This is a genomic window from Wolbachia endosymbiont (group A) of Beris morrisii (assembly GCF_964028185.1).
In the GTDB taxonomy this organism is placed as follows: Bacteria; Pseudomonadota; Alphaproteobacteria; order Rickettsiales; family Anaplasmataceae; genus Wolbachia.
Genome location: NZ_OZ034760.1, coordinates 1 through 56815, shown reverse-complemented (window position 1 = coordinate 56815; position 56815 = coordinate 1). Strand labels below are relative to the sequence as shown.

Sequence of the window (56815 nt, the reverse complement as noted above, 5' to 3'; positions counted from 1 at the left end):
TTAAAAACCGTATTTCATTTCCAGTCTTGTTTCGTATTTTTATTAAACGTAGGTCATTGCCACTTTACTTTTTGCTTGATAGAGATTGACTGTTATATCCTCCAAAATTTCTTGGTTGTTGTTTTTGAGCAATTTCATTCTTTTCCATAATGTCATACCTTCTTTTTAAGTGAATTCTTGTAATAAATTTATATTCCTTTTTATCAAACTCAATGAAAGTTCCGGTTTTTGCAATTCCCCTATCAAATATCCTCTTTTTCAACTTTAGCTTCATTAATTGCTCTTACCAATGCTATATCTTCGCTACCTTCTTCTTGCCCTTTACAAAATCTTATGCTTGTCGGCTTTAATCCAACACTGACTTTCACTTATTACTCTTACCACCTACTTTTAACCCATCTTTTATAAGGTAACCTGATAAATTTATGATTGTTGAATCAAATCTATGTAAGTTATTAGATGTTTCTTTAGGTAATAATTTTTCAACTTTATTTATTAAATCGATATATATCCCTTTAAAATAATCAGAACTTTTAACCTTTTCGACAAACCGCTGTATGTTTTCATCATCATTTTTATCTATTACACATCTGTTTATTACCACTTCTAGCGCTCTTAGGCTTGTTTTCTGCCCCATTAATATTAGCTTCATTAGACCCTTAAATATAATTTTGCCCAATAGTTTACTTATCTACCTCTCTCCAATCTTTCTAGGTCCTCATCTTTAATTAATTTTAGTATTCCTTCTATTTGATCCATTATTACCTCCATTTTTTTGTAATAATAGCTCTTTACATCCTTTCAGCACCACTTTCAACACTTATGGGGGAGAAGGGTGACTTTCTCTCCTTAGATAACCTCTAGCTATACGCAACAACTTTACTTTCAACAATTTTATTAGCAATAATACGACTTTCACAATCAATATTTATTATATCAGATAGTGAATTAATATCAGTATAACTATCAAAACTTTCCATTGTTGATTCCACTACCTCTACTATTTTTAAAAAGCCGATTCGTGACTTCAAAAATTCATTAACAGCTATTTCATTTGCAGCATTGAGCACAATACTGTTTGTTTGTGGAGCAGAAGAGTTTAACACTGCCATGCTAAGCTTTAGCGCAGGGAAATGCTTATGGTCTGGCTCTTGAAAGGTCAATTTTCCTTGCTTTGTTAGGTCTAGTTTATAATTTAAAGCTGATCTTTCTGGCCAAGATAGAGCATATGAAATAGGAATTGCCATGTCAGTCTCTGCAAGCACAGCAAAGTTGAAACCATCCTTATAAACTACGATTCCATGTACTATTGACTCAGGATGCACTACTGCTTCAATTTTATTCGGGCTGATATTAAACAAGTTATGTGCTTCTATTATCTCTAGTGCCTTATTCATCATTGTTGCGCTATCAACCGAGATTTTCTTTCCCATATTCCAAGTGGGGTGACTAAGCGCCTTATCTACCATGACATTTCTTAATTGCTCAAGACTATAATTTAAGAATGGTCCACCAGAAGCAGTAAGTATGATCTTTTCTACGCATTTGTCGTCATTTTGCAAAATTTGAAAAATTGCATTGTGCTCAGAGTCGATAGGGATTATTTGTACGTTTTTTTCTTTAGCTTTTTTGAGTAATAACTTTCCACCGCAAACAATGCTTTCTTTGTTTGCCAATGCAATGACTTTGGTACCGCTTTCTATAACCTCCATGACTGGCTTAAGGCCTGCAATGCCAACTATTGCAACAACTGAGAGATCAACAGGTATGGTAGCAATATTTGTAGCGCCAATTGCTATTTTTGCATCTGTACCAAGTAGACTTTCTTTTAAATCTTTGTAAAACCTTTCATCGGAGATAGCAACGTATTTTGCATTCAGCAGTTTTGCTTGGTGTGCCAGTAGAGCAAAGTCTGAATGGGCACTTAGTGCTTCCACTTGGTATTCTTCTTTTCTCTTTGAGAGCAAATCTACAGTCTTTTTTCCAATGCTTCCTGTTGATCCTAAAACTGAAACCTTTTTCACTAAGACAAACTCATAACAATAGCAACTTTTCTTATTAGGCCTTCTTGCATACTATTCAGCAGTTTTTAAGCGTTTAACCAAGTTCATGCCCGTGGTCATCGCCAACAGATGGTGAAGGACCAGGTGAAAAAGATTGACCATGGTGATCACCTGCATCATGCATGTCTTGCAAACCATCAGCATTATGAGCCATTTCATTATTGGCATGAGGGTAATCATCTGAGTGAGGTCCCTCATCACCATGAGCCATATCCATTCCTTCTGATGGCATATCTTCCCCACCTCCACCTGAAAAATGTTCTGCAAGGCTTTCAAGAAATTTTATACCAAACATATTACCTGATTTTCCAAATAACGTTACCAAACTACTACCACTCACCAAACCTTCAAACACATTATTATAAGCAGCAATCGCCCCTTCATGAAAGTTGAACAACCATTTCATTCCATCCACGACTGTTGAAACAGAGTCACTATGACCAAGACCAAAACCACTTTTCTCACCAGCAGCCTCTTGGTGTTGCTGCTGCGCTTGCCATTCTGCAATATTTGGACCTTGAGCTTCACTCATAAATTTTTACTCTCAACCTTAAGCTATTATTTTATCACAAATATTGCAAAATATCAATAGAGCTTTTGAATATAGCTAATACAAACAACTTCTGCCACCTTATATAGGATCCAGTTTGAAAAAAATCTGAATTCCAATGTCTGCTACCTTTTACAAAGTTAAAACTTAAAAATATGACTGTTAGCAACAGTGTATATATCTTTAGCTATATATAACGAATGAATTTCTTTATATATTCGTTATTAGTATTTTGTATTTCCTGAACAGTTCCATGGGAAATGATCTCCCCTTCATATAACACTGCTATTTTATCAGCTATTTTAAATGCGCTATGAATATCATGTGTAATCGTGATAATTGTAGGGTTAAGATCTCTAGATAATTTTATTATTATCTCGTTTACTATATCTGACATAATTGGGTCCAATCCTGAAGTTGGCTCATCTAATATGATGATTTCTGGATTGTGTGCAATCGCCCTTGCAAGTGCTACTCTTTTCTTCATTCCGCCTGATAGCTCTATTGGAAACATATCTGCTATGTTTTCTTCCAATCCAACGTCATTTAACTTTTCGATTGCTAATAACTTTGCTTCTTTTTTGTTGATATTAAAGCGTTTTTTATAATTAAAAGATATATTTTCCCATACTGTAACATAGTCAAATAAAGCGGAATTTTGAAATAAAACCCCAAATTTATTTTTGTTTTTACTGTATATTTTTATAGACCCTGAATCTGGTGCCAGCAAGCCGATAATTGTTTTTGTTAATACAGATTTACCACTTCCTGAGCCGCCAAGTATAACTAATGATTCTCCTTTCAGTATGTCAAAATTTAGGTCGTTTAATATCGTGTTATCGTTAAAAGACAAGTTTAAATTTGATATTGATATTATGGGGCTATGCATAGATTAAAGTAATCATGTAGTTTGTTAAAATGATCAATATGGACGATAAAACAACGGTTGATGTTGTAGCTACTCCAACCCCTCGAGCTCCTTCTTGACAATGGTAACCGTAATAGCAGCTTGAGATAGAAATTATAGTGCTAAACGCAGTTGCTTTTGCTAGCCCAGTGATAAAATCATACGTGTTAAAAAATTGAGCTGTATATTTAATATATATGTTTAAATTGTGGTGAAATTCGAAGACTGCAGTGATACATCCTCCAAATATTCCTATTAGATCTGCACATATTGTAAGTATTGGAAATACTATAACTGATGCTAAAATCCTTGGCACAATTAAATATTTGAAAGGGTTGATGTCCAAGGTTGTAAGGGCATCTATTTGCTCAGTGATACGCATTGTGCCAATTTCTGCTGCAATTGATGATCCAACCTTTCCTACCATTATTAAGCTGATCAAAACTGGTCCTAACTCTTTAATGATAGTGATCGTAACAAGTTTGGGTATTATCTGCTCTTGGTTAATTAATGGGTCACTCAAGCTGCTTTGTAAAACTATTGCCGCTCCTATGAAAACTCCAGCGAGCCCAACAATTGGCAGAGAGAAAAAGCCTATCTCTATAATTTGTCTTGCTACGTTGCTAAAATAATATGGTGGTACGAAGCAGTGGTATAGAGATTGAATAAAAAACATGAATGCACTACCAAGCCTTAATAAAAAATTGATAAAGCACCTACCAATTATTCTAATACTATTTATATCAAAAAAGCTCACTTTGCATTTGTCTTAGCTAAAAATTAGTTTTACTGATTTTATTAAAATTTCTGTTAACTTCATCGCAAAGTATAGCTGAGATATGTTTTAAGTTCAATATACTTCGATTAAAATGCTTCAGCTTGAAACTTACAGGGGTTAATTGCATAAGCAAACCTTACTTATTTTACTATCGCTGTTTACTTTCTGTAAAAAACATGTTACTAATAAATTGTAGAATTTTCAATAGATAACGGAGGAAGTTTTGGCAGTTCCAAAAAGAAAAAAGTCAAAGTCAAGGCGTAATATGCATCGTTCTCATCATGCTATTGAGCCTAAGAATATTGTGGTATGCACGACAACTGGGGAATTCATGTTGCCTCACAATGTAGCAGTTGATGGCAGTTACAAAGGAAAACGGGTTTTTATTAAACAACAGGCAGAATAACTGTTATGGTATGTTACCTACAGTCAACAATAATATAATCATTGCACTTGATGCCATGGGAGGTGACTTCGCACCTCTTTCTGTGATTCAAGGTGCTGGTTTTTTTTTAGATAACCTTGTTGACCCAGGCACTAAAGTTTTTTTTCACATTTATGGAGATCAGAAAGAAGTATCTCCTTTACTTTCGAAATACAAAAAGGTAGGTGATAATTCTGAGTTTACCCACTGCTCTGACAATGTTCTTGCAAATGATAAGCCATCTTTTGCGCTGAGACATCGTAAAGACTCAAGTATGAAAGCTGCAATTGTTGCAGTGAAAGAAGGTAAAGCTTTCGGAGTGGTATCTTCAGGCAACACCGGAGCATTGATGGCAATTTCCAGATTTATTTTAGGAGCATTACCAAGTATTTATCGTCCTGCTATTGTATCCATCTGTCCAACTAAGACAAAAAGCTTTGCTTTACTTGACCTTGGTGCAAATGTTGATTGTAATGCTGATTCATTATTCCAATTTGCATTAATGGGAAGCATATTTGCGAAAATTGTGCTTAAAATTGATAATCCTGAAGTTGCTTTGCTCAATATTGGTACAGAGGAAGTGAAAGGTAATGACTCAGTGCGCGGCGCTTTTGAGTTGCTTAAAAATGCATCAAGCTCCATTAATTTCAAAGGTTATATTGAGGCAAGTGAATTTTTGGAAGGTAATATAGACGTGATTGTTGCAGATGGATTTGTTGGCAATGTGATGCTTAAAACAGCTGAGGCAACCGCTAGTACTTTTTTAGGTCTAATAAAAAATGAACTATCTAATTCTTGGATACTTGGTATGTTATTAAGATCTAAATTAAAAAAAGCATTAACGCGTTTTAATCCTAAAATTAGAAGTGGAGCTATGTTTTTAGGGTTGAACGGCATCGTCATAAAAAGTCATGGAAATTCTGATGCTGTTTCTTTTGCCCATGCTATAAAATTTGCAGTAAATGCAATTAGTGAAAATTTAAATCAAAAGATAATTAACGGGGTAAGTCATATTGAATAAAAGTTTCATATTAAGCACTGGATCTTACCTACCAAAAAAAATGTTGAGTAACAACGAAATTGCATCGATAGTTGAGACAAGCGATGAATGGATAAGGCAGAGAACAGGAATAGCTCAAAGGCATATAGCAGATGAAGGAGAATTAACGTCAGATCTAGCTGTAAATGCAGCAAAAAGTGCTATAGAAAAAGCTAAAATTTCAGTGGATGAAATTGACTTGATTATAGTTGCAACAACAACGCCTGATAAAACTTTGCCTAGCTGTGCAACGATTGTACAAAGTAAGTTAAAATGTAAAAATGCATTTTCTTTTGATGTACAAGCAGCATGCTCTGGTTTTATATATGCAGTTACAGTTGCTGATTCGCTCATAAAATCTAACAATAGAATTAAATATGCGCTCGTTATTGGTGCTGAAATAATGTCTAGGATTGTTGACTGGGAAGATAGGTCAACTTGTGTACTCTTTGGTGATGGTGCTGGTGCAGTGATAATAAAATCGGAAATGGGTAGCAGCGGCATCATATCAACAAACTTACACTCTGATGGCAATGTGGACATACTATGTACGAACGGAGGGATATCCTCAACTGGTGATTCTGGAAAAATATGCATGAATGGAAGAGAAGTGTTTAAACATGCAGTGGATAAGTTAGCAGCCTTAATAGAGGAAACTCTGAAATGCAATAATTTGAAAATTACTGATATTGACTGGCTAATTCCCCATCAAGCAAATATTCGTATTATTGAAGCAGTAGTAAAGAAGTTAGATTTCCCTATAGAGAAAGTGATTAATACCGTTGATAAGCATGCAAACACCTCAGCAGCGTCAATTCCACTGGCCTTAGACTATGCAATACAAGAATCAAAAATAAAATCAGGAAATCTGGTACTGTTGATTTCAATAGGCGCAGGCCTGACCTGGGGTTCCGTGTTGCTGCACTATTAGACTTCCTGCATTACCTCCTGTCACCCAAGTAGCTATACTTGTAGAACATCACAGATTGCACCCATAGGGCACAGCCCTTACTATTACCCACAAATCTATAAATAATAAAGATGAAGGCTTTTATTTTATTAATTCGACTTTTTACTATAAAAAAAACTATAGTCTAAAAATGGAAATATATGGTAAAAAGAAATTTAAGCACCTCAATTGGTGAATGGGCAGAAAGTGAATTTGGAATTGTTAATTTTGGTGATAAAAGATTAAGTAAAAGGCTTTTAAAAATAGTTAATAGTTTTGCTGAATCGCCTGAACATTCAATAAATCAAGCTTGTGAAGATTGGCATCAAAGTAAAGCAGCTTATAGATTTTTCCAAAACGATGCCATTTCTGAAAGAAAGATATTAGACAGTCATATAATTAAAACTGTTGAAAGAGCTAAAGAATACTCAACTATCTTAGCTATTCAAGACACGAGTTATATTTCATATAAAAATCATAAAAAGACCGAAGGATTAGGGATTATAGCAGCAAGATTAACATCTAAAACAACTAATTTTAAAACCCATGATGCATACAACGTTTGCAGTTACAACAGAAGATAGGATTATTGGATCAAAAAATTAGTACTAGACCTTCCTTAGCTGAAGACCTAAAGGAGTTGAAAAGAAGAAGCCATAATACTGCTCCACTTAAAGACTCTACTAAACATCCTGGATTAAAGGATGTTAAGGTAGTTACCGTTTGTGATAGAGAAGCAGATATTTATGATTTATTTGAAGTTGCTTCCACTAATCAATCTCTTTTTGTAGTAAGAGGAAATCAAAACAGAACAGTAAACAAGAAGTCGACTTATTCTGAAAAAGGTGGTAAAAGATTGTGGGATTTGATGAATCGCATGTCTTGTCAAGGAGAAATTCAAGTCTGCTCGCGATAATAAACCTCAAAGAACAGCAGTTTTAGAAGTAAAGTTTAGTAACTTTGTGATAAATGCATCAAAAAATAACGCTAGACGTAAAACCCAGAAACTTCCTAATTTAAATTTAAATGCTGTCTATGTTATAGAAAAATATCCCCCATTTGGCGAAGAGCCTATGAACTGGATTTTATTGACAAATATAAATATTAATAATTTTGAAGAAGCAGTAGAAAAAATACAATGGTATTGCTTAAGATGGAGAATAGAGGTTTTTCATAAAATTTTGAAATCCGGTCTTAAAGTTGAAGAATGTAGGCTCCAAACAGCAGATAGATTAATCCGCTTTCTTACAATTATGAGTATAATTGCATGGAGAATATTCTTTATCACATTGGTAGCTAGCAAACCTTTCTTGTACTGTCATACTGACTGATGATGAATGGAAGGTTTTGTATACCAAAATGCTTAAGACAAAAAACTATCCTGTGACCCCACCACCTATAAGAGAAACCGTGAGGTGGGTGGTCAAATTAGGAGGGTTCTTAGCCCGCAAAAATGACTTAGCTATAGCTCTGTGGAAGGGATGGAAACGTCTCTTTGATTTAGCAGAAGGATGAAGACTTGCTCATGAATTCTATACTTGTGGGTAATAGTAAGGGCACAGCCCAGTCGTCTAAGTGAGGAAAGTCACCTCTCCCCACCATAAGTGTTGAAAGTGGTGCTGAAAGGATGTAAAGAGCTATTATTACAAAAAAATGGAGGTAATAATGGATCAAATAGAAGGAATACTAAAATTAATTAAAGATGAGGACCTAGAAAGATTGGAGAGAGGTAGATAAGTAAACTATTGGGCAAAATTATATTTAAGGGTCTAATGAAGCTAATATTAATGGGGCAGAAAACAATGACCTTACCCAGAAAAAGTGGAGAGAAAGTTGGTACGTTTTTATAATAAAAAAATGTTTTTATAGAGAGGTGCAATATGTCAAATGGAAGAGAATATACAGCAGAGTTGAAAGAAGAAGCTGTAAAACTTTTTAAAGAAAGAGGAGAAACAATTTCGAAAGTAGCAAAAGATCTAGGTATAAGCTCTAACGTATTAGGTAAGTGGATAAAAAAATATAACGAAAAGAAGTCAGTAGCAAATGCTTTTCCAGGTAGGGGTAATGTAGCTCCTTACGACAAAGAAAGATTTGATTTAAAGAAAGAGTTAGCAAGAGTAACAAGAGAGAGAGACATTTTAAAAAAAGCCCTGGGCAGTCAAAAAGAGTAAAATATTTTTTTATAAAAGAACATAGCAGCTGCTATAAAGTACGGGAATTATGTAGGATTTTGAATGTATCTGCTAGTGGCTACTATAAGTGGGCTGCGAGGGAAATAAGCAATAGAGAATTAGCAAATAAAAGCAGATATTCAAAAAAAGCTTCTAAATGTAGATATGGAGCTCGTAAAATTCATGCTGAATTAAAGGCTTTGGGTAAAAGTTGCAACTTGAAAACAGTGCAAAGTATTATGCAGAAAAATGGTATTCAGGCTATATTGAGAAGAAAATTTAAAATTAAGAAACAACAAACGGACAGTAGAGTCGTAATATTAGACCAAAACTTTATTGTCGATCAACCAAATAAAGTATGGGATTACTTATATAAAAACCAAGGAAGGATGGCTATATTTGGCAGCAGTAATCGACCTATACTCACATATGGTGATTGGCTGGTCAATGAGTAGTTCAATGAATAAACAATTGGTCATGGACTCTGTATTAATGGCCGTTAATAAACGTAAACCTGCCAAAAACCTACTGTTACATAGTGATCAAGGTTCACAATATACTTCACAAGGTTATCAATATCTCTTAGCCATAAAGAATATAGATGAGCCATAAAGGTTGTTGTTACGACAATTCTGTTGTAGAAAAGTTCTCTAAAAAGGGAGTTACCAATAGACACTTCTAAGCACTCTAAACAGCATATTAAAACTGCTATATTTGAATATATAGAAATTTTTTATAACAAACAACGTCACTATTAACTATTGCATCCCTGAACATTTTGATTCATCATTCTTTTTATAAAAAAACATTCTCAACTTTCTCTCCACTTTTTCTGGGTAAGGTCAGAACGCCACTAACTTCCTCCATCCCAGGTTGATTTTAAATTGTCCGGAATGCTGTATTATTTAAAATCCTAACATTTAACTCTTTTTTTGATAAACTTGTTTATTTGCTGTTTATTAAAATTTTCACTTCAAAATTTAACCTCACCAAAAGTATAAGAAGCCTGTCCAATGAAAAATTTGCAGTCCTTAACCTTCTATAGCTAACCCAAGAAAGGTTTCCCTACGTCATACCGCCGCGGTATCTCAGCATAGATTCCGCTAACAAGTAGCGGAATGACGAATTTGTTGTTTTTCAAATTATCGGTAAACCTAAGTCACTTTAGCTATAAAATTATAAGTTATTGATATTTTTGCTCTTTTTTATCCTTAATCCAGAATTCGGATTAGTAGGGTGTCATCCAATTCTCGGTGGTAAATTAAGAAGGGTCTGCAATAACGAATGTAGCTAGGGATATAGTTGTTCTATTTTCCAATCGCTTCCCTCAACAAGGGTGTATCTAAATCTAATATGCTTCCTATATTCACCTTCTTGCCAAAATTCAATTACTTTTGGGATTACGCAAAATCCCACCCAAAAGTCAGGACGAGAAACTTGTATATTGTAGAATTCTTTTTCCTTCAATTTTATAGCTTGCTCAAAATCTTGCCAATCTTTCAGAATGCTCGATTGTTTTGAGCACCATGCGCTAATTTGACTATCGCGCGCTCGAGAAGAGAAGTATTTGTCAGTTCTTTCATCGTTTAGAAGTTTAACCTCTCCTTCAATTCGTACTTGCCTAGCAAATTCTATCCAATGAAACACTAACGCAGCTTTGGGGTTCTCAGTCAATTCTTTCCCTTTTTTACTGTTTACGTTAGTGAAAAACACAAAACCTTCTTTGCTATATTCCTTTAGTAATACCACTCTTGCAGATGGAATGCAGTCTTTGCTACAAGTTGCTAGCGTCATCGCAGTTGGTTGTTTACACGGAGAATTAAGTACTGCTTTATACCACTTTGAAAACAAATCAAACGGATCTTTTTCAGGTGAAAATATCATATCAAAAAATAAAATCTTAATTCTGGCACGCATTGCAAAAATAAGTGCTACGGCCATTTTGTCGTATAAGTGTTATGATATTGTTGCAGATCTTGCAAGGTTTTTGAACTTTACCATATACGTAAAAGTTATTTTGAAAGTATCCAGCAGATCCAGATGGCTGTGCATAATCTTTCAGTGTTGAACCGCCTGCAGCAATTGCATCACTCAGAGTATTTTTTACTTCAGTAGCAAGTTTTTCGCACTCTCTATAGGTCAAGTCTTTTGCTGACCTGAGTGGTGATATGCGGGCTCTAAACAAGCTCTCAGAAGCATATATGTTGCCTACGCCAACTATTAATTTATTGTCCATTAATGCTGATTTGATATTTGCTTTTTTGTTTTTCAGCAACTCCTGTAAATAGTCTCCACTGAATTCATCTGTGAGGGGCTCTATTCCGAAATCATCAAAAAAATTTACTTCTTGTTCTTTATTTAAGACAATGACTACTCCAAATCTTCTTGGATCATTAAAGATTATTGAAGTATTATCAGAAAATAAAAATACCACATGATCATGTTTATTCTTCACTTGATCGTGGTCAGCATATATAAGCTTTCCACTCATGCCAAGATGTATGATTACAGCCATACTACCATCTGTATTCCAGAGCGTATACTTACCTCTACGCTTGATGTTGCGTATGACTTTGCCCTTTAGCATATCATCAATATTTTTTGTTATTGGGGCACGTAAATTCCAATTATTAACTATAACATTACTAATTTGCTTGTTTTTAATTTTATCAAGCAAGAAGTTAGAGATTACTTCCACTTCCGGTAGTTCTGGCATCTTGTCTACTCTGTTGCTGCTTTTTTCTTTTCAAAATATTTTGCTTTAAAGCTTTCGCTAATCTTTTTTTCTCCTCTTCTTTTTCCTTATTCTTTTTTATATTATTCATTATCATTATATATAAATCCTGCCGTTATAGCTCAGGTGGTAGAGTACGTCATTGGTAATGACGAGGTCCCAAGTTCGAGTCTTGGTAACGGCACACTGATTACACTTATAATATTGCATAACTTGTAAGCAAGGCTTAGAAGAAAGTTACAGAGGTAAGTTGTCATGCTTTTTCCATATCCTTTCTACTTTCTTGTTTTTGAGTAGCTCTAACGCTTTGTGAAAGTGGTACCTTGTTTTACTTGGCACTATTATATCATCAATGTACCCATACGATGCAGCAAAAAATGGATTAGCAAATTTCTCTTTATATTCTTTTATTAATGTTTGCTGATCTTTTTCATGCCTAAATATAATTTCAACTGCACTTTCAGGGCCCATTACAGCTATTTCAGCAGTTGGCCAAGCATAATTTATGTCACCTTTTAAATGTTTCGAGTTCATAACGATATATGCACCACCATACGCTTTTCTAGTGATAAGGCTAATTTTCGGCACAGTCGCTTCAGCGTAAGCGTAAAGCAGTTTCGCTCCGTGTTGTATTATATTATTGTACTCTTGATTTGTACCCGGCAGAAATCCTGGAACATCAATAAGTGTGATGATCGGAATGTTAAATGCGTCACAAAACCTCACAAACCTTGCAGCTTTTCTTGAAGAATCAATATCCAAACATCCTGCAAGGTGCATAGGTTGATTTGCAACAATACCAACAGTATTTCCTCCAATTCTACCAAAGCCAATTATGATATTACGAGCAAAATCAGGTTTCAGTTCAAAGAATTTCTTCTCATCGCACACCTTTTCAATAAGTTCATACATATCATAAGGAGTATTAGGATTGCTAGGAATTAGAGTGTTTAAGGATTCATCAACATCATTAACTGAATCACAGGTTGATTTAGGTTTAGGTGATTCTTGATTATTTGCTGGTAAGAAAGTAAAGAATTCACGCATTTTTAGCAGCATTTCAACATCATTATTGAATGCAAAATCCGCTACTCCTGTTTTGCTTGTATGAATTTTTGCTCCACCAAGGTCTTCGAAACTTACATCTTCGTAGGTAACCTTTTTTACTACATCTGGTCCGGTTATAAACATATATGAACTGTTTTTCACCATGAAAGTAAAGTCAGTCAATGCTGGGGAATAAACTGCACCACCAGCACATGGCCCCATGATTAAAGAGATTTGTGGTATAACACCCGATGCATTTACGTTTCTTTGAAAAATTTCTCCATAACCAGCAAGAGAACTTACTCCCTCCTGAATTCTGGCTCCACCAGAGTCATTTAGTCCGATAATTGGAACCCTGGCATTAATTGCCATATCCATAATTTTGCATATTTTTTTTGCATGTGACGCACCAAGTGACCCACCAAAGACGGTAAAATCCTGAGAATAAACAAAAACTTTTTTGCCATAAATAGTGCCATGGCCAATTACAACACCATCACCTAAAAAATTAGCATTTTGCATGCCAAAATCAGCTACGTGATGCTTCACGAATTTATCGTATTCCTCAAACGAATTTTCATCGAGCAGTATACTGAGTCTTTCTCTGGCAGTTAATTTCCCTTTTTCGTGTTGTTTATTGATTCTGTTAGAACCACCTCCTTTTTCAGCTTCTAGTGCTTTGGTTTTTAGATTTTCTAGTATTTTGAAGTCTTGCATACGATAAAGTAGTTTTTAAATTGGTTGTAGACTTTATTAAGTGTACAAACTCTACTACTATACACATACACTATTGCATGTGGCAATAGTGTATGTGTATAACAATTATTAAAACTTTAACCTTGACGTTGGCAATTAAAATGAGAACACTTTGATATACTAACTTCTTCCAGAACACTAAATTGCTCATTTTGTTTTCCGTTTTTCTCTTCGATAAAACTTTTGGCTCTACCAATGATCTTTTCTGTACATGATTTCCCTTTTAGTGTTTCATAGTGCTTTAAGAAAAGCTTGCAGTTTTCACCGTCCATATGCACCATTATTTTGCCAAAGCTTGAGGCATTTTCAGGCTTGTCAGCCTTTTCAGAAGATAGAGTCATTACAATCTTTTCACTGTTGCTTATTGGAAAAGTCATCTGGAATCTGCCCTTTATATCATGATATTTTCCACCTTGTATTCGTATTACATCATCTCCTTCCCCGATCTTTAATGCTCCATCTAAATTTTGAAATTCTGGATTACTCAGGAATTTTGCAGGAATCACAATGCTTGCTTCTGGACACTGTATACAATAAAATTTATTATCTCTTTCTACTATAACATCTTTTATCACATTTTCTTCTCCATCTTTTTCAATGCCCTCACATACAATTTGTTTTAGATTTGATAAATAGCTGGTATGTTTTTCCAGTAGACTTGTTGGCAATAACTTCAAAGCTTCCTCACTCATATAAGTGCCTGTTGAAACTAGATCGGACATTTTTGATGAAAGAAGATCTAGTTGATATCTTTCATAAGTGGACAACTCTTGTGTTTTTAGGATATATAAGTTGCGCACCAAAAAATCTATTAATGATGTATTCTCAGAGAACGCATAACATGGCATGCCAAACATTATCTTTTTGTCTTTTCCAAGTGCTATGAGCTCTAGCGATTCCTTTATCATTCCCTCTGCAACTGTCTCATCGCTATACAAGTGTAAGGTGCTAGCTTGACGTCTTGTGCTCAATAATGTACTCAAGGTATTTTCACGTATACATTCATCAACTTGTTTATACATTGTTATGTCTGATTGAGATGCGTTCGTCGCTTCTAACGCTTTAGGCTCACCTTCACCATCTTCTATTATAAAAGCTTTATTTAGTATATTGTGATCAAGTGTATCTTCTATTATAAAAGTTTTATTTAATACATTGTGATCAAGTGTATCTTCATCCTCAGGCTTATCCATATCCTTTATATATTCTGGTTTGTATGATACATTGAGTGTATCTTCAGACTCATCTACATCTTCATCATCCATGATCTTATCTTCAAAACCCTTGTAACTACCTGGAGAACCACAATACCCCTCATCTATCGAATCTGGATTATGCTTTTGTATACCTTGACCTACCATACATCCCCCTACTTGACATAATAAAACAAGAAATTCTAGTTATAGTATGCTCGCGTGATCTATAAAGTCAATAGTTAAATTGCAAGATTTCGGTTATAATTTACTGTGTATAGAAGGTGCTCTTAAATTATGCTAAAAATCGCTATAGTAGGCCTACCAAATGCTGGTAAATCAACTCTTTTTAATAGATTGGTGGGAAGAAAAGCAGCGGTGGTCAGCAATATTCCAGGGGTTACACGAGATAGAAGAGAAGGAATAGGCAGAATTAGCGATTTAGAGTTTAAAGTTATAGATACAGGAGGATGGAACGACCAAACTAGTTTTTCACTGCAAGTTATTGAGCAAATAGAATTTTCTTTATTGAGTGCAGATGTCATTTTCTTTCTTGTTGACGCAAAAGTGCAAAATGAGCAAAACAAAGAACTTGCAAAGTGGCTGAAGAGAAAAATGAATAAATCTGTAATCCTCATAGCAAATAAATGCGAGAGTCATAAGTCTGAAAATGTTGATTATTTGCAGTTTTTTGATTTTATAGGCCCGGTATACATCTCTGCCGAACATAATCTTGGTATGGTTGATCTTTATGATGCACTAGCTGGTGTTATTGAAGATTTAAATGAGGACACTGAACTACTTGAAAATGAATCCAGCAGACTTAGAATTGCAATCATCGGTCGTCCAAATGTCGGAAAATCAACTTTTTTAAACAGCTTGCTTACAGAAAACAGAGTAATAGTGAATTCAGAGCCAGGCACAACACGTGATTCTTTAGATATTGTATACGATCATAATGGAAAGCTAATTACTCTCATCGATACCGCAGGAATCCGCAGAAAGGCTAATGTTACAGATAAATTAGAATCAAGATTTGTTGAGAAAAGCTTAGAATCAATAAAGCGCTCTCATGTGGTAGTTTTAATGCTAGACTCCCTACTTGGTATTGAGCAGCAGGATTTATCAATTGGTGAAGCTGCAATCAAAGGAGGAAAGGGGATTATCGTTGTTTTAAATAAGTGGGATTTAATAAATAAAGATGACAGAAGTAAATTAATAAAATTTGTCAAACAACAGGAAGTGACTCGGTTATTCTTGGGAGTGCCAACTATAACAATTTCTGCGTTAAAAGGTATGCGCTGCGGTGATGTGGTAGATAAGTGTCTTGAAGTGAGTGAATCTTTGAACAAGAAAGTCAGCACTGCAAAACTGAATAAGTGGCTAATTGAAGCTTTAGATAGGCACTCTCACCCGCTTGTAAAAGGCAAAGCAGTTAAAATGAAGTATATCGCTCAAATTGGTACTAAACCTCCAGCTTTTTCTTTGATATGTAACATACCTGAAAGTGTTGATGAAAGTTACAAACGCTATTTAATTAATGATCTTAGAAAAAATTTCTTTGCTGAAGGCGTGCCAGTCAGATTACTTTTGAAAAAAAATAAAAATCCCTATGCAAAATGAATACTCTGCTTTATACTTTCAGGGATAATTTACTTAAAGTTATGTGTAATAACTCCAGAATTCCTACAGTCTTTCTGCTATCAAGTGCTTTTGCTCTAATTTTTGCATATGTGCTAGAATATTTTTTCAACATGCTGCCATGCAAGTTATGTACATACGAGCGAATAGTTTACTATATCGCCGGATTACTTGCAGTAGCGTGCATGCTTAAAAACAACAAAATTCTAATCTATGCAATGTTTTGCAGTTATCTCGTAGGTGCAATAATATCTTTTTACCATGTAGGCCTTGAACTTCATTGGTTTCATGACATTTTAGGATGCACAGAGCAAGTAAGTAGTAACGCTAGTGTAGAAGAGTTAAGAAATAATCTGTTAAACCCTAATTACTCTCCATCTTGTGACAGACCTCATTACGTTCTAGGTGTTTCCCTAGCAACATGGAATCTAATTTATCTCATAGTAGCTCTGTTCGTATCAGGTAAAGTGTATTGTGGAGAAAGAAAGAAATCTAAATAATTTAAGGTACAGCAACAATCGGTTCTTGCAACAAGCAATTAGAGTAAATCATGCTGGAGAATATGGAGCTATTTGCATTTATTCTGGTCAAAAATTTATTCTTAAAAAATCTTCTATAATCAATGAAATAATTGAAATGGAAGAGCAGGAAAAAAAGCATTTTCACTATTTTAATGAGAAAATCAAGGAGCAAAAAGTTCGTCCTACTGTTTTGTTGCCAGTTTGGCGTGTGTTAGGAATGTCGCTTGGCGTTGCAACTGCCATTATGGGCAAAAAAGCTGCTATGGCTTGCACTGCTGCAGTTGAAGAAGTTATAGGGGAGCACTACAGAGAGCAAGTTTCACATTTAGAAGATGGAGAATTAAAAGAAACTATAAGTAAATTTCGTGACGAGGAGTTAGAGCACAGAGATATTGCAATTCAGCACAATGCTGAAAGCGCATTTGGCTACAACATTTTATCTTCATTCATAAAAACAGGCTGCAAAGCTGCTATTTACTTGTCCAAGTTAATTTAACTAAGCAGCTTTCTTAAAGTGTGTTTAATGTTCTGATGACAACAGAAACCAGGAAGAAATTCAAGTGTAACAGTTACTTTATAACTATATTTACATATCACCATTATTAATAAATAATTAGTATTTGTAAATTAACTACATCCAGAGTATAGATTACTAAAGAGGGATAAAAGTGCGTTTTAATTTAGAACCAGGAGATACTGCTTGTGATGGTAGAAGTAAGCTCGTAGCTGTCAAAATAAATAACGAAGAAAGAATTAACTTACCTTTCACATCTTACATTTTCGATAAGGATCATTTTGTCATATCTAACTTTAGACACAATCCGATGAACGGCGTACTAACCAATTTATCTCAAGGACTACAATTAAAGCTAGAAAAAGCAGGAGATGATTATTGACCTTACCCAGATGGTATGATACTTAGTCAATTAAATAAGCAGATGATCTTAGCTACAAAAATATTTTTTACCTCATTTGTTTTTGGATTTATTCTTTTTCCCTATTTTATAAAGCTTCTAAAAAAAATAAGTAAAGATGGGCAACCAATTAGATCATGTGGACCAGAAAGTCATTTAATAACAAAAAAGAATGTACCACCTATGGGCGGAATAATAATACTGATTTCTTCTTTATTACCAATTTTACTCTGGGCTCAGTTAACACCAGAAATCTTGCTGCTGATATTGACAACTCTATTTTTTGCTCTACTTGGATTTATTGATGATTATTTAAAATTGAAGACAAATCACTATCGAGGTTTAAGTGCAAAAACCAAAATACTTATTCAGTTTATTGTTGCTCTGGTTGGTGTGTTTATACTTAAGCTATACTCTGCTGAAGGTTTTACAAAAACGTCCCTATTTAAAGGAGTAATAATTGATTTTGGCTATCTATATGTCCCATTCGCTGCGTTTGTAATTGTCGGCTCTTCTAATGCTGTGAATCTCACAGATGGTTTGGATGGCCTTGCTGCAACTCAAGTCATCACTTCCTTTGCTTTTTTGGGGCTAATTGCATACATAACTCAAGCAGATATGAATATTACTTTATTCTGCATTGCATTTATAGGAGCTATTCTAAGTTTTTTGTGGTTTAACACACATCCAGCAAAAATATTTATGGGTGATGTTGGTAGCTTGTCGGTAGGCGCAGCTTTAGGGTTAATTAGTGTCCTAATTAAAAGAGAAATGCTTTTTGCCGTTATTGGAATAATCTTTGTAATAGAGACTCTATCTGTAATTATTCAGATATCATATTTTAAATATACAAAGTTTAAATATGGAGAAGGAAAAAGAGTTTTTCTTATGGCACCAATACATCATCACTTTGAGAAGAAGGGATGGTCAGAAAATGTAATCGTTATGAAATTTTGGATAATTTCTATTATCTGTTCAGTTTTTACTATAACTTTCTTATTATAAAAACCTATGAAATACCCAGACTTTACATTAGAAAATAAATTATCAGGAGTGATAGCAGGAGTGGATGAAGTTGGAAGAGGTCCGCTAGCTGGTCCAGTAATATCCGCAGCCGTAGTGTTTATTGATAGAAATACAATTATTGATGGAATCAACGACTCGAAAAAGTTGACTCCTCAATGTAGGCAAGTCCTATATGAAAAAATAACATCCGTTGCAAAATTTGGTATAGGAATGGCAAGCGTAGAAGAAATAAATTCATACAATATCTTGCAAGCAACAAAACTTTCAATGAAACGTGCGTTAATAGACTTGGACCTAGAATTAGATTATGTGCTAGTTGATGGTAATCAACCACCTGAAGTGAAATGGCAAGTGAAATCCATAGTAAATGGTGATAATTTGAGTACATCAATTGCAGCAGCTTCAATCGTTGCAAAAGTTACGAGAGATCGGCTTATGCAAGAATTGCACAATAAGCATCCTGAATATAATTGGTATAAAAATAAAGGATATGGGACAAAAGAGCACCTTAACGCTATTGGCCTTTATGGAATTACAGAACACCATAGAAAAAATTTTGCACCCATATCTCGGGCATTATAGCCTTTAATCACTCACCCTTTTTTGAAAGGCGCATTTTCATTAAATAGGCAAACTGTACTTGATCCATTCCTTAAGGTAAACACTGAACTCACCCTTTCGATTATCAGGTAGTCGTCAACTGTACGGAAGTTTACTAAAGACTCATACCCTGCAGAATCAACCATAAAAACTGCCGGGAAATCAGAGTTTATTTTATTGAATTGCAGATATGTAAATTTTCCATCATCAAAAACCTTAATTGGTATTATTGACTGACTGCCTTTAACGTGCGAGATGGAATAATTAAAATTTAATCCCTTCTTTACAACTTCAATGTCGTTTATATCAGGAATAATGTTATGACTAGCTTGTTCGAAGATATCACCGTTATTTGTTGTGTAAATCTCATCACTGCTAAATAGTGGATAAAGAAACCTTACTTCATATGCTAATCTTGGATCATCTAGTCCAGTTGCTTCTTCAGCATGAAGCTCAAAGTAATAAACTCTTTTATTGGTAATTATAGTTGCGTTAGTATCGGCAATATCATCTATAGGCTTAATAAACAATCTGTTACCTTGAGGAAGGAGTTGCCAACCAGTTGAATCACCCATTGAAAGGTTTTGTATTACCTCCCCTGGTTCAAACAATATGCTGGATTGATAACCATAAAAACCCGTATACTTATGTATAGCCTGTGGGTTATAATTTATCACCTTTATGTGATCATCTCCAGCTATTGAACGTGGCTCCTGTTTTGCAAGTGCATCACTACCACAGAGGAACAACAGTACGGCAAACAGTAAACCAATCATAATATCAAAATAAATTAATCTTCATTTTATCATTGATAGACATGCACTGCAACTGTTAAGCTATACTATAAACCCCAATTATAGGTTAGCAAGCGGTAGAAAAGGCAAGAAATAAGGCAAACTCCTTAAATACTTTAGAACTACAGGAGGCTTCACCTAAACGGATATACTTGGAATCCTGCCATTTTCACTTCGTAAACATACCAATAATTTTGTCCATTATTCCACCCATATTTGCTTCAGCTTGAGTATGCTCTATTTTACCACCATTCAAAATTAGTTTAGCATCTGACCCAGGTGATATATTAACAAATTTACTACCAACAACTCCACTGCTAGTGATCAGAGCTGAACTATCAATTGGCAATTTTATGTCTCTGCTTATACACATATCGATTCGTGCTACGTAGGTAGCTTTATCAAGTGATACACCAGTTATGCTTCCAACGTCCACACCAGAGATCTTGACACTATCACCAACTCCTATACCGTTAGCGTTAGCAAAAAGACCATATATTTTATTGCAATCCTTATAGTTTTTCTTTATGTAAGATAGCTTATCAATAGCAAAGAAAATCAGAAAAATAGTAAAAATTAATACAAATAATCCAGCGGTTATTTCAAGTATATTTGACCTTCGCATCTTTAGTTATCAGGACTCCAGCTTTTATAGTAATTTTTCACTTTTTGGTTTGGATAGTATGCATCTTTTGTACCCGTTAAATTAGGAGTATGTTTTACTTTTCTTTTTTTATTATTAACTGGTACTACATTATCAGTATAGTGAAGCCATATATGCCATTCCGGAGGCACTGTTGTAGGCTCAGAGACACTGCTATATATAACCCACCTTTTCCCTTTACTTGATTCATAGTAAGAATTTCCATTTTCATCTCTTCCTACAAATTTATCTTCTCTTCGTAATAGGCGTTTTATTGCATTACAAACTTTAGATAACATAAGGGTATTAAAACAAAAAGTATTATATATACTAATACTTTAACGATATATTAACAACAATTTAATGCAATTACCAATTTTACAAGTTATTATACCAATAATTGCATCAATGTTTTGCTTTCTTGCCAAGAAACACAAGGTGTCTTGGTTTATTTCTTTTATTGCAACAACAATCACTCTTATCATTTCATCGATACTACTCATTAAAACATATAAAGGCGAGATTATAACTTATCACCTTGGAAATTGGGCTCCTCCGTACGGCATAGAGTTAAGAATCGACGTGTTAAACTCCTTGATTCTAACTTTGGTGAATTTTATAGCGCTGATTAGTGTGCTTTATAGCTTTTATATTAACGAAAAAGAAATTAGCAAAAACAAAATCACTGGTTTTTACTCTCTATTTCTGTTGTGCTTAAGCGGACTATTCGGAATTTTAGTAACAAACGACATATTCAATCTTTATGTTTTTTTGGAAATTTCATCTCTTTCTTCTTATGTATTAGTTTCAATGGGAAGGGATAAGAAAGCTCTAGTTGCAGCATTTGAATATCTAATTAGTGGAACAATAGGCGCAACATTTTATTTATTTGGCATCGGGCTTTTGTACTCCATGACAGGAACGCTCAATATGTCTGACATGGCTGAGAGAATAGTGCCATTATACGATAATAACATCATAAAACTTGGCACATTGTTCATTTTTGTTGGTCTCTCAATCAAAATGGCACTATTTCCATTAAGCAGGTGGCTGGTTAATGCATATAGTGAGGCACCAAGTTTCATTAGCATATTCTTTTCAGGCACAGTAACTAAAGTGATGATATATGTTTTCATCAGAATCTTTTATACCATTTTCCAACAAAATTTTTTCTTGTTTAAGCCGCTGTTGGACAATGTGATAATTATCCTCGCACTTTGCGCTACTGTATTTGGGTCGATATTTGCAATAACCGCAAAAGACATAAAAAGACTGTTTGCTCACTCTAGTATTAGCCAAATTGGTTATATAATTTTAGCACTGAGTTTTAACTCAAAAACAGGTGTATTTGCAGCAATTCTTCACATAGTAAACCACAGCATAATAAAAACATCTTTATTCATGGCTGCAGGATATATTTCTTACAAATTTGATACAACAAAAATAGAGAATTTATCGGGACTCAAGGAATCAATGCCTTATACAGCACTTGCGTTCACTCTACTCAGTTTAGCATTAATCGGTGTGCCTTTAACAAATGGCTTTGTAAGCAAGTGGTATATAATGAAAGCAATTATCGAATCTCATGCGTGGATTTCCCTTGTAACATTTGCTGCTGGCTCTTTCCTTGCATTGATATATATGTGGAAGATGGTAGAGAAAATGTATTTTGAAGATGATGCAACGTCACGCACTGGAATGACACCGGACAAAATTAATGATGTGCCATTTCCTATGCTTTTCTGTCTATTATTTATGGCAGCTTTAACAGTAGTAACTGGAATATATAGCACTTCAATTCGGTTAGTAGTTGAGAAGTTGGTTTTTTGATTTTTATCTTTGTTTCATATTTTACTATACTTTAAGGTTATAAGGTCTTTATTGTGGATAGGCTGAAGAAGATTCATTGGTTGTTAGTCATTAACGTGATAGCTCTGTTTTGCGTTGGCATTGTTGTTCAATACTCTTCTGCTGGAGGAAAGTGGGTGCCATTTGCGATTCACCAACTGGTCATATTCTCCTTCTTTTTCCTACTCGCTATAGCTATGTCATTCATAGAACTAGATTTTTATTTGAAGCACGCCTACTTTTTTTATATAGCAGCAACGATTTCGCTATTAGCAGTAAATTTTTTTGGCTCACACATAATGGGTGCGACGAGGTGGATAAGAATTGGGTCGATTAGTTTGCAACCATCAGAATTTGCAAAAGTGGGCTTAATACTTGTGCTTGCTCGCTATTTTGATAAGCAGAGTGTGTATAAAATGATGGAATTTAAAAGATTGCTTAAGGCACTTATAATTATTTTCTTACCCGTGTTCTTGGTGTTAAAGCAACCTAATTTAGGCACAGCTGTAATAATGTTACTTATAGGGATGTCAATTATATTCACAGCAATAATAAAAAGATCTCATTCAGTAATATGTGGAACTCTTGGCATTTTTGCAGTACCGGCTATTTGGCCTTTTTTACGTCCTTATCACAAGCAAAGGATATTGTCGTTTTTGGATTCATCAGTGGATCCACTTGGGATAGGTTATAATGCGCAGCAATCTCAGATAGCTATTGGTTCAGGAGGTTTACTTGGTAAGGGCTTTGTTAACGGAAGTCAAACTCAACTTGGATTTTTGCCGGAAAAGCGTACAGATTTTGCTTTTGCAGTGCTGAGTGAGGAGTGGGGCTTTTTAGGTAGCATGGCTTTAATTTTGCTTTATACCTCATTACTTGGAATAATTTTCTCTATCGCTTATAGGTCGAAAAATTATTTTTCTAAGTTAGTATCTATCGGAATTTTCGCCTTTTTTAGTGCTCATTTCTTTATAAACATCGGAATGTCAATAGGCCTCTTGCCTGTGATAGGCGACCCATTGCCATTTCTGTCCTATGGAGGAAGTACAACTGCTGCAAGCTTAATATGTATAGGGCTATTGCTGGCGATAAAAGCAGATGAACAACAAAATGCTTGTATTTCACCTATGCTAAAGTAAAATTAAACTTTAACTTAATAGTTGTTATGCTAGATGAAATGCGTGAGGAGTGTGGGGTATTTGGCATAAGTTGCAACCAAAGTGCTGCTTTTAACTCTATACTTGCTCTCCACGCTTTGCAGCATAGAGGTCAAGAGTCTTTTGGCGTAGCAACCAGTAACAACGATAAGCTGCACTCTTATCACTTTCAAGGTCAAGTGAGCAGCGTATTTGATGATATAGATGAAATAAAGAAATCCTTACCTGGAGATTGTGCAATAGGTCATGTTCGATACTCAACAAGTGGTAGTAAATTTGGAGTGCAGCCCATGTTTGGCAAAAGTGGCAAATTTGGGGATTTTGCCATAGCACATAATGGTAATTTAATTAATATTTCTCCGATACGCGAACAATTAATTAAACAAGAGTGCGTTTTTCAGTCAGATATTGATACAGAAGTAGTAGTGCATCTAACAGCAAGCGGTGAAAAAGATAGCTTCTTAGAGAGTTTTATATATGCATTAAAGCGAATACAAGGTGCTTATTCTTTTGTGGCAATCAATCAAGAAGTAGTTATTGGAGTACGTGATCCATCTGGAATCAGGCCTCTTGTTTTAGGAAAGTTAAACGGTTCTTACGTTCTTGCATCTGAAACTTGTGCTCTTGATATAGTAAATGCAGAATTTGTTAGAGAAATAGAACCAGGCGAATTAGTTACCATCAGTTCGAATAGTAAGCTAGCCTCAATGTTTCCTTTCCCACAGCAAAAATCAAGTTTTTGTATTTTTGAATACGTTTATTTTTCAAGACCAGACAGCATAATGGAGAATAGGTCTATATACGATACAAGAAAAGAAATAGGAAGAATACTTGCGAAGGAAAGTCCACCAAAAAACAATGTGGATATGATTGTACCAATACCTGATTCTGGAATACCTGCAGCTATTGGATACGCAGAACATTCAGGATTACCTATGGAACTGGGGATAATTCGTAATCATTACATAGGAAGAACTTTTATACAACCAACCGCTGAAGTACGTAAAGTTAGAATAAAATTGAAATTCAACGCTAATAAGCACATTTTAAAGGGTAAAAACATAATTTTAATAGATGATAGTATAGTGCGTGGTAGTACGTTAACAAATATAATAGTTATGTTAAAGGATGCAGGAGTAAAAGAAATTCACCTCAAAATTTCAAGCCCACCAATTAAGCATTCTTGTTTTTATGGAATAGATACGCCAGAGTGCAAAGATTTAATTGCTGCAAATAAATCTGTAGAGGAAATTAAGGAAGTTATAGGAGTAGATAGCCTAGCCTTCTTGAGTATTGATGGACTATATCAGGCTGTTAAAGCAGAAAAGCGTAACAATGCTACACCACAATATTGTGATGCTTGTTTCACTGGTGATTATCCGATTGGCAAATAGTCTACACAAGATCACTGAAGCTCAATTGTACCCGTTCAGCCAATGGCGTCAACTTAAGGGAAAATATCAGTGATTGTGTATAAAACTTCTCTCTAAATTTTTTACCATTAAATTACCCAAAAGCTGCAATAAACAGCACTTTTGTTTCTGTTTTATTTCAACAAAGAAGTCTAAAATGTGTCCTTTTTAGGTGAAACATGCAAAAAGGAAAAAATCTTATTCTACAAATTAAAAATATAATATACTCGAAAGCTTTTCAGAGAATCCATTGTGTTGAGTTTCACACGAACAAGGAAACTTCCTTTTACGACAGTATTTTCTATGATTTTAAAGTTAATTAAGAAAAGTTTAGGAATAGAATGTGAGCTCATTAAATTCCACCCTCAAAGCAAGCTTTTTCTAAAGCAAGATATAAATACAGGTTTTAAAGAATTTAAGCATCCAAACAGCCTATCAAGATGAGCCTGAGCTGGAGAGGCTATAGGCTTATTGCAGCAGATGGTTCTGGTATTCAGCTCTGAAGAAATTGTATCCGAATTTGAATCAAATGGAACAATAGGCACCATTGGCAATTTGTTTGTTGATTTATGTACTTCGCTGATTTGTAGTGCTCGCCTTGCGGCCTGGAATGTGGGTGAGCAAACTGACCTTACCCAGAAAAAGTAGAGAGAAAGTTAAGACGATTTTGTCATGAGAATGATGCATCAAATTGTGCAGGAATGCAATAGTTAATAGTAGAATGTCTACGTTGTTTGTTATAAAAGATTTCTATGTATTCAAATATGGCAGTTCTAGTTTGTTGAGCAGAATGTTGAGAAGTATCAATAAGCAGCTCCCTTTTGAGTGAACTGAAGAAGCTTTCTGCAACAGAATTATCGTAACAACAGCCCTTATGGCTCATGCTGGAAATGATGTTTTTTGTATTCAATAGAAATTGGTAATTTTGAGAGGTATACTGTGACCCTTGATCGCTATGTAACAGTAGATTTTGGGAGTGTTAAATAAACCATACGCGTCAAGTTAAGGAATGTAGAGAGCTTAAAGTAGATACCCTGGTCTTCCTATATCTGTCTTTCAAAGAAAACTTTGACCAGATTATAGTAAGCTTTTTTAGAAAAATTTTTAAATTATTGACAATATTGTTTGATATCAAAAAGAGCTCTCTAACCCGCCTTTTCAATTCAATAAATGCCTTTGTTAAACTGAGCTCCGTGTTCTTTTTTAGTTTTACACAGCCAATCATTCCGTGAAATACGAGAATAGCACATAATTTTGTGTATAGCTCGCACAATACTCTAAATGGATTTGTCTTTCCTTTTAGTTTATCAAGATTGATATGACTTTTATATAGTTTAAATAGTAATTCGATTTGCCATCTTACTCTATAAACCGTCAATATTTGTTCAGCATTAATTTTACTCTCTGGAACATTAGTTACAAATATTGACCAATCTAATAACTTTTGATTCTTTTGAGAAGATGTATATCCATGTGACTTTGCTAATTTATTAGCCTTTCTTCTTCTAGCCATAAACTGTTCTTCAGTTAGCTTTTGACATATAATTCTTACCTTAATTTTTACTTCCTTTCCTAATAATACTTCTTTTTCTAAAGATAATTGACCTTCCAAATACTCCAATAGCTCTATTTTTTGATTTGTTTCTATATCATATATATTGGTATCAGACTTATAACGACTAACAAAATATGCACCTGCTTCATCAATCTGTTTAAAAGAACTAGGCACAAAGTAGCCCAAGTCAAATATTAGCAAATCATTGGCTGATAAACCGTTCAGATAATCCCTATAACCTTGATCCGACCTTATTCCTTCCATTAAATTTAACTTATCTAGCGCTTGATTCAGGTAATCAAAGACTAACTGTAGCTTTATTCCTGATTTGGTATTATTCTCACAATCTCTATAGCTACTGCCATATCCTTTATACATATCTTCCATGCTACTGGGCAGGCTAATGTAGCTGCTATCCAATAATTTAACGCTTCCAAATTGCTGTAAAATTTTGCAATCAATCTGTAGACTTTTTTTAAATAAACACAAAGCTTCGTTATACATTTTTTTCATGAACTTAACTGCTTCTTCACTAAACCTAAAATCTAAACCCTGTTTTGTAATTTCTATCGAGTCTTCATTTAGCAATTGGCACATTGTTTCTATGCTGCAATCATCAACTCCTATGTTACCAAAAACCATGGCTTTTATGAATGATGAGCCATTAAGTTTTCTCTTTCTTTTTATGAAACCTACTGCAATTGATATTTCGTCTGCTTTTTCATTAAAGAATTCATTGAGGTCTTTTGATAAGCAAGCTATTCTGTCCATTGTAAGTTCTCTCATTCATATATCCAAGAGAACTTATACCTTATTATTTTCCTTCACTCTATCAACTTTACTTACACTTTTCCTTAACTTGACGCGTATGGTTTATTTAACACTCCCATGCGTGAGAATTATTGCTGCCAACAACCTTCCTTGGTTTTTATATAAGTAATCCCATACTTTATTTGGTTGCTCAGTGATAAAATTTTGATCTAATATATTAGGAGCAATAACCATATTATTTGGTTGTTTTTTAGTTTTAAATCTTCGTCTAAGTTTGGCTATAATGTCATTTTCCTGCATAACATTTTGCACTGTTTTGATGTTATAATTTTTGCCTAAAGCTTTTATGGATTTTAGGGGCTCCATATCTGCATTTAGATGCTTTTTTTGAATCTCTGCTAGAAGTCCTTCCCTTGCTAATTCTTTATTGCTTTTTTCTTTAGCAATCCATTTATAATAACCACCAGCACAAAACCCTGCATAGTTCCTGTATTTTATAGCAATTTCTATGCTCTTTTATAAAAGAATATTTTACTCTTTTTCTTTGGCAAAATATCCCAGGGCTTTTTTTAAAATGTCTCTTTCTCTTCTTACTCTTGCTAACTCTTTTTTTAGATCAAATCTTTCTTTGTCATAAGGAGCTAGTTTTCCTTTGCCTGGAAATGCGTATGCTCCAGACATTTTTCCATCATATTTTCTTACCCATTTACTTAACATACTGCCATCTATACCTAGATCTTTTGCTATTTTTGTACTTGTTTGACCTGTTTCTTTAACCAGCTTAACAGCTTCCAATTTAAATTCTGCTGTATATTCTCTTCTATTTGTCATATTACACCTCTTTGAAAAAACGTTTTATTTTACTCCAAAAACGTCTTAACTTTCTCTCTACTTTTTCTGGGTAAGGTCACTTCCTTTAACTTATTACAGATTGCTGTATGTAAATTACTCCAAAACATCTATCTGCTGCTGAAAATATTTCTCAAATACTCTTTCTACTTCATTATCAACTAACTCTTTCATTATTTCCCGAGCTTACGTGTTACTTTAATTTCATCTATTGGCAAAGACGTGGTATACCTTCGTCTGAAGATTCCTATATGACCATTTTTCATTGTTGCTATAAATGCTCCTTCATACGTACGGCTCCCTACCTTTGCTCCTCTCTTTGTCTGTTTTATACTCCCAAGTTTTGCAACTCCTATCCACTGGGAACTGAGCTTTACTACCGACCATAAGCGCTTTCTATTTGCTTTATCCACACTTAACTTTTTTCTCATTGCTTTTTTTGGTATTTGCTTTTCTTCGCTTACTTGTTTGATAGTTTGCGATCTTACCCATAGTGCTGTTTTGTTTAATGCTCTCACTGTTGCTAATTCTATTTTTCTTCTTTCAGCATCTATGCTTTGCATAACTTTTTCGATGCTATCGGTGACTTCGATGTTAATACGCATCTACACCCCTGACGCTTGAATTTTCCACAATACTCCTGAATTGTCCCTAAGTGGTGCTACCTATGGCACATCTCTTCCTTATTACCTGCAATATTTCATCTGCTGATATTTGGATCAATGCAGCTATACACACCTTTTTTCTCAGTTGTAAAGTAGTAATCCCCAACTGCAAGATCAGTTACAGGCGTATGATACACATCTTCTGGAATGCTGACTATCTCTTCTATCATGCCTGACTTCTCATCTAATAGAAACATGATTCCCTTATTGCTCACAATAAATAATTTTCCATCTATCACCGGTCTAGCATAATATGTGTCTTTTAGTTTATCATTTAGCTCATCATTCACCACTAAGTTAGTACTCCAAATTATCTGACCATCAGGTATTGCAACTTTCATAACTTCATTCTTTGTGTTTACTACAAAAAATTCGTTACCATTTATATCATCGGGGTACAGCCATGGCATAATCCCACCACCACTGATATTTTTTGCTTCCATGGCCTTTAACCACAAAAGATCTCCTGATCCTATATCAATCGCAACAATGGTAGAATTGTTTGTAGCTATTAATGTGTTATTCTTTACTACTGGAGTAGTTGTAATATCTGCAAGCTGAGTGTCTAAAATATTTGTAGAAGGTAACTTATAAGACCACAACTTTTTCCCATCTTTGTCAAAAGCTACTAACTCTCCATTTGAAAATGGAACTATTAGCTTATCGTGTATAACCACAGGAGATATGTAATTTGATCTTGTCATTTGATTACTACCATTAGACATATGATAGAACCAGCTTGTATTACCATTCTCTATGTTCAGCATGTATAAATAGTTATCTACAGTCAAAATTGCTATTCTATCATTAAAAATTGTAGGGTTTCCTTTCACCAAAGACTTTAACTCCTTTTTCCACATAACTGCGTCTTCATTTATTTCATATTGTGTATTATCTCTATTTATTGCATATAGCACATTATCTATTGCTAAGTAAATTTCTCTACAATATTCACTGCAAGTAGCACTCATTCTACCAATTGTTTTATGACTACCAGATAAATCTACATCCTTCCAGTACCACCCTGTGTTGTACAATACCCCATCACCACCAATAATTAGCTCATAACTTTCGTGTATAGGAATTGGTTGTATATAACCTTGAGAAAACTCTCTACTTGGATTATTCCACGGGTGACACCTATATTTATTTTTTATTTCTAAGCTAGGCTCTACCCCATCTTTTGCAATAACACAACTTGTGCTCAATAAGAAAGCAATAAAAAAAATGGCTAGTTTCATAAAACTTTTCTAGAAAGATCACTTTATATACACATTAAAGATACGATATATTGAACAATTTCACTATCGTTAGTTTTGATTTTAACACGAAAAACCATTTTACATTCTCACTGCGTTTATTTTCCACAATATTCCTGAATTATCCCTGAGCGGCGGTGAATGTACTTTGTATCTACGGTTACCAATAACAAAAGTATCTCCTACTACTGGCTGCAATACATCAAAGACACTCACCTCCAAAATCAACATCTCCCCTACAAATTGTCCTTCACCGATCTCGTATAATTTATCCGGCTGTTGCTTTAATATCTGCACCATATATGACTTATCCTTTGACTCATACAAAGCTTGCTCTCCTAAATGTGCAAAACAATCTTTCAATAACCTTTTAATATTTTCTTGCATCTTGTTCTTTTATGTACTATAGTACTTTCAAAAGCGAATGATAAAGGTATAATATACTTTTTAGTGTATAGGAAAAGTGATGGTATATAGTGTAGATTTAAGGAAAAAAGCAGTGTCTTTGGTAGAAAAAGGAAAGTCAAAGACTGAGGTTGCAGAGCTTTTTGAGATAGGAATAGCAACACTATATAGATGGCTGAAAAAGAAGTCTGCTGGTCAAGATCTCAGAGCGACAAAAAGTGTTGGTTTTATTCGGAAAATAGACCCAAAAATACTTGCAGACTATGTTAAAAAACACCCAGATCACACACTAGCAGAAATGAAACAAAACCTTGGCTTTGGGATCAGTGCAATTTGGTATAGGTTAAGACAGCTAAAAATAACCTTAAAAAAAAGTCACATTCTATCAAGAGCGCAATCAAGAAGATAGGCAGCAATTTATCGATAAAGTCTCAAAAATAGACCACTGTAGCATTTTATATATAGATGAAGCAGGAGTTGATAATAGACTATACCGAGAATATGCACGAGCTCCAAGAGGAGAAAAAATGTATGCTGATGTTCCAGGAAAAAAGCGGGAAAGAGTGAGTATAATAGGTGGATGAGAAGTTCATTGCACCAATAAACTTTCACGGGAGAAAGAAGTATTTAATGCGTGAGATATTACTGCCACAGTTAAAGCGTGGTACAACTATAGTTATGGATAATGCTACATTCCATAAAACTCCCAAAACAAAGTCATTAATAGAGTCTTTTGGCTGTCATGTGCTTTATCTTCCAACATATTCACCTGATCTAAATCCTTACTTTTACCCACAATTTTGAGAGGTTATGATGTGAAGCATAACAATGCTCTCCTTAAGGTTTTCATAGCCCCGCCATAGAGTCATAGACCCTGGTAAATTATCACTTTTTCTATTCATAAATCCACCCAATTTTCCTAACCAAATAATAGCTTGTTTTATGTTTGGAGGTTCTTCGGGTAATGTTGCTACCCGATACTCACGCATGTAAAGGACCTTCCACTCTTCGTTGCTTAAAATTTTAGTACAAGTTTCCATGGGATTTGATAAAGCCACTTTTGTCAAATATAAAATTTTAAACGCGATTATACTTTTTATAGCAATTAACTTCTGTAATCTTTCTTTTGTAGCTAAGCGAGAGCTTTCTATCTTACATCCTGATTTTAAAATCCTAAAATACTCTTCAATTTTCCATCTTAGCTTATACCAATTTATCTTTTCTATGGCATCTAAAGTATGGTACATTAGTTAGTAGAGTCCAGTCGACAGCTTCCAATCCATCAGGAGCTTTTGCACTTACCACATATACAGGGACTTATTTTATGTATTGTATCTTTTGACCCATAAATGGAAGAAGATCTGATAGGCTTTCATATACTTAACTTCAATATTAGCTTTCCTTGATCTCTGGTTTCCACCTTTAGTAACTTCTAGAGAAATTTTCTTTTTTACTGGCAGTTGAGTGATGCGTGTTTGCAAATCTGTTTTTCCGACTTCAGTACAGATAAATCTTCTATTAGCTCGATTGCGGATTACATAAAAACTACCTAACGTCTCAGCCACCCATAAAAATTTGAAGATGTCTGCTTCCCTATCACCAAGGGTAACAAGTTGTACATTTGGAGGAAGGTTGTTTATAGTTTCTTTGAGAGCTGTTATCCACTTATAACTTTCTTTTTCTTCTATGGAGGTACGGTATTTTCTGTTTGCTTTTTCTTGTGCCGTTTCTTCTTCCCTAATAGAACGCGCCCAACATTGTTGGGAAGATAGACCTAAAGGTAATCCGTCTTTGCTAGGCACTATGCAACAGTAAACCCATTTTATGCTTTGTATAAGCTTTAGAAATACTGCCTAGTCTCTTGGTCTTTATATGAGAGTCAAAATCCAAATAACTTGTATCTTGAACTGAAAATACCAACTGGTTTCCTTTTATTCTTTCCTTAGTTTCTTTATAATGGGAAGAATAAATTTCCTTATCTTCAAGCTTTTCATTGCTTATATGCACCCTTAGCTTCTTTCCACCCACTACAGCTTTGATTAATTGAACCAGATGCCTTACCCTCTATGCAATAACTTGTTTTTATAAGTCTTTTATTAAGCCTTATATCTCCCAAATTAATGTGTTTTAACTCTCTTTCCAGCCATTTATCCCCTAAGTGTTGAAAGTAACACAAAAAAGACATAAAGAACTATTATTGCAAGAAAAAGGAGGCAATAATGGATCAAATAGAAAGAGTACTAAATTTAATAAAAGATGAGGATTTAGAAAGGCTAGGAAAATTAAGTGAAGTAGATAAATGTAATACTAAATTGTTGGGCAAGATTATATTTAAAGGTCTAATGAAGTTAATATTAATGGGGCAAAAAACAAGCCTAAGAGCGCTAGAAATGGTAATAAACAGGTGTATAATGGATAAGAATAGCGATAAAAGTACAGTAACATACAGTGGTTTGTCAAAAAGGTTAAAAGTTATAAATCCAGAATATTTTAAGGGAGTATATATTGATTTGATGAGCAAGATTAAAAAGCTATTACCCCAAAAAACATCAAATAACTTACATAAGTTTGATTCGACGATCATAAATTTATCGGGATATCTCATAAAAGATGGGCTAAAAATAGGCGGTAAAAGTAACGACAGTCAAGTTAAAGTGAGTGTAGGATTAAAGGATCAATTGCCGACAAGTATAAGATTTTGTAAAGGACAAGAAGAAAGTAGTGAAGATATAGCATTAGTGAGAGCAATTAATGAAGCTAAAGTTGAAAAAGAGGATATTTTATTATTTGATAGAGGAATCAGAAAAGTTGGAACTTTTGCCGAATTTGATGAAAAGGAGTACAAATTTATCACAAGAGTTAAAGTAGGAAGAAAACATGATGTTATAAGCAGGAACAAAGTTATAAGAGAACAAAAATCGGATGGATCAGAGATTTTAGAAGATATAATAGTTAATCTTTATCGTGCACGAGGTAAAGTGGCAATGATCTACGGCTAATAAAAATCAGAAATAAAATTGGAGATGAAATATGGTTTTTGACAAACTTGTTTGAAATGCCAGCTTATGAAGTAACAGAGCTATATAGGCGCAGATGGGATATAGAAGTGTTCTTTAAATTTATAAAGCAAAATCTTGGATATAAGCACTTTTTAAGCCATACTATGAATGGCATGAAGGTGTATATTTACATGATCTGCTTTGTTATTTCTTGTTTATAAAATCAAAAATAATCTACATGGGTTCAAAATAGCATTACTGCAATTCACATTGGATCTAAATGACTCTTTTATACGTTCGATTGTTTTACTGTCGGGAGGTAATTTACATGCCGTTGATCATCTCATATCACGTTATTTTTGATACTTTCAACACTTATGCCATTTATCCCCTAAGCCATCTGTATATTGCACGCTTGTACTTATTTCTATCATTTTGATCCTAAATTATTTAGCTTACTCACTTTTTATATTTGTGGGTAAAAGTAAGATCTAAATCCGATAGAGCATTGTTGGCACACCATCAAAAGTCGCCTCAGACCTCTAATGCATCAATGTACAGACTTACACCTTTTAGTTGGTAATACCATTTTAGACGTTTATCATTCGTTTTAGAAAATACTATAGTTGTAGATGCTTTGTTGATGGCTGTTAATAAGCGTAAACCCGCTAAAGATCTACTGTTATATAGCGATCAAGGGTCACAATATACTTCAAAAAATTATCAATATCTATTGGATACAAAAAGTATCATATCTAGCATGAGTCACAAAGGTTGTTGTTACGATAATGCCGTTGCGGAGGGCTTTTTTAATTCACTGAAGAGGGAGTTACTTATTGATACTTCGCAACACTCTGCACAACAAACCAGAACTGCCATATTTGAGTATATAGAAATTTTTTATAATAAACAACGACGTCATTCTACTATTAACTATTGCATTCCTGAACTTTTTGATTCATCATTTTCATGACAAAATCGTCTTAACTTTCTCTCTACTTTTTCTGGGTAGGGCCAATGTTTACAGACCTAAATGTTCAAGCAGCATGGGAAATGGCGCGGGGTAAGTCACTATAGATCACTCAGTAATAACCTTAAGTGTTAATAATGATAAAGAGAAATTAAGGCTAGATATCTACATAGCTGAAAAGTGCAACATATCACGCAGTAAAGCTCAAAGATTGATACAAAATGAGCAGGTAAAATTACTTGGCACACCGATAATTAGTAATGACCACATAGTAAAACCAGGTGAAGAGTATATAGTACATCTCGTTCAACCTGACATATCCACATCAATTGAGCCTAATTATGACATAAAACTTGATATCGTCTATGAAGATGAGGACATTATAGTTCTGAGTAAACAAAGTGGATTAACAGTGCACCCAGGTGCTGGAACAAACAATGATACACTCTTGAACGCAGTTATCGCTCACCTTGATGTAAGACCAGGAATTGTTCATAGACTCGATAAAGATACCAGTGGGCTAATGGTAATTGCAAAAAATGAGGAAGCCCATAGTTTTTTGTCTGAATTACTGTCAAATCGTAAAATAAAGCGGGAATATTTAGCAGTAGTTTGGGGAATATTACCTTCTGACCAGGGAACGATAAAAACTAACATTGCTCCAAAGCGTGGTAATAAAGAAATGATGTGTGTTACAAAAACAACCGGAAAATTAGCAATCACTCATTACTCAGTAGAGAAAGTTATAGGACAAGTAAGCCTGGTTAAATGTACTTTAGAGACAGGTAGAACACACCAAATTAGAGTCCACATGAGCCACATAGGACATTCCATAGTTGGTGATCAAGTTTACGGAAAAAATAGTAGTAAAAGCACAAAATATGCTAAAAACTCTAGTTTTATTCGTAATTTCAATAGGCAAGCACTACATGCTTATACACTGGGCTTATATCACCCAAAAAGCAAGGAATACATGGAATTTGTCTCTGATTTACCGCAAGATATAAAAACTTTAATTGGTGAGTTTAACAACATATCTTAATAACATTCGTATTAACCTGTCAATATTATCATCCATGTTATCAGGAAGTTAATTAATGAAAGAAAAACTGCTGCACTACCTAGATCTTTCACCTTTTTTGAAAGTATGTGTTGTTCACTGGAAATACGCTCAATTGTCGTTTCAAAAGCAGTGTTAACAATTTCCACAATTAACACCAGGAATAGGCTGCTTATCATTACTGCACGTTCTAGATTACTTACATCCAAAACAAACAAAGTTGAAACACATACTATAAAAAGTAGTAACTCCTGTCTGAACGCAACTTCTGATATAAAAGCTGATTTTATTCCTTCACAAGAGTATTGAATTGCTTTTATTAGACGAATAATGCCCTTCTTCATTATTACTCACAAAACCCTTTAATCAAAATTTTAACTCATTTGGATTTGCTATACCCTATAGCATTTTATCATTTGTTCACCCTATTGGTTTTGAAATTAAGATTTACTGCAACTACAATAAGTACTCTTGTTATCACATTTTGGTGTTAAGTCAGGATAAAACGTAAGTATAGCATCATTCTTTCTTACAAACACTGATTGATAATTGTCATCCTCCATTTTATACAGGCACATTCCATCTTTTCCTAATTCCTTGAACACCTTAGTTGCAGAAATTAAAATATCATCGGCATGAAGGTTATATGCGTATCCATTTGAGCATTTAACTTTCATGATAAAGGGGCTGGCAAAATGTGTCAAGTAAGTTTTTTCGTTTCTGCGGGCTATCTGGTTTTCCTACTGAAATTTTGAAAAATGTAATCTACTTCTATATTCAAATATATCAAGCAGTAATTCAAAATCAGCCATTGCACCTTTTGCGTTATTATACGCGAGGTTGAGCAGCTCTCTGTCCTGATATAAATCAGCAAATTTAAATTCCATACATCCTGATTGTTTTGTGCCTAAGATATCTCCACTGCCTCTTAGCATCATGTCCCTTTCAGCAATGTAAAATCCGTCCTGTGACTCACACATGATCTTTAACTTTGAAGATGAGCTTTTACTTAAATTATCGTATAATAATACACAAAAAGATGGCTTGTTTCCTCGTCCTACTCTGCCTCTTAATTGGTGTAATTGCGATAACCCAAATTGCTCTGCATTTTCTATAATCATAATGGTTGCATCTGGTACATCTATACCAACTTCTATCACAGTGGTTGCAACAAGCAGAGAAAATTCATTTCTTTTGAAGGAAAACATAACTTGATCTTTCTGCTCCTGAGTCAATTTTCCGTGTATTATGCTAACTTTATCAAAAAATGTTTTTTGTAATTCCTGAAAACGCATCTCTGCTGCAGCAATATTGGTCTCTTCGTTTTCTTCTATGTATGGACAAATCCAATATGCTTTTTCGCCCCTGTTTATAGCACCTTTTAGCTTTTCAATAACATCTGGCACCCTACTAATGTTCATAGTTACAGTTTTTATTGGCAATCTGGATTTTGGTTTTTCTTTCAAAATTGAACATTCAACGTCACCATACATAGCTTGCTGCAAGGTTCTTGGAATGGGAGTTGCAGTAACGAAAAGTATATCGGCATTTTCTCCTTTTCCTACCAAGCGATTTCTCTGCATCACTCCAAATCGCTGTTGCTCGTCTATGACTGCAAGCCCTAAATTTTTAAATGTAACATTAGCTTGAAATAGTGCATGAGTGCCAATTACTATATTTAAAACACCACTTGCAAGTTCGTTCATGATAATCTTTCTTTCCTTGCGCGAAGTTTTACCAGTAAGCAGCGCAACTTTTATATCGGTACAGGATAAAACTTCCTCAATCCAATTATAATGTTGCTCCGCCAAGATAGTAGTCGGTGCCATTAGAGCTGCCTGCATGTTGTTTTCTACCACATTTAGCATCGCAAAAAGTGCAACTACGGTTTTGCCACTACCAACATCACCTTGCAGCAAGTTTATCATGCGGTACTTGGATTTTTGCCTCTCTGAAATTTCATCTATTGCACGAATTTGATCGTTTGTTAATTGAAACGATAATTCATTTAAAACTTGCTCTTTATATTTACTCAATACTATAAATTCTCTTCCCCTTTCTTTTACATGATTTTCTCTTGCAAGTTTCAGTGCTAGCTGATACGCAAACAATTCATCATAAGCAAGCCTTTTTCTACAAACCTCGGCTTCCGCCAATGAGCTTGGTCTGTGCAACTTTATGATGCTTTCCCTCCAACTTAGCCATTTTTTTTGCTTGATTAATGTATCATCTATCCACTCTGGCAAATCAGGCAATTCTTTCAGGTTAGAGCTTATTATGTTCCCAATGCTCTTATTAGTAATGCCACGGCATAATTGGTAGACTGGCTCTATGCGAGCTATTTCTTTAAATTGGTTGATGTCAAGCGACACGTAATCTGGGTGAGTAATCTGCCAATGCTCAGCAAATTTTTCGAGTTTGCCACTGATGATTACAGAAGCTCCAATTGGAAATAGTTTATATAAATACTTAACTGAGTAATTAAAAAAGACTATGAACATATACTGACTCTCACTTTCAACAACTATTTTATATGGTCTACCTCTCAAAGTGGGAGGCTGATGTTCATAAACTTTTGCCATGAAAGTTGTAAATTCTCCAACTTGAGCATCGGGCAGTGACTTACTTCTATCCACATAACTAAGTGGCCTATAAAATAGCAGGTCCACCACTTTGTCCCCACCACAAAGTTTAGGCAATATTGTGGAATGAAATTTAGGTATATTCTCCAGCCTGCTATTTAGAAAAATCTGATTGCTCATTGAGATTCATACATGTGTAAAACTGTTTATCAATAATAGAGTCTTTTTAAAATCCTGTCACCTTATGGTCAGGTATGCACTATAGCTAGCACAGCTCTCTAACGTCATACCGCCACGGTATCTTAGAATAGATTCCGCTAACACGTAGCGGAATGACGATTTGTCGTTTTTAAAATCATCGGTAAGCCTAAGTTACCCCTAACTATATTTGCTATCATAGGGCTTATAGCAGGTATTTTATTGACTTATTAATCATTTTTATGTATTATTATACTATCAGCAGTCTATATCAAGGCACTAATGATGAGTAGCTCTACACCAGAAGAAAAGGAAAATCCAATAGTTACACTAAGAGCTCAAGCAGAAAAATTTGATTATAGTAAGTTAAGAGCTGGTAAAGATAATGCTGAAGCGAACTCTGGTAATACAGCGTTCTGCGATCTTCGCAGAATGGATTTTGTTATTAATAAGAAAAGCACAAGTAGGGATTTTATTGCCAAGCTATACAAAGAACATGACAGTTTACTGCCAAAAAGTGAAGGTAAAAATGAAGACTACCGCCCATTTGCAAGAAAAGTTTTTAAGGAGATGTTCGAACATGCTGGAGCTAAAGTTCCAAGTGATCCTATTTTGGAAGAACTGGTTATCAATTGTAATCAAGCAGGGTACGTAGGTGCATTATACGATGAAGATAAACCTCTTTTCCATGTAATGAAGACACATGAGTTAGTTTTCAGTTCTAGTCATACAACACATATTAATTGTAGTGATCCAAGTCATGCAACAATCAGAATTGAAGAAAAAATTGCAGTTTGCACTTTAGCAAAACCAGAAGAAGAATTATGTAAATTGGATAGCTCACTAGAATTCACGCTTAAGTCTCAAGATGATAAAAATGTAACATACGAAAATGGTAGATTGTCTCTTACTATTCCTGACAGATTAAAGAATTATAGTGTAGACGATAAAAGCTTGTTTGGCATTATAAAAGAGTGTTTTCAGAAATTTTGTGAGAGGCTTGGATTTTTTAAAATAAAAATAGAGCATGATTTAGGTAATCCACTAGAAGTAAGCGACCATCTGGAAAATATGGAACCCCCTATTCATAGTAATGAGCACGGCCTGAATTAAAATATCTTGAGCTCATTTGCACAATCAATCACTTCAGCATTTGGAAATTGGTTTTTAAACCAGGTATACTGACGTTTCGCGTAGTGTCTTGTGTTTGTTTGAGCAATTTGTATTGCTTCGTCTAAAGTAATCTCACCTTTCAAGTACTTTATAATTTCTGGTACTCCATGTGCTTTCATAGCTGGCAAATGTGGGGCTAGGTTCATGCTAAGTAGCTTTTTTACTTCATCAATTGCTCCATTTTCAATCATTGTAATGAAACGAAAATTTATTTTTCGGTATACATCTTCACGTTTAGGCAGAATTGTATATATCTTAAAATTATTGAATAAAGGAGGCTGTCTATTTTCTTGCCATACAAAGATTGTCTTACCAGTTTCAGTGATAACTTCAAGTGCCCTTGAAAGGCGGTGCGAGTCATTCATGAACACTTTACCTTGAATCCTTGGATCTTTGCTTAGCGCTAATTTGTAAAACTCCTCTTTACTTAAATTTTTTCTTAATTCACTTACATTTCTCCTCACTTCCTGACTTATTTGTGGCATTGATGATAAGCCTTTGATTAAACTGCTGATGTAAAGCCCGCTTCCTCCAGTGATGATAGGTATTTGAGCATTTTCTAATGCGTGATTAACTTCTTTTTCTAAATCCTCTAACCATAGACCCACGGAATAATTTTCTTTTGCTGAGACATAACCATATAGTTTATAAAATACTTCTTGCTTTGGTGGTTGAGCAGTAATTATGGGAATTTCTTTGTATACCTGCTTTGAATCACAATTTATTATGCTGATATTATTATATTTTTTTATCAGGTTATCACACAATTCTGATTTACCTGAGGCCGTAATTCCTGTAATAATTACTATATTATTTTTCATTTATATTAATTTAATTAACATATGATAGAGTGTAGTAAAAATTTGGGTCCTACAATCTAAAGTTTGGAGATTTTTATGGCAGAAAACAACGACAATAATTCATTTATTAAGCGTTTCACAAACAGGACTCCTGGCGGTACAGGGGAAGGTTTTTCCAGCAAGTATTCGTCTCAAAACACCAAAGAACGTGCATTAGGGGAAAAAGGAAAAATTTCTGAATTAGCAGGCAAAAAAACCGAATCCAAGGAAGCTTTTTCTGAAAGTGGCGGCATAAAAAGCAAAAGCAGAACTGTCAATGAAAGATCTTTTGCTGATGCAACAAAAAGAAGTAGATCAGATCTCGTATATTTAGTGCGTGGTAAAGATCGTGGAAAATCAGCGTGGCATTATGTATTAGTTGATAAAGAGAGAAGAGAAATGTTTCTAGCAAAAAGCAGAACTGGCTCTATAGATGTTGCAGACTATGGAGAGATTTTATATTCAGGATGGGGAGAAGATCCACCACAGGAAATAGTTGACAAAGTCAATGAAGAGTTTGGGCTGTAGCAAATCTGCATAACAAATGGTAAGCTGCGTTGTATTATATTCACAAAAACTAGCAGTTACTATATAAGATACAATGCAACAAAACTGATCTAGTTGTTATGAACAAGTTTCTAGCTATATGGTATCTAAAATAATAAATGCAATACAGAACAACTTGTTAGTGTGTTTTCCAACAGAAACAGTGTATGCTCTTGCTTGTAATGCACTAGATAATGAATCTATAGGAAAAATATATCAGATAAAGAAACGCTCTCAGAATAAGCCACTCTCCATATTTGTTAGTGATATTTACAATTTGACAAAAATAGCAAAGCTAGAGAAAAAGTATATTGGTTTAGTAAATCACTTTTCTCCTGGACCAATTACCTACATTTTACCACTTAAAAACAACAACATATTGCCAAACGAATTCTTTAAAGATAGTATAGGCATCAGAATCCCTGAGCATCCTATTGCAATTTCAATATTAAATAAACTGAAAGTTCCAATAGTTGCAACTAGTATAAATATTTCAGGAGAAAAAAGTGTATGTAAGGCAGACGATATACCACAATCCATTAAGCAACATTTATCTGTAGTGATTGAAGATGACGAACTAGTTTCTGGTATAGAATCTACTATTATTGACTTAACCGAAGATAAGATTAAGGTTTTAAGGGAAGGTGCAATTTCATTACAAACAGTAAACAACGCATTTTCAAACTAAGATCTATAGGAACAAGAATGAAAAAAGTAATAGGTCACAACCAAGCCAAAAAAAAATTAATGAACAACTTGTCTGTTCAGTCTTGGCTGATCTGCGGTAAAAAAGGTATAGGGAAAGCAACATTTGCAAAATCCTTCTCCAATTGGTTTCTTACAAAAAACTATGACGTGGCAGCATTGGACTTACACATTGTTGAAGGTGATACTATCGGAATAGAAAAAGTCAGAGAAATGAAAAACTTTCTACACTTAAGTCCCATTCAATCAGAACACAAAATAGCTATAATAGATAGCTTAGAGGTAATGACTAATAACGCTAAAAACGCAATATTGAAAATATTAGAAGAGCCGCCAAAAAATTCTAAGATATTTATAATTAGCCATAAGCCATATGATATACAAACCACTATCCGGTATAGGTGCTTTCAGCTGAATTTACTCCCATTAACTTATGATGAAACAAAGCAAGTTGTTTCATCTCAATGTAAATTTGATGATCAAATATTTGATGAAATCATTACTTTATTTCCTGGAATGCCAGGAATGATAATAAATGCAATAAGTAGTGATGCTTATGAAGCATACAAGTGCTTTTATAAATTTCTTCATGATTTAAAGAATCCCAATATGATTAATAAAGTAATTAATAGCGAAATCGAACTAGAACTAGCATCATATATAATTCAGGCCTTCATTTTAGAAAGCATAAAGAGAGAGGTAAATGATGTTGAAATTCTGCTAAGTCAGTGGAAAAAAATAGATGAACTTTTTGTTGTTGCTAAGCAACTCCACTTAGATAAAAAGCATGTTTTAGCTAATGTAGTTAATATCATGACATAAGTTTACGAAATATAATACTTTTAACATAAATTCATGATAAAATCCTGTTAATTTAATACTTGAAGTATATAATTTGACTGATAATAAATTAACTGTATGGCAATCAATAGAAGTTTTGACAAAAGCCATACTGAACATGCAAAAAGAATTGAGTTCAATCAAGAATATAGCTTTAGACCAGGACGTCACCTTAGAAAAAGGAGAGGAGTTATTAAGTGGCATTTATGAAGCAAATTTTAAGCTAAACAAGGCAATCAATATAGCCACTTTGCCAAAAATTGGCTATCATATGCTCAATGGTGAGCTTGTTGTACGTAATCATATTACGGAAGAGGAAGTAAAGATTCCTAGAGATTTTCATTACCTTAAAGTCGTTAAATCCAATCATGATGATTATAAATTAACGTTTTGTAATTTTTTAGGTAACGAGTTTTTTGAATATAAAAAATATGATCCACAATATTCTGGTATTTCAGATGAATATAAATTTGTGAATTTTGGTAGTGTAAAAAAGACTCATAATCTAAAATTTAAGGAATATGTTGGTCATGCACCTAAATTTTTTGCTGCAGAAGGGCCTATTGAGCCTGGATCCCAAAACCATGTAATTGATCTATTTGAGCTAGTCAAAAGTGGTAAAGGTAGCAAAGTGGGAACCTTCGCTGATGAATTTGGTTATTTTGATGATCAAAATAAATTACATTATTATAATTATCACAAAAGTGCTGAAAGTAATACTTATGATCCTGAAAATTTTAGTGTAAAAATGATAAATATAGATGTGAGCAAAATCGATAAATTCTACCTTATTGCGGAACAAGGTGATATAATCATTCATCCTATTTTGGAAAATTTAGACATATTTTAAAGTTTTTTAGAGTATCTAATCTTATTGTTATTATAATTGGGTTTGGTAGCATTATGTTATGGAAGATAAATTGCTTGAATCAGTAAAAAACAAAAGTTATTTCAGTAAAGCAGTCGAATGGTACTGCCATAGGTATCTGTTTTGTGTAGCAGAAAGATCTTGGATGGCATTAATAGTATCGCTTCTCCTAGTATGCTTATGTTTATTAACATTAAACATATACCTGTTATTTCCTGTTAAAAAAGATTTAAATTTTGTGAAGTATATGAACCACACAGAAGATGAGTTCTCTGCAATGCATAAGCTTAGTTTCAGTAAAAAGGAAGATGAATACATTTCCACAGCGAGGTACTTAATAAGTAAATACATTGAAATATACGAGTCCATTAAGATCGTTGAACCGAAGTACCAAGAAAATTTTATAAGAAACAATTCTATACATAAAATCTATCAAGGCTTTCAGGAAAAAACGAATAATGAAGCTGGTAATTTGTCTCTATCTAAAAGAAAAATTGCCAACATAAATGTAATAACATTATCTATTGATCGATCGACCAAGGACTTAGTTACATTTGCTGGAAATGCTACTGTAGTTTTTACAACCGAGCAAAATAAGGAGGATACTGTGGAGATTAGCTTCACTTTGTCGAATATAAAAGCAACTCTGGCTGGTATAATACCATTTAAATTTATTGTTAATGGTTATAAATATAGATGATTACATTTAAAACATTATTTGGTAGCTAAAAAAAATAACTAAAGTGCATGTAGCAGTAATAACTGGAGGTAAAACTAGAAGAATTGGCGTTTTTTTAATAAAGTAATTCTGAGAAGGTTTTAAGAAAAAGGCATTGTAAATTATCGGTAAAAAGTACAGAGCGTTAAGTATAGTACTAACAATTAACACTAGAGTTACAAACACAGAAAGTATTACATTGCCAGAGTTGAAAACAGCTTGAAAAATGAGAAATTTACCCCAAAAAGTCGGAGCAGGCGGCACCCCTATCATAGACAATGCACCTATAGCAAATGCTGTCATGCTAATTGGCATACTGCGTCCTATACCGTGAATCTTATCTATATATTTCTCGCCTGTTTTCGTTATTATTGCTCCGGCAACGAAAAACAAAGTGATTTTTGCAAATGCGTGGCAAACCAATTGAAAAATTGCAACCTCCATGCTGAGCTCACTAAAAATTGAAGCAAATAATATAATATACGACAATTGAGAGATGGTAGAGTAAGCAAGCAATTTCTTTAATTCTTTTTGCTTTAGTGCAATCAATGATGCAGTAATAATAGTAAATCCAGCAGCGTACGGAAGCCACCCTCCAGCAAACCAATTTTGCTGCACAAAACGTTGCATGTTATCGACGCCGAAAGTGTATAATATAACTTTTATGATGATGAAAACTCCGGATTTCACAACAGCAACAGCATGTAATAGTGCACTCACAGGAGTTGGTGCAACCATTGCTTTTGGTAACCAAAAATGCATTGGCATTAATGCAGCTTTTCCTATTCCGTAAATCAGCATAGCAAAACACACTGCAATGAAAGTGATGAGTGAAGTATCAAATTTGAATATTCCACCACTTACAAAGTCTAAAGTATGAAATTCATTATATAAAAGGCCTATTGCAGGAAAAAATAATACCAAAGAAGAGAAAAATAGCACGCCAAAGTAATAGCGTCCTGCAATCATTGATTCATTTGTTGAGTTGTAAGTAATCAGAGGGTATGTACTAATAGTTAGAAGCTCATAAAAGACAAATGTAGTGAGCAAGTCTCCAGAAAAAGCAATAAACATTGCACAGCTAATCGATATTGAAAAAAAGCATAGAAAACTCGAGTGATTGCTATCAGCATAGTTATTCTGCATATAACATATTGCATATATACTGGTCAGTACCCATAAAAAAGATATTAATAAACTGAATATTACTCCGGTAGACTCTAGCTTTAAACTAATGTGCAAATTATTACCAAAATCCATGAGAATAAATTGAGAATGATCACCATATACCCAATATAAAGTGCACAGACACGTATACGTAAACAGAAGTACAGAAGAAGTGACAGTAATACTATTGTTCACTCTGGACCATTTACCAGTAAAAAAGGTAACAAAAGCACTTAAAAGCGGAATCAACGCAGTAATTAATAAATAATTCTCGGTAATTGAAAATGGTAAGGAAAGATACATTAAGATATAGTCCATTAAATTTTCTGCTTAGGTAAAGCTAGAATTATACTCAAATCATAGAAAAACTGCTATGTTTTTTTGGTAAACTAGTTGTTTGTGTATGCTATAGCTATACCGCCGCGGTATCTCTAGATCCCGCTAACTAGTAGCGGGATGACGAATTTGTCGTTACGTCATACCGCGATTCATTCGCGGTATCTCATCCGCTAACTAGTAGCGGGATGACGGTTGTCAGGGTGTAATCCCAGTGCCCCTATGATGTCATCCCAGTGCCCAGACACTGGGATCCAGAAAACTTAATTTCAACCAAGTGGCTGCATAATAAAGGCTGGATTCCAGTGCCAAGCACTGGAATGACAGCAATCTACGTCATACACCACGAACCGTCATACCGCCGCGGTATCTCAGCATAGATTCCGCTAACTAGTAGCGGAATGACGGTTTTTCAAATTGTCGGTAAATCTAAGTCAGCTTAGCTATATAGATAGCATAAAGTCAACTGCATAAATTGAAACAATATCTGCTAGACGCAAATTACAACAAATGCAGTAGCGTAATCTCCATCGTCACTCAGAGAAAGATGAATTTTGGAGATAAAATCCTTTCTGACAGCAAGATGTGGCTTGCCTCTTACATCATTGTATATTTCTATATCTTTCATTATAATGCCCTGACCACTGCCTAGTGCTTTAACAAAAGCCTCCTTTGCCGCAAAGCGCTTAGCAAAATACCTTGCTCGCATTTCTTGACTATTATACTTTCTACTTAGCTCTATTTCTTTTTCAGTGTAGATTCTATTGAGAAATTTTTCCCCGTATTTTTGTAATATTCTCAACACTCTTGGTATATATACTATGTCAGTGCCGATACCGTGTATCATTTTGTGCTAAAGTGATTTATTGCTTCTTCAATCTGCATTTCCTTTACCTCTCCAGTTGCTCTATTTTTTACTTCAACTATCTTTTCATCTATTGCCTTTTTTCCGACAATTATTTGCCACGGCAAGCCTATCAGATCCATTCTAGAAAATTTTACTCCTACACTCCCTTCCGTATCGTCGTAAAGCACTTCATCGCTTTTCAAAGCTTTGTATATTTTATCTGCAGCCTCCGTTACTTTCGTTTGTAAATTGATTAAACCAATTCTGAAAGGAGCCACCGATTCTGGCCAGATAATTCCTTTATCATCATGAAAAGCTTCTATTATCGCACCAACAAGTCTTGAAACCCCAATGCCATACGAACCCATATGTATATTGACATTTTTTCCATCTTGAGAAGTAACACTTGCCTTCATAAGCTTTGAGTATTTGTCGCCAAAATAAAAAATATGCCCTATTTCAATACCTTTACTAACATTTAACTGCTCTTGCGGCACAAGGCAAGTTTTAGGATCATGCATATCATCTGCAACTGCGTATATACTCTTTAAACTTTCAACATCTTCACTTTCTAGTAGTTCAGAAAATTTATTGTCATAATATAAAGTGCTCTCACCAGTGTTTGCCAATATATGAAACTCGTGGCTCAAATTTCCTCCAATTGGCCCCGTATCAGCTCGAACTCCAATTGGAGTAAGTCCCATGCGTTTGAAGATTTTTATGTAAGTTTTGTACATCAAATTATATGAATTCTGTGCACTTTCGTAATCCACATCAAAACTATACGCATCCTTCATCAAAAATTCCCTACCCCTCATAACACCATAACGTGGTCTTACCTCATCACGAAATTTCCATTGAATTTGGTATAAACAAAGTGGCAAATCTTTGTAACTTTTTACCACATCTCTAATTAAATCAGTTGCCACCTCCTCATGCGTTGGACCGAAAAGCATATCTTCCTCATGCCTATCCTTTATACGCAACATTTCCTTACCGTAATCATCGTAACGCCCTGATTCTCGCCAAAGATTTGCTGGTTGCACACAAGGCATTAACACTTCAATAGCGCCAGATTTATCCATTTCATCTCTGATGATGTCTTCAATATTTTTAAGCACGCGCAGACCAAGTGGTAACCACGTATAGATGCCAGATGCTATCTGCTTTATTAAACCTGCACGTAAAGAATATTGATGGGAGATAATTTTAGCATGAGCAGGCTTTTCCTTTAAAGTTGGTAGGTAATATTTAGGTAAACGCATATAATAGATCTGATTGTATTAAACAATCTTAATACAATCAGACTTGTAGGTAAACTTATTTTAAGAAGAGCGTGGAACACCTCCCTTTGAAGCAGAAAATTTTGCGTGGTCCTCGATAGGAGGAATAGATGAATCTTGCACCTTATTATCCACTGGGTTAACACTCTTTACTTGTGCTGCAGAAGGTGAATCAACACACGAACTTGGTGGCTCCTCTGTCTTTTGTTCAGAATATGACGGAGATGCGGCTCTAGATCCTATACCACTGTCAAGACCCCCGCTTCCTTCTTCCTTGCTTGATGGGGAATTTGTGTGTTTTGTCTGCTCCTCTTTTTCCTGCTCTGGCTCTATTTGTTCGTGTCCATCTTCATTACTTGTCCAGCTAGACTGCTCACTTTCACTATCTGAGGGTGCCATGACTGCTAATCTCTCCTCAAGTGCCTTTTTAAGATCTGAATCATTCCCATTCCTCTTCCTTCTCTCTATCTTGCAATTTATCAACTCTCGCATTATACTCTTCTTGTGTTTCTTTTTTGTCAGTGCCCTTATTACTTTGTACTGCATCCAATTCCTTAACATGCTTCAACTTAGGATCTTTTTTTATCTGTTTAAGCAGAGCATTTCCATGATCTGTTTTTAGATAAGGACTATCAGCTTTTCTTGGCAAAGGAGTTCCATTTGAATTTGGAGCAGGCGATGGAGGTGGTGGTGGTACTGCACCACTTGATAGAGATGAAGGGAATTGTGGTACACTATGTGGTACTTGAGAAGATGCTGTATCACGTATTTGCGGAGGCTGTGAAGGGGTAGGCACACTTGATTTATCCTGCGAACTAGTACCACTATCAACTTTTATCTGTGATCCACTATCTTGCTTAACAGGCTTATCAAATTCTTTTCTAATTGGCTTACTTTCCAGATTAGTACTATTTTCATGCACAAGTTTTTGTGGTTCTTGAGATGCAGTATGGCCGGATTCTTCTCCACTAAGATCTATTTTTTTCTTATCACCAGCTCTAGAAACGGCCAGTCTAATAAGACATATCACTGAAACCAGCGCAACAATCGCAGAAACAGCAAAAATTGCTAAAGGAACTGCTTCAATTGCACCAGAACCAGAAACTGCTGCAATAACATAAGGAAGATGTATATAAATTGCAACGGCAGATACACATAATGATAAAGCAGCAATTGAAATTTTAAGGTTAGATGTAGACATTTTTTACCTCATTAACCAATGGGATACTAACAATAACTAGATTATCAACAGTGTCAATAATTAATTATGAAAAATAAAGTTGCAATTTGAATAGATAAGCTATAAGCAATATACAACCAGCAATAGCTATACAATAGACTTCTTGCATGACCCAAACTAAGTAGAAAGAAGATGAATCAACACACGAACTTGGTGGTACCGGTGGCTTCCCTGCCTTTGGCACAGAATGTGACGGAGATGTGGGTCCAGATCCTGCATCACCTTCCTTTTCTTTCTGCTCTGGCTCTTGTTGTTTGTCTTCATCTTCACTTATCTATGACTCTGCCCCCTTTTGCCTTTATAAGCCCATCCATTCTTGCAATATACCCTTCTTGTGTTTCGCCCTCAAAACGCTTCAACTTAGGACCTGCTTTTATCAGTTCAAGCATCTTTATTCTCTCAGCTCTTACTAGATTAGGATTATAAGTTTTTTCTTGCGAAGAAGTTCCATTTGAATTTGGAGGAGGAGGTGGTGGTGGTGGTACACTATCACGTGTTTGCGGAGACTGTGAAGGGGAAGTAAGCACACTTGATTTATGCTGCGAACTAGTACCACTATCAACTTTTATCTGTGATCCACTATCTTGCTTAACAGGCTTTTCTTGTGGTACATGAGAAACTGCTGTATCACGTGTTTGCGGAGGCTGTGAAGGAGAAGTAGGCACACTTGATTTATCCTGCGAACTAGTACCACTATCAACTTTTATCTGTGATCCACTATCTTGCTTAACAGGCTTATCAAATTCTTTTCTAATTGGCTTACTTTCCAGATTAGTACTATTTTCATGCACAAGTTTTTGTGGTTCTTGAGATGCAGTATGGCCGGATTCTTCTCCACTAAGATCTATTTTTTTCTCATCACCAGCTCTAGAAACGGCCAGTCTAATAAGACATATCACTGAAACCAGCGCAACAATCGCAGAAACAGCAAAAATTGCTAAAGGAACTGCTTCAATTGCACCAGAACCAGAAACTGCTGCAATAACATAAGGAAGATGTATATAAATTGCAACGGCAGATACACATAATGATAAAGCAGCAATTGAAATTTTAAGGTTAGATGTAGACATTTTTTACCTCATTAACCAATACAATAATAATAACTAGATTATCAACAGTGTCAATAATTAATTATGAAAATAAAGTTACAATTTGAATAGATAAGCTATAAGTAATATACGACCAGCAATAGCTATACAATAGACTTCTTGCATAACCCAAACTAAGTAGAAAAAAGGTATAGCTAACACGTCATACCGCCGCGGTATCTCTTAGCCGCTAACACGTAGCGGAATGACGGTTGTCAGGGTGTCATCCCAGCACCCCCTATGATGTCATCCCAGCGCCTCTATGATGTCATCCCAGTGCTCCTTTTTTTGTCATCCCAGTGCCCAGACACTGGGATCCAGGAAAGTTTGCTTGTTTACAAGCAAACTAGCATAGGAAGTGGTTACAACGTTTTCGATGAGATTATATGGAAAACTGGATTCCAGTGTCAAGCACTGGAATGACATCACAGGGGCACTGGAATGACACCTCTCTTGGGCTCTTTTAGCTATAAACATTAAGAAATTTACCAAATAAAAAAAAGGCAAAAGAAGCCCCGTGGTGCGAGTTTTGACCCTATAATAATTTAAACTGGCGCTGTAATAATGTGCTAACGCTTAAAATAAGCGCGATTTGGCTGAATGTAGAAAAAATAAAAAAGACATGCAGCCGCTATAATTTTATGTAATCCGCCAATAAATACCCTGAGTTTTTTACTGAATTTTGTCATTGAGCCTGCAGGTCAAAAACAAGTTTTGAGTCATAAATACCCTTATTGTCATAATAAGGGCGCTGGCGGAGCTTGTCAAGGAAGTTTTTTCGTTTCTACCAGCTACTTAAATGACGCCACATAAATTAATAAATAGGAAAATTACTACAAATCCTTTCAACTTTAGTTTTTACTGCTTTTTCGACACTTGAGCTATTTCCGCTAATTAATCCCTGAACCACTTCATTTATTAGACCAGCTATCTCTTTAAAATTTTCTGCCTCAAGTCCGCGTGTTGTTTCAGCAGCAGTGCCAAAACGGAGCCCTGAAGTGATGGTCGGCTTCTCTGTATCAAACGGTACAGAGTTTTTATTGCAGGTAATGCCAGCCCTCTCAAGGCTATCTACAACGTCTTTTCCAGTTAATTTCTGTGATCTTAAGTCAACTAGCACTATATGAGAGTCAGTGCCACCGGTTATAATGTCGAGTCCATGCTTTTGCAATTCTTGAGCTAGTACTTTCGCATTTTCCACGACTTTCTTGCTATAAGTTTTAAACTCTGGCGCTAATGCTTCTTTAAATGCAACAGCTTTTGCAGCTATCACATGCATAAGTGGCCCGCCCTGCAATCCTGGAAAAACTGCAGATTGAATTTTTTTGTGCAATGCTTCATCATTGGTCATCACTATTCCACCACGAGGACCACACAAAGTTTTGTGAGTTGTGGAAGTCATAACATGTGCATATTCAGCAGGAGACGGATATTCGCCTGCTGCAATAAGCCCCGCATAGTGAGCAATGTCTGCAAGCAAATAAGCACCAACTTTATCTGCAATTTCGCGAAAGCGTTTGAAGTCCATTTTTCTTGGATAAGCAGAAGCACCAGCTATGATCAATTTTGGTTTATGCTCCAGCGCCAGCTTTTCTATCTCATCCATATTGAGCAGATAAGTGTCTTTATTTACTGTATATTGAATCGACTTAAACCATTTACCAGAAAGGCTTGGCGCCGCACCGTGAGTTAGATGCCCACCACAATTCAGTGACAATCCAAGTATTGTATCACCTGGAGTAAGTAATGATGCAAAAACTGCTTGATTTGCCTGAGAACCAGAGTGAGGCTGAACATTTGCAAATTTTACACCAAACAACTTACAAAGTCTTTCTATAGCCAGACTTTCAACTTTGTCCACATGCTCACAACCACAGTAATACCTTTTGCCTGGATAACCTTCTGCGTATTTATTAGTCAGAAAAGAGCCTTGTGCCTCCATTACCGCTTTGCTTGCAAAATTTTCTGATGCAATTAATTGCAATTGTGATTTTTGGCGTTGCAATTCTTTTTCTATAGATTGATAAACCTCGTTATCAAAAGACTTTAAACTATTTTTAGAGCCACAGATTTTTTTTAAAATACTCATCATAGATCGAACCTCGCTTTAATTTTAAGATGCACAAGCAATTTTAAGACTGCTTGTCCTGCTTTTTTAACCATAAGAGCCCAAAAACAGCTATTAGCAAACATACAGGAATAATAGATGTTGCTTTTATCAGCAATTCAGCACTATACACAGGATTTCCTTGTATCACTGTCTTATCCCAACATAAATCTATTATCTTTGCGATTCCAGTGTGAAAAAAATAGCCAAAAACCATGACTATCATATTTGACACAGCTGTAGCCAAGCCTACCAAGTTATTATTCACATAACTTAGTGCTTTATAAATTGTAACTACTTGATATCCAGATGCGAAACCAATAATAAAAAGCGTAGGTAATACAACATACAAGCCACCAATCTGAGTAAAAAGTAATAAAAAACCGGCGATCATTGCAAAAGAACATGCAATAATTGTTTCATAATGTTTATTTGGATATTTCTCTAGAAAGTAAGCCAAAAAGAACGATCCAGCTCCCATGCCTACAAATATGAGAGAAGGAAGTAAAGATGCTAGATCTGCGGTCATTTGATATACTTCATACAAGAACGTTTTTGCCCAAGCATCAGCAAAACCCTGCAATGGACCAACCATCAAGCCACCAAAAAAGCCGATTAGAATGACATGTTTGTTGAAAAGTACAGTTTTTAAATCCTGAAACATATTATCATTTACACTCACTTTTTTCTGGTCATTACTGCTTGGCGTTATAAAGAATAACAGTAAGGCAAGTAAATAACCAAATGCTGAGAAAGTGTAAATAACATAGTCCCAACCAAATTTATCGAGTAAGAAGTCCAGGGGTAATCCACCACAAGTAGCTCCTAATAACCCTATTATTATAGATAAGCTGGCCATTCTTGCTGATTTTTCTTGCGAGAAATACATGCTTGCAACTTTAAAGATTCCAATTGCTGAAGCGGATGACCCAATTCCCACAATTATTCTTCCAATTATTGAATAACTCCACTCATCAAAGCATATAAGCGGTAATGTTCCGGTAAATGTCAAAATGGTACAAGCAGGCAAAACAAACTTTGGTCCAAATCTATCGAGGAAAAGACCAATAGGTATATGAGCTAGCGTATAGCCTACATAGTATAACCCGCCAAACTGGCCAACATCTGCAATACTTATGTTAAATTTTGTTATCAATTCAGGCGCAATTATGTTTGGGATTACACGTAATATATATTGGTATGCATAAAACAGTGACGCCAACAACCAGATTAAAAAATTCCTCTGCAACATGAATCTCATCTAAAATTTAGGATTATAGATACTTTAGTTATAAAAAACAAAATAAATATTTATCAAAATTTTATAAATACTTATTTCGATCTATTGAAATTTAATATAGATAACTAGCGTAAGCAACTATACATATTAACTAAATCTTCCAGATCCCAGATTGGTATGGCAGAGGGTAATGTAAAAAGTCTATTTTACTTTTGCAATTTTTAAAAGAGACTTTTTATTTTACTTACAATTTTTTCTACCATATCTACAACTGGCTCATGAATAAGGTATATGAAAAAAATTACACCACAAATGATAAGTACATTTATGATTTTGCCCTTATTCATCTTTATCTTGAGCTTCACTTTTTTTACAAGATCCATTTTATTTATGTTTTTATTTCATGCTGACAATTATATCTTAAATATCATAATTTTCAGTAAAATTTGACTTCAGAAGTACCCTATTAACTCAATATTAACCTTTCTACATGTAAAATAGTTAATATAACATTGAGGTAGGCTGATGAACATAAGCACAATAGATAATACACTGCAAAATTACATAACAAAATATATCGAACAAACATTCGCTACACACGTGCTAGGCAATAGATACGACAAATTGTACAGGAAACTTCTAAGTGGTATAGAAGAGATAATAAAACTCACTATAAACGAAGCAAAACATTATGACAAAAGTTTGGAAAATCTATATAACGATTCAATATTTAATAAGAAATTTATTCAAGCTGTTGCTAAACATCAGGTGTCGGAATTTTTAAATACTCACCCGAAAAGAAAAGAAATTGTTGCAGAATTTTACAATGAACATCACATTAACGAAAGTGATTTAAAGACTCTGGAAAAGGGGAAAGATTTAGTAAATAAAATAAATAATATTAACCTACTGCAACGAAGTGAAAAAAATGAGGAATTCAATATTAGAAAGACACTTGCTCAATCAATAAAAATGCCTTCCATAGAAAAACACAAGTTAGAACATTCAAAATAACCTTAGCGAAGTATGGCAAAATATACAACTTATGGATAGTCTATTTCATTTTAACTCCTGGCACGCTTTAGTAATACTATCACATCCAATTTCTAATTGTTCCTGAGAAGTTGCATAAGAAATTCTGATAAAATTTTCTAGACCAAATGCAATTCCTGGAATTACAGCAACTAAATGATCTTCCAACAAGTATTCGGTAAAATCTAAATCATTATTTATTATCTTACCACTTTTTGTGCTTTTATTGAGCAATCCTTCACATGAGACAAATAAATAAAACGCACCTTGTGGAACAGATGCTGATAATCCCGGAGCAGAATTTAGCTTTTCCACCATAAAATCTCTACGACTCTTAAAAATCCTTGTTCTTTCTTTCAAAAAACTATGGTCACCGTTTAATGCTTCAACTGCTGCTGCTTGTGCTATCGAATTTGGATTAGAAGTGCTCTGAGACTGCAGCGTAGAGATAGCTTTTACCACATCACTCCTACCTGCAATATACCCTATCCTCCAGCCTGTCATTGCATAAGCTTTTGACACTCCATTGACCACAAAAACTCTGTCATAAAGCTTCGACTCAACCTGAGCGATAGTAAAAAATTTTCCGTCGTATATTATATGCTCATAAATATCATCTGTAACAATATTCACATGTGGATATTCAAGCAATATCTGTGATATATCTTTCAATTCGTCATACGTATACACAGCTCCTGCTGGATTATTTGGCGAGTTAAGAATTAACCATTTAGTCTTTTTAGTTATTTTGTTTTTCAATAATTCCGGTGTCAGTTTAAAATTTTGTTTGCACTCTACCACAACTGGCAGGCCGCCAAAAAGGTTTATCATATCAACATATGAAACCCAATAAGGAGCTGGAATAATAACTTCATCTCCAGAGTTAATTGTTGCCATGAACAAATTGAATAACACCTGCTTAGCACCTGTACCAACACAGATTTGGTTAAGCGTGTACTCGAGGTTATTATCCTTTCTTAACTTATTAATTATTGCTTCTTTCAGCTCACGCGTTCCATCAACAGTAGTATATTTAGTTTTACCTTCACTTATTGCTTGAATAGCTGCTTTTTTTATATGATCTGGAGTATCAAAATCTGGTTCTCCTGCAGCTAAAATACAGATCTTTTTTCCTTCATTTTTCAACTTATTTGCCTTATCAGTTACAGCAATCGTAGGTGATGGTTTTATTAGGGACATTCTTTTTGCAAGGTCTGACATATCTTACTGAAGCTAAATTCAAATGATAAACCCTGTACAACAAAAAAGCTAGGAATTTTGTGTATTGTATTAGTAGCTTTTTACCAGGTTTACCAACGCAGCAATATTTTCAACTGGAGTATCAGGGAGTACTCCATGTCCGAGATTAAATATGAAGGGTAAATCTCTAAAGCAATCTATTATACGTTTTGCTTCTTTGATTGCTTCCGTTTTATTATAGGCTAAAAGATTAGGATCAAGGTTTCCTTGTAGAGGGATTTTTAGATTCGCTTTTGCCCATTCTATTGGAACATTATAATCTATACTTACTGCAGATACACCTGTTTGTTCGCAGTAATCCTTATAAAGATTTCCAGCAGACCTTGGAAATCCTATTATTGGAAAATCAGAAAATCTATCCTTTATTGCCAAGATAATTCTCTTTGTTGGTTCGATAACATATTCTTTAAACAATGGTTCCGATAATGCACCAGCATTACTGTCAAATATCTGAATAACATCTGCTCCAAATTCTATCTGTTTAATTAGATAAATAATCGTTGCTTCCGTTATTCGTTCAATTATTGCCTTCAAATACGAAGGATAAAAATTTAATACTTTGGAAAAAGTTTTGCTGCTCCCACCTTCTATGATGTATGAGGCTACTGTCCATGGTCCACCAGCAAATCCTATGAGAGATTTTTCTTTTGGTAATTGGCTTCTGACTTTTTTTATAGCGTTTAGAATTGGTAAGGTTTTAGTTTCAATGTCTTGTGGACTTTTCAATTCTTTAGGATTTTCTATAGGTTTTATTCTCGGGCCCACATTGCGCAGGAAATTCACGTCACAACCCAAAACATCAGCTATTACTAAAATGTCTGAAAAAATTATCGCCGCATCCACGTCAAATCTTGTCACCGGCTGTAATGTCAATTCTGTCACTAAATCTGTGTTGTAGCATATCTCCATAAAATTATTCATATTCTCTACTGCTTTGCGGTACTCAGGAAGAGACCTGCCAGCCTGACGCATTAGCCAAATAGGCACTCTTTCACTTGGCTCATTTCGTTTGATAACTTCTACTATTGTTGTTTTACTGCTTTCCA

The 56815-nt window shown here is 34.7% G+C and carries 70 protein-coding genes, 1 tRNA gene and 2 pseudogenes (1 of these 73 cut by a window edge); 33 read left to right on the top strand and 40 right to left on the bottom strand.

The features are described from left to right. The 8 genes from ABWU69_RS00375 to ABWU69_RS00340 form a co-directional block, all read right to left on the bottom strand. Positions 1–37, bottom strand: partial view of a transposase gene (locus ABWU69_RS00375; RefSeq protein WP_353285448.1) — the start only. It extends 143 nt beyond the left edge of the window; the window shows 37 of its 180 coding nt (coding positions 1–37); its start codon is at positions 35–37; its stop codon lies beyond the left edge, outside the window. 27 nt (positions 38–64) lie between these two features. After that, entirely contained in the window at positions 65–274 is a 210-nt protein-coding gene (locus tag ABWU69_RS00370) for a hypothetical protein (RefSeq protein WP_265034772.1), read from the bottom strand. Beyond that, positions 243–368, bottom strand: a complete 126-nt coding sequence (locus tag ABWU69_RS00365) for a hypothetical protein (protein WP_265026112.1) — start codon at positions 366–368, stop codon at positions 243–245. Before ABWU69_RS00365 ends, ABWU69_RS00370 begins: the two co-directional genes overlap by 32 nt. Next, positions 365–679: a hypothetical protein gene (locus ABWU69_RS00360; protein ID WP_353285176.1), complete on the bottom strand. Its 315-nt coding sequence runs from the start codon at positions 677–679 to the stop codon at positions 365–367. Before ABWU69_RS00360 ends, ABWU69_RS00365 begins: the two co-directional genes overlap by 4 nt. A gap of 181 nt (positions 680–860) precedes the next feature. Continuing rightward, a complete protein-coding gene (dxr, locus tag ABWU69_RS00355) occupies positions 861–2024 on the bottom strand; it encodes a 1-deoxy-D-xylulose-5-phosphate reductoisomerase (protein WP_265034768.1) in 1164 nt (387 codons plus the stop codon). 73 nt (positions 2025–2097) lie between these two features. Continuing rightward, positions 2098–2595, bottom strand: coding sequence for a hypothetical protein (locus tag ABWU69_RS00350; RefSeq protein WP_265034767.1), 498 nt, complete (start codon positions 2593–2595; stop codon positions 2098–2100). Positions 2596–2800: 205 nt separating this feature from the next. Beyond that, positions 2801–3502 carry an ABC transporter ATP-binding protein gene (locus ABWU69_RS00345; RefSeq protein ID WP_265034765.1) on the bottom strand — a complete coding sequence of 234 codons (702 nt, stop codon included), beginning with the start codon at positions 3500–3502 and terminating at the stop codon, positions 2801–2803. Then, positions 3495–4277: an MlaE family ABC transporter permease gene (locus ABWU69_RS00340; protein WP_265034764.1), complete on the bottom strand. Its 783-nt coding sequence runs from the start codon at positions 4275–4277 to the stop codon at positions 3495–3497. Before ABWU69_RS00340 ends, ABWU69_RS00345 begins: the two co-directional genes overlap by 8 nt. A 244-nt stretch (positions 4278–4521) precedes the next feature. Between ABWU69_RS00340 and rpmF the strand changes: the two genes are divergently transcribed. From rpmF to ABWU69_RS00300, 8 genes and pseudogenes are all read left to right on the top strand, one after another. After that, entirely contained in the window at positions 4522–4704 is a 183-nt protein-coding gene (gene rpmF, locus ABWU69_RS00335; protein WP_265034762.1) for a 50S ribosomal protein L32, read from the top strand. Between the two features lie 10 nt (positions 4705–4714). Beyond that, positions 4715–5743: a phosphate acyltransferase PlsX gene (plsX, locus tag ABWU69_RS00330; RefSeq protein ID WP_265034760.1), complete on the top strand. Its 1029-nt coding sequence runs from the start codon at positions 4715–4717 to the stop codon at positions 5741–5743. Further along, entirely contained in the window at positions 5736–6692 is a 957-nt protein-coding gene (locus ABWU69_RS00325) for a beta-ketoacyl-ACP synthase III (protein WP_353285175.1), read from the top strand. Before plsX ends, ABWU69_RS00325 begins: the two co-directional genes overlap by 8 nt. 179 nt (positions 6693–6871) lie before the next feature. Beyond that, positions 6872–8225: pseudogene (locus ABWU69_RS00320) on the top strand (IS4 family transposase). A gap of 365 nt (positions 8226–8590) precedes the next feature. Continuing rightward, positions 8591–8881, top strand: coding sequence for a transposase (locus ABWU69_RS00315; protein WP_265034437.1), 291 nt, complete (start codon positions 8591–8593; stop codon positions 8879–8881). A gap of 59 nt (positions 8882–8940) precedes the next feature. Next, on the top strand, positions 8941–9336 hold the full coding sequence (locus tag ABWU69_RS00310; RefSeq protein ID WP_265034438.1) for an IS3 family transposase: 396 nt from the start codon (positions 8941–8943) through the stop codon (positions 9334–9336). Next, positions 9218–9493, top strand: a complete 276-nt coding sequence (locus tag ABWU69_RS00305) for a DDE-type integrase/transposase/recombinase (protein WP_341812848.1) — start codon at positions 9218–9220, stop codon at positions 9491–9493. The genes ABWU69_RS00310 and ABWU69_RS00305 overlap by 119 nt, the downstream gene beginning before the upstream one ends. Before the next feature lie 56 nt (positions 9494–9549). Continuing rightward, positions 9550–9639: a hypothetical protein gene (locus ABWU69_RS00300; RefSeq protein ID WP_353285431.1), complete on the top strand. Its 90-nt coding sequence runs from the start codon at positions 9550–9552 to the stop codon at positions 9637–9639. A gap of 532 nt (positions 9640–10171) precedes the next feature. Here the strand turns inward: ABWU69_RS00300 and pdxH are convergent. Genes pdxH through ABWU69_RS00285 form a run of 3 tightly spaced genes read right to left on the bottom strand, consistent with a single transcriptional unit; the run spans position 10172 to position 11712 of the window. Further along, positions 10172–10765, bottom strand: a complete 594-nt coding sequence (pdxH, locus tag ABWU69_RS00295) for a pyridoxamine 5'-phosphate oxidase (protein WP_265026668.1) — start codon at positions 10763–10765, stop codon at positions 10172–10174. A gap of 16 nt (positions 10766–10781) precedes the next feature. Further along, positions 10782–11597 carry a bifunctional DNA-formamidopyrimidine glycosylase/DNA-(apurinic or apyrimidinic site) lyase gene (mutM, locus tag ABWU69_RS00290; RefSeq protein ID WP_353285174.1) on the bottom strand — a complete coding sequence of 272 codons (816 nt, stop codon included), beginning with the start codon at positions 11595–11597 and terminating at the stop codon, positions 10782–10784. Beyond that, a complete protein-coding gene (locus ABWU69_RS00285; RefSeq protein WP_265034754.1) occupies positions 11563–11712 on the bottom strand; it encodes a hypothetical protein in 150 nt (49 codons plus the stop codon). The genes mutM and ABWU69_RS00285 overlap by 35 nt, the downstream gene beginning before the upstream one ends. Positions 11713–11726: 14 nt before the next feature. On the opposite strand from ABWU69_RS00285, the gene ABWU69_RS00280 reads away from it, so the two are divergent. Further along, positions 11727–11799, top strand: a tRNA-Thr gene (locus tag ABWU69_RS00280). A gap of 53 nt (positions 11800–11852) precedes the next feature. Here ABWU69_RS00280 and ABWU69_RS00275 read toward each other — a convergent pair. After that, positions 11853–13379 carry an acyl-CoA carboxylase subunit beta gene (locus ABWU69_RS00275; RefSeq protein ID WP_353285173.1) on the bottom strand — a complete coding sequence of 509 codons (1527 nt, stop codon included), beginning with the start codon at positions 13377–13379 and terminating at the stop codon, positions 11853–11855. A 116-nt stretch (positions 13380–13495) separates the two neighbouring features. After that, a complete protein-coding gene (locus tag ABWU69_RS00270; RefSeq protein WP_353285172.1) occupies positions 13496–14779 on the bottom strand; it encodes a hypothetical protein in 1284 nt (427 codons plus the stop codon). 129 nt (positions 14780–14908) lie between these two features. Between ABWU69_RS00270 and der the strand changes: the two genes are divergently transcribed. From der to ABWU69_RS00240, 6 genes are all read left to right on the top strand, one after another. Further along, positions 14909–16234 (top strand): ribosome biogenesis GTPase Der, encoded by a 1326-nt coding sequence (der, locus tag ABWU69_RS00265; protein ID WP_265034747.1) that lies wholly within the window; start codon positions 14909–14911, stop codon positions 16232–16234. Then, the gene (locus ABWU69_RS00260; RefSeq protein WP_320157464.1) at positions 16231–16752 is read left to right on the top strand and encodes a disulfide bond formation protein B; all 522 of its coding nucleotides are present in this window, start codon (positions 16231–16233) and stop codon (positions 16750–16752) included. The genes der and ABWU69_RS00260 overlap by 4 nt, the downstream gene beginning before the upstream one ends. After that, the gene (locus ABWU69_RS00255; protein WP_265026130.1) at positions 16727–17269 is read left to right on the top strand and encodes a demethoxyubiquinone hydroxylase family protein; all 543 of its coding nucleotides are present in this window, start codon (positions 16727–16729) and stop codon (positions 17267–17269) included. The genes ABWU69_RS00260 and ABWU69_RS00255 overlap by 26 nt, the downstream gene beginning before the upstream one ends. 172 nt (positions 17270–17441) lie before the next feature. Then, entirely contained in the window at positions 17442–17669 is a 228-nt protein-coding gene (locus ABWU69_RS00250) for a hypothetical protein (protein WP_264705335.1), read from the top strand. A gap of 42 nt (positions 17670–17711) precedes the next feature. Beyond that, positions 17712–18692: a phospho-N-acetylmuramoyl-pentapeptide-transferase gene (gene mraY, locus ABWU69_RS00245; RefSeq protein WP_265035711.1), complete on the top strand. Its 981-nt coding sequence runs from the start codon at positions 17712–17714 to the stop codon at positions 18690–18692. Positions 18693–18698: 6 nt separating this feature from the next. Continuing rightward, positions 18699–19295 (top strand): ribonuclease HII, encoded by a 597-nt coding sequence (locus ABWU69_RS00240; RefSeq protein WP_010082329.1) that lies wholly within the window; start codon positions 18699–18701, stop codon positions 19293–19295. 11 nt (positions 19296–19306) lie between these two features. Here ABWU69_RS00240 and virB9 read toward each other — a convergent pair whose 3' ends face one another. The 3 genes from virB9 to ABWU69_RS00225 all read right to left on the bottom strand — a co-directional run bounded on the left by virB9 (position 19307) and on the right by ABWU69_RS00225 (position 21049). Continuing rightward, positions 19307–20089: a P-type conjugative transfer protein VirB9 gene (gene virB9 / locus ABWU69_RS00235; RefSeq protein WP_265026132.1), complete on the bottom strand. Its 783-nt coding sequence runs from the start codon at positions 20087–20089 to the stop codon at positions 19307–19309. 187 nt (positions 20090–20276) lie between these two features. Beyond that, positions 20277–20732, bottom strand: a complete 456-nt coding sequence (gene mlaD / locus ABWU69_RS00230) for an outer membrane lipid asymmetry maintenance protein MlaD (protein ID WP_265034744.1) — start codon at positions 20730–20732, stop codon at positions 20277–20279. Positions 20733–20734: 2 nt separating this feature from the next. Next, on the bottom strand, positions 20735–21049 hold the full coding sequence (locus ABWU69_RS00225; RefSeq protein WP_264705331.1) for an NADH-ubiquinone oxidoreductase subunit NDUFA12 family protein: 315 nt from the start codon (positions 21047–21049) through the stop codon (positions 20735–20737). A 64-nt stretch (positions 21050–21113) separates the two neighbouring features. On the opposite strand from ABWU69_RS00225, the gene ABWU69_RS00220 reads away from it, so the two are divergent. The 4 genes and pseudogenes from ABWU69_RS00220 to ABWU69_RS00205 all read left to right on the top strand — a co-directional run. After that, positions 21114–22580: a proton-conducting transporter membrane subunit gene (locus ABWU69_RS00220; protein ID WP_353285171.1), complete on the top strand. Its 1467-nt coding sequence runs from the start codon at positions 21114–21116 to the stop codon at positions 22578–22580. A 53-nt stretch (positions 22581–22633) separates the two neighbouring features. Next, the gene (gene rodA / locus ABWU69_RS00215) at positions 22634–23737 is read left to right on the top strand and encodes a rod shape-determining protein RodA (protein WP_265034742.1); all 1104 of its coding nucleotides are present in this window, start codon (positions 22634–22636) and stop codon (positions 23735–23737) included. Between the two features lie 26 nt (positions 23738–23763). After that, entirely contained in the window at positions 23764–25149 is a 1386-nt protein-coding gene (gene purF / locus ABWU69_RS00210) for an amidophosphoribosyltransferase (protein WP_265026137.1), read from the top strand. Between the two features lie 197 nt (positions 25150–25346). After that, positions 25347–25794, top strand: a pseudogene (locus ABWU69_RS00205) (IS4 family transposase); the annotation flags it as partial. 43 nt (positions 25795–25837) lie between these two features. Here ABWU69_RS00205 and ABWU69_RS00200 read toward each other — a convergent pair. From ABWU69_RS00200 to ABWU69_RS00170, 7 genes are all read right to left on the bottom strand, one after another. After that, complete coding sequence (locus ABWU69_RS00200; protein WP_353285170.1) at positions 25838–26077, bottom strand: IS3 family transposase; 240 nt, start codon at positions 26075–26077, stop codon at positions 25838–25840. 87 nt (positions 26078–26164) lie between these two features. Further along, complete coding sequence (locus ABWU69_RS00195; RefSeq protein WP_353285447.1) at positions 26165–27493, bottom strand: IS4-like element ISWosp9 family transposase; 1329 nt, start codon at positions 27491–27493, stop codon at positions 26165–26167. 102 nt (positions 27494–27595) lie between these two features. Further along, positions 27596–27859, bottom strand: coding sequence for a transposase (locus tag ABWU69_RS00190; protein ID WP_265026138.1), 264 nt, complete (start codon positions 27857–27859; stop codon positions 27596–27598). Positions 27860–28024: 165 nt separating this feature from the next. Continuing rightward, the gene (locus ABWU69_RS00185; RefSeq protein WP_265026139.1) at positions 28025–28324 is read right to left on the bottom strand and encodes a transposase; all 300 of its coding nucleotides are present in this window, start codon (positions 28322–28324) and stop codon (positions 28025–28027) included. 191 nt (positions 28325–28515) lie between these two features. After that, positions 28516–28947 (bottom strand): phage tail protein, encoded by a 432-nt coding sequence (locus ABWU69_RS00180; protein ID WP_353285169.1) that lies wholly within the window; start codon positions 28945–28947, stop codon positions 28516–28518. 95 nt (positions 28948–29042) lie between these two features. After that, a complete protein-coding gene (locus ABWU69_RS00175; protein WP_265034737.1) occupies positions 29043–30248 on the bottom strand; it encodes a PQQ-binding-like beta-propeller repeat protein in 1206 nt (401 codons plus the stop codon). Positions 30249–30347: 99 nt separating this feature from the next. After that, on the bottom strand, positions 30348–30653 hold the full coding sequence (locus ABWU69_RS00170) for a hypothetical protein (RefSeq protein WP_265026142.1): 306 nt from the start codon (positions 30651–30653) through the stop codon (positions 30348–30350). A gap of 79 nt (positions 30654–30732) precedes the next feature. Here ABWU69_RS00170 and ABWU69_RS00165 point away from each other — a divergent pair, with 79 nt between their 5' ends. Further along, on the top strand, positions 30733–31080 hold the full coding sequence (locus tag ABWU69_RS00165; RefSeq protein ID WP_265026143.1) for a transposase: 348 nt from the start codon (positions 30733–30735) through the stop codon (positions 31078–31080). 167 nt (positions 31081–31247) lie between these two features. Then, positions 31248–31475 (top strand): transposase, encoded by a 228-nt coding sequence (locus ABWU69_RS00160; protein WP_265034736.1) that lies wholly within the window; start codon positions 31248–31250, stop codon positions 31473–31475. Here ABWU69_RS00160 and ABWU69_RS00155 read toward each other — a convergent pair. The 3 genes from ABWU69_RS00155 to ABWU69_RS00145 form a co-directional block, all read right to left on the bottom strand. Then, positions 31460–31918, bottom strand: coding sequence for an IS4 family transposase (locus tag ABWU69_RS00155; RefSeq protein ID WP_265026145.1), 459 nt, complete (start codon positions 31916–31918; stop codon positions 31460–31462). The two genes, ABWU69_RS00160 and ABWU69_RS00155, sit on opposite strands and share 16 nt — an antisense overlap. 75 nt (positions 31919–31993) lie before the next feature. Continuing rightward, positions 31994–32473 (bottom strand): hypothetical protein, encoded by a 480-nt coding sequence (locus tag ABWU69_RS00150; RefSeq protein WP_182365498.1) that lies wholly within the window; start codon positions 32471–32473, stop codon positions 31994–31996. A 188-nt stretch (positions 32474–32661) separates the two neighbouring features. Beyond that, complete coding sequence (locus ABWU69_RS00145; protein WP_265034806.1) at positions 32662–32856, bottom strand: transposase; 195 nt, start codon at positions 32854–32856, stop codon at positions 32662–32664. A gap of 34 nt (positions 32857–32890) precedes the next feature. On the opposite strand from ABWU69_RS00145, the gene ABWU69_RS00140 reads away from it, so the two are divergent. From ABWU69_RS00140 to ABWU69_RS00125, 4 genes are all read left to right on the top strand, one after another. Beyond that, the gene (locus tag ABWU69_RS00140) at positions 32891–33670 is read left to right on the top strand and encodes a hypothetical protein (protein ID WP_265034540.1); all 780 of its coding nucleotides are present in this window, start codon (positions 32891–32893) and stop codon (positions 33668–33670) included. A gap of 56 nt (positions 33671–33726) precedes the next feature. Further along, the gene (locus ABWU69_RS00135; protein ID WP_353285420.1) at positions 33727–33891 is read left to right on the top strand and encodes a transposase; all 165 of its coding nucleotides are present in this window, start codon (positions 33727–33729) and stop codon (positions 33889–33891) included. 422 nt (positions 33892–34313) lie between these two features. Continuing rightward, positions 34314–34643 (top strand): integrase core domain-containing protein, encoded by a 330-nt coding sequence (locus ABWU69_RS00130; RefSeq protein WP_265034864.1) that lies wholly within the window; start codon positions 34314–34316, stop codon positions 34641–34643. Between the two features lie 166 nt (positions 34644–34809). Further along, positions 34810–35682, top strand: coding sequence for an RluA family pseudouridine synthase (locus tag ABWU69_RS00125; protein WP_265035721.1), 873 nt, complete (start codon positions 34810–34812; stop codon positions 35680–35682). An 11-nt stretch (positions 35683–35693) separates the two neighbouring features. On the opposite strand, the gene ABWU69_RS00120 is transcribed toward ABWU69_RS00125, so the two are convergent. The 3 genes from ABWU69_RS00120 to recG form a co-directional block, all read right to left on the bottom strand. After that, positions 35694–36044, bottom strand: a complete 351-nt coding sequence (locus ABWU69_RS00120) for a diacylglycerol kinase (RefSeq protein WP_265026148.1) — start codon at positions 36042–36044, stop codon at positions 35694–35696. Between the two features lie 96 nt (positions 36045–36140). Then, positions 36141–36377: an EndoU domain-containing protein gene (locus ABWU69_RS00115; RefSeq protein WP_265034863.1), complete on the bottom strand. Its 237-nt coding sequence runs from the start codon at positions 36375–36377 to the stop codon at positions 36141–36143. Between the two features lie 63 nt (positions 36378–36440). Next, positions 36441–38462, bottom strand: a complete 2022-nt coding sequence (gene recG, locus ABWU69_RS00110) for an ATP-dependent DNA helicase RecG (RefSeq protein WP_265034862.1) — start codon at positions 38460–38462, stop codon at positions 36441–36443. A gap of 303 nt (positions 38463–38765) precedes the next feature. Here recG and ABWU69_RS00105 point away from each other — a divergent pair, with 303 nt between their 5' ends. Then, a complete protein-coding gene (locus tag ABWU69_RS00105) occupies positions 38766–39593 on the top strand; it encodes a hypothetical protein (RefSeq protein WP_265035720.1) in 828 nt (275 codons plus the stop codon). Here the strand turns inward: ABWU69_RS00105 and miaA are convergent. Then, the gene (gene miaA, locus ABWU69_RS00100) at positions 39590–40474 is read right to left on the bottom strand and encodes a tRNA (adenosine(37)-N6)-dimethylallyltransferase MiaA (protein WP_265026152.1); all 885 of its coding nucleotides are present in this window, start codon (positions 40472–40474) and stop codon (positions 39590–39592) included. The genes ABWU69_RS00105 and miaA overlap by 4 nt on opposite strands. A gap of 75 nt (positions 40475–40549) precedes the next feature. Between miaA and ABWU69_RS00095 the strand changes: the two genes are divergently transcribed. The 5 genes from ABWU69_RS00095 (at position 40550) to ABWU69_RS00075 (ending at position 44151) form a co-directional block, all read left to right on the top strand. Next, a complete protein-coding gene (locus ABWU69_RS00095; RefSeq protein ID WP_265034860.1) occupies positions 40550–41020 on the top strand; it encodes a hypothetical protein in 471 nt (156 codons plus the stop codon). 118 nt (positions 41021–41138) lie between these two features. Then, positions 41139–41726, top strand: coding sequence for an L-threonylcarbamoyladenylate synthase (locus ABWU69_RS00090; RefSeq protein WP_265026062.1), 588 nt, complete (start codon positions 41139–41141; stop codon positions 41724–41726). Between the two features lie 17 nt (positions 41727–41743). Then, positions 41744–42565, top strand: coding sequence for a DNA polymerase III subunit delta' (locus ABWU69_RS00085; RefSeq protein WP_265034858.1), 822 nt, complete (start codon positions 41744–41746; stop codon positions 42563–42565). A 73-nt stretch (positions 42566–42638) separates the two neighbouring features. Next, entirely contained in the window at positions 42639–43433 is a 795-nt protein-coding gene (locus tag ABWU69_RS00080) for a hypothetical protein (protein WP_265034857.1), read from the top strand. Positions 43434–43491: 58 nt separating this feature from the next. Beyond that, positions 43492–44151, top strand: coding sequence for a conjugal transfer protein TraJ (locus ABWU69_RS00075; RefSeq protein WP_265034855.1), 660 nt, complete (start codon positions 43492–43494; stop codon positions 44149–44151). A 6-nt stretch (positions 44152–44157) separates the two neighbouring features. On the opposite strand, the gene ABWU69_RS00070 is transcribed toward ABWU69_RS00075, so the two are convergent. The 6 genes from ABWU69_RS00070 to ABWU69_RS00035 all read right to left on the bottom strand — a co-directional run bounded on the left by ABWU69_RS00070 (position 44158) and on the right by ABWU69_RS00035 (position 50112). After that, complete coding sequence (locus tag ABWU69_RS00070; protein ID WP_265034854.1) at positions 44158–45654, bottom strand: proton-conducting transporter membrane subunit; 1497 nt, start codon at positions 45652–45654, stop codon at positions 44158–44160. Positions 45655–46162: 508 nt separating this feature from the next. Then, on the bottom strand, positions 46163–46519 hold the full coding sequence (locus ABWU69_RS00055) for a holo-[acyl-carrier-protein] synthase (RefSeq protein WP_265034852.1): 357 nt from the start codon (positions 46517–46519) through the stop codon (positions 46163–46165). After that, positions 46516–47784, bottom strand: a complete 1269-nt coding sequence (gene proS / locus ABWU69_RS00050; RefSeq protein WP_265034850.1) for a proline--tRNA ligase — start codon at positions 47782–47784, stop codon at positions 46516–46518. Before proS ends, ABWU69_RS00055 begins: the two co-directional genes overlap by 4 nt. Before the next feature lie 60 nt (positions 47785–47844). Then, complete coding sequence (locus tag ABWU69_RS00045; RefSeq protein WP_353285168.1) at positions 47845–48294, bottom strand: hypothetical protein; 450 nt, start codon at positions 48292–48294, stop codon at positions 47845–47847. Then, positions 48242–49003, bottom strand: coding sequence for a hypothetical protein (locus ABWU69_RS00040; RefSeq protein ID WP_353285167.1), 762 nt, complete (start codon positions 49001–49003; stop codon positions 48242–48244). The genes ABWU69_RS00045 and ABWU69_RS00040 overlap by 53 nt, the downstream gene beginning before the upstream one ends. A 305-nt stretch (positions 49004–49308) precedes the next feature. After that, a complete protein-coding gene (locus ABWU69_RS00035) occupies positions 49309–50112 on the bottom strand; it encodes a hypothetical protein (RefSeq protein WP_265034845.1) in 804 nt (267 codons plus the stop codon). Positions 50113–50370: 258 nt separating this feature from the next. Between ABWU69_RS00035 and ABWU69_RS00030 the strand changes: the two genes are divergently transcribed. Next, the gene (locus ABWU69_RS00030) at positions 50371–50553 is read left to right on the top strand and encodes a hypothetical protein (protein WP_265034844.1); all 183 of its coding nucleotides are present in this window, start codon (positions 50371–50373) and stop codon (positions 50551–50553) included. Between the two features lie 391 nt (positions 50554–50944). Here ABWU69_RS00030 and glyA read toward each other — a convergent pair whose 3' ends face one another. Together glyA and ABWU69_RS00020 are read right to left on the bottom strand one after the other, a co-directional pair. Beyond that, positions 50945–52222: a serine hydroxymethyltransferase gene (gene glyA, locus ABWU69_RS00025; protein ID WP_265034843.1), complete on the bottom strand. Its 1278-nt coding sequence runs from the start codon at positions 52220–52222 to the stop codon at positions 50945–50947. A gap of 40 nt (positions 52223–52262) precedes the next feature. Further along, positions 52263–53489, bottom strand: coding sequence for an MFS transporter (locus ABWU69_RS00020; protein ID WP_265034841.1), 1227 nt, complete (start codon positions 53487–53489; stop codon positions 52263–52265). Positions 53490–54002: 513 nt separating this feature from the next. Between ABWU69_RS00020 and ABWU69_RS00015 the strand changes: the two genes are divergently transcribed. Next, positions 54003–54491 (top strand): hypothetical protein, encoded by a 489-nt coding sequence (locus ABWU69_RS00015; RefSeq protein ID WP_353285166.1) that lies wholly within the window; start codon positions 54003–54005, stop codon positions 54489–54491. Positions 54492–54536: 45 nt separating this feature from the next. On the opposite strand, the gene ABWU69_RS00010 is transcribed toward ABWU69_RS00015, so the two are convergent. Further along, positions 54537–55730 (bottom strand): pyridoxal phosphate-dependent aminotransferase, encoded by a 1194-nt coding sequence (locus ABWU69_RS00010; protein ID WP_265026046.1) that lies wholly within the window; start codon positions 55728–55730, stop codon positions 54537–54539. Between the two features lie 69 nt (positions 55731–55799). Then, on the bottom strand, positions 55800–56795 hold the full coding sequence (gene hemE / locus ABWU69_RS00005; RefSeq protein WP_410541786.1) for a uroporphyrinogen decarboxylase: 996 nt from the start codon (positions 56793–56795) through the stop codon (positions 55800–55802). Between the last annotated feature and the right edge of the window lie 20 nt (positions 56796–56815).

Excerpts from the sequence above, each read along its gene's own strand:
- ABWU69_RS00115 (WP_265034863.1), bottom strand. The coding sequence starts at position 36,377 with ATGAAAGTTAAATGCTCAAATGGATACGCATATAACCTTCATGCCGAT.
- ABWU69_RS00030 (WP_265034844.1), top strand. The coding sequence starts at position 50,371 with ATGATGTCATCCCAGCGCCTCTATGATGTCATCCCAGTGCTCCTTTTT.
- ABWU69_RS00350 (WP_265034767.1), bottom strand. The coding sequence starts at position 2,595 with ATGAGTGAAGCTCAAGGTCCAAATATTGCAGAATGGCAAGCGCAGCAG.
- ABWU69_RS00370 (WP_265034772.1), bottom strand. The coding sequence starts at position 274 with ATGAAGCTAAAGTTGAAAAAGAGGATATTTGATAGGGGAATTGCAAAA.
- ABWU69_RS00120 (WP_265026148.1), bottom strand. The coding sequence starts at position 36,044 with ATGAAGAAGGGCATTATTCGTCTAATAAAAGCAATTCAATACTCTTGT.
- ABWU69_RS00185 (WP_265026139.1), bottom strand. The coding sequence starts at position 28,324 with ATGACAAATAGAAGAGAATATACAGCAGAATTTAAATTGGAAGCTGTT.
- mlaD (WP_265034744.1), bottom strand. The coding sequence starts at position 20,732 with ATGCGAAGGTCAAATATACTTGAAATAACCGCTGGATTATTTGTATTA.
- mraY (WP_265035711.1), top strand. The coding sequence starts at position 17,712 with ATGATCTTAGCTACAAAAATATTTTTTACCTCATTTGTTTTTGGATTT.
- ABWU69_RS00275 (WP_353285173.1), bottom strand. The coding sequence starts at position 13,379 with ATGCAAGACTTCAAAATACTAGAAAATCTAAAAACCAAAGCACTAGAA.
- ABWU69_RS00035 (WP_265034845.1), bottom strand. The coding sequence starts at position 50,112 with ATGTCTACATCTAACCTTAAAATTTCAATTGCTGCTTTATCATTATGT.
- ABWU69_RS00135 (WP_353285420.1), top strand. The coding sequence starts at position 33,727 with ATGCCAGCTTATGAAGTAACAGAGCTATATAGGCGCAGATGGGATATA.
- recG (WP_265034862.1), bottom strand. The coding sequence starts at position 38,462 with ATGAGCAATCAGATTTTTCTAAATAGCAGGCTGGAGAATATACCTAAA.
- virB9 (WP_265026132.1), bottom strand. The coding sequence starts at position 20,089 with ATGATTGGTTTACTGTTTGCCGTACTGTTGTTCCTCTGTGGTAGTGAT.
- der (WP_265034747.1), top strand. The coding sequence starts at position 14,909 with ATGCTAAAAATCGCTATAGTAGGCCTACCAAATGCTGGTAAATCAACT.
- ABWU69_RS00165 (WP_265026143.1), top strand. The coding sequence starts at position 30,733 with ATGGTATATAGTGTAGATTTAAGGAAAAAAGCAGTGTCTTTGGTAGAA.
- ABWU69_RS00010 (WP_265026046.1), bottom strand. The coding sequence starts at position 55,730 with ATGTCAGACCTTGCAAAAAGAATGTCCCTAATAAAACCATCACCTACG.
- ABWU69_RS00220 (WP_353285171.1), top strand. The coding sequence starts at position 21,114 with ATGCAATTACCAATTTTACAAGTTATTATACCAATAATTGCATCAATG.
- ABWU69_RS00180 (WP_353285169.1), bottom strand. The coding sequence starts at position 28,947 with ATGCGTATTAACATCGAAGTCACCGATAGCATCGAAAAAGTTATGCAA.
- mutM (WP_353285174.1), bottom strand. The coding sequence starts at position 11,597 with ATGCCAGAACTACCGGAAGTGGAAGTAATCTCTAACTTCTTGCTTGAT.
- ABWU69_RS00085 (WP_265034858.1), top strand. The coding sequence starts at position 41,744 with ATGAAAAAAGTAATAGGTCACAACCAAGCCAAAAAAAAATTAATGAAC.
- glyA (WP_265034843.1), bottom strand. The coding sequence starts at position 52,222 with ATGATGAGTATTTTAAAAAAAATCTGTGGCTCTAAAAATAGTTTAAAG.
- ABWU69_RS00070 (WP_265034854.1), bottom strand. The coding sequence starts at position 45,654 with ATGGACTATATCTTAATGTATCTTTCCTTACCATTTTCAATTACCGAG.
- ABWU69_RS00170 (WP_265026142.1), bottom strand. The coding sequence starts at position 30,653 with ATGCAAGAAAATATTAAAAGGTTATTGAAAGATTGTTTTGCACATTTA.
- ABWU69_RS00270 (WP_353285172.1), bottom strand. The coding sequence starts at position 14,779 with ATGGTAGGTCAAGGTATACAAAAGCATAATCCAGATTCGATAGATGAG.
- ABWU69_RS00140 (WP_265034540.1), top strand. The coding sequence starts at position 32,891 with ATGGATCAAATAGAAAGAGTACTAAATTTAATAAAAGATGAGGATTTA.
- ABWU69_RS00190 (WP_265026138.1), bottom strand. The coding sequence starts at position 27,859 with ATGGAGCCCCTAAAATCCATAAAAGCTTTAGGCAAAAATTATAACATC.
- ABWU69_RS00345 (WP_265034765.1), bottom strand. The coding sequence starts at position 3,502 with ATGCATAGCCCCATAATATCAATATCAAATTTAAACTTGTCTTTTAAC.
- ABWU69_RS00130 (WP_265034864.1), top strand. The coding sequence starts at position 34,314 with ATGGCTGTTAATAAGCGTAAACCCGCTAAAGATCTACTGTTATATAGC.
- ABWU69_RS00195 (WP_353285447.1), bottom strand. The coding sequence starts at position 27,493 with ATGGACAGAATAGCTTGCTTATCAAAAGACCTCAATGAATTCTTTAAT.
- ABWU69_RS00175 (WP_265034737.1), bottom strand. The coding sequence starts at position 30,248 with ATGAAACTAGCCATTTTTTTTATTGCTTTCTTATTGAGCACAAGTTGT.
- plsX (WP_265034760.1), top strand. The coding sequence starts at position 4,715 with ATGTTACCTACAGTCAACAATAATATAATCATTGCACTTGATGCCATG.
- ABWU69_RS00105 (WP_265035720.1), top strand. The coding sequence starts at position 38,766 with ATGAGTAGCTCTACACCAGAAGAAAAGGAAAATCCAATAGTTACACTA.
- ABWU69_RS00260 (WP_320157464.1), top strand. The coding sequence starts at position 16,231 with ATGAATACTCTGCTTTATACTTTCAGGGATAATTTACTTAAAGTTATG.
- ABWU69_RS00095 (WP_265034860.1), top strand. The coding sequence starts at position 40,550 with ATGGCAGAAAACAACGACAATAATTCATTTATTAAGCGTTTCACAAAC.
- purF (WP_265026137.1), top strand. The coding sequence starts at position 23,764 with ATGCTAGATGAAATGCGTGAGGAGTGTGGGGTATTTGGCATAAGTTGC.
- ABWU69_RS00145 (WP_265034806.1), bottom strand. The coding sequence starts at position 32,856 with ATGTCTTTTTTGTGTTACTTTCAACACTTAGGGGATAAATGGCTGGAA.
- ABWU69_RS00020 (WP_265034841.1), bottom strand. The coding sequence starts at position 53,489 with ATGTTGCAGAGGAATTTTTTAATCTGGTTGTTGGCGTCACTGTTTTAT.
- ABWU69_RS00075 (WP_265034855.1), top strand. The coding sequence starts at position 43,492 with ATGGAAGATAAATTGCTTGAATCAGTAAAAAACAAAAGTTATTTCAGT.
- ABWU69_RS00240 (WP_010082329.1), top strand. The coding sequence starts at position 18,699 with ATGAAATACCCAGACTTTACATTAGAAAATAAATTATCAGGAGTGATA.
- ABWU69_RS00285 (WP_265034754.1), bottom strand. The coding sequence starts at position 11,712 with ATGATAATGAATAATATAAAAAAGAATAAGGAAAAAGAAGAGGAGAAA.
- ABWU69_RS00090 (WP_265026062.1), top strand. The coding sequence starts at position 41,139 with ATGGTATCTAAAATAATAAATGCAATACAGAACAACTTGTTAGTGTGT.
- proS (WP_265034850.1), bottom strand. The coding sequence starts at position 47,784 with ATGCGTTTACCTAAATATTACCTACCAACTTTAAAGGAAAAGCCTGCT.
- ABWU69_RS00040 (WP_353285167.1), bottom strand. The coding sequence starts at position 49,003 with ATGTCTACATCTAACCTTAAAATTTCAATTGCTGCTTTATCATTATGT.
- ABWU69_RS00055 (WP_265034852.1), bottom strand. The coding sequence starts at position 46,519 with ATGATACACGGTATCGGCACTGACATAGTATATATACCAAGAGTGTTG.
- pdxH (WP_265026668.1), bottom strand. The coding sequence starts at position 10,765 with ATGATATTTTCACCTGAAAAAGATCCGTTTGATTTGTTTTCAAAGTGG.
- ABWU69_RS00045 (WP_353285168.1), bottom strand. The coding sequence starts at position 48,294 with ATGCGAGAGTTGATAAATTGCAAGATAGAGAGAAGGAAGAGGAATGGG.
- ABWU69_RS00015 (WP_353285166.1), top strand. The coding sequence starts at position 54,003 with ATGAACATAAGCACAATAGATAATACACTGCAAAATTACATAACAAAA.
- ABWU69_RS00155 (WP_265026145.1), bottom strand. The coding sequence starts at position 31,918 with ATGTACCATACTTTAGATGCCATAGAAAAGATAAATTGGTATAAGCTA.
- ABWU69_RS00315 (WP_265034437.1), top strand. The coding sequence starts at position 8,591 with ATGTCAAATGGAAGAGAATATACAGCAGAGTTGAAAGAAGAAGCTGTA.
- miaA (WP_265026152.1), bottom strand. The coding sequence starts at position 40,474 with ATGAAAAATAATATAGTAATTATTACAGGAATTACGGCCTCAGGTAAA.
- ABWU69_RS00225 (WP_264705331.1), bottom strand. The coding sequence starts at position 21,049 with ATGTTATCTAAAGTTTGTAATGCAATAAAACGCCTATTACGAAGAGAA.